Source organism: [Rhizobium] kunmingense, from assembly GCF_977018605.1.
Window position 1 is genome coordinate 1150172 of sequence record NZ_CDRNXG010000001.1, and the last position, 57671, is coordinate 1207842.

Consider the following 57671-nt stretch of genomic DNA (forward strand, 5'->3'; position numbering starts at 1 on the left):
GTCTGGCGCTGTTTGTTCCCTTCGTGCGACGGGCGATCTGGTCCTCCATCGGCAAGCGCTTCGTTGTGGTGAGGACGGCAGGCGGGGCAGGCTTTCGCCGCCCCTCGCCCGGTTCGACCAATGCCGGTGCACGCCCGAATGCCGGCAACAGCGGGACGACCAAGGTTCTCGATCTGGAAGACGACGAATTCCACCGGGACGGCGATCCGAACCCCTCTTCCCCCTGGGCGAAGGATGGCGACGAAAAGCCCTGACATGCCTTGATTGGCCGCGGATATTTCGCGACGGGTTGTAAGGATTTGGGCGAGATGTTAGACGGCCTCGACGAATTCAGCCTCGAGGATATCCAATGGCAGACGAAAACACACAGTCGGCGAGCCCTTCGATCAACATTCTTGCCCAGTACACGAAGGATCTTTCCTTCGAAAATCCGGGCGCACCGCGCTCGCTGCAGGCACGCGACCAGGCGCCGGCGATCAATATCGGTGTGAACGTCAATGCCAACCCGCTTTCCGAAACCGACTTCGACGTCGTGCTTTCGCTGAACGCAGAAGCCAAGGACGGCGACAAGGTGGTGTTCGCGGCCGAGCTGGTTTACGGCGGCGTCTTCCGCATCACAGGCTTCCCGCAGGAACACATGCTGCCGGTTCTCTTCATCGAATGCCCGCGCCTGCTCTTCCCGTTTGCCCGCCAGATCGTCGCCGACGTGACGCGCAACGGCGGCTTCCCGCCGCTGATGATCGACCCGATCGATTTTGCCCAGATGTTCCAGCAGCGCATGGCCGAGGAGCAGACCCGCGCCAAGGTGCAGCCGCTCAACAGCTAAGATTTTCTTCTGTTCGAATACTGAAAAAGCCCGGTTCTGCCGGGCTTTTTTTGTTATCCTGCCTGTTACTCTCAGGCCTTGTATTTCTGCCAGATGGGCTTGGCCTTCATCGAGGAGAGCATCGCGGCATGCGCTTCGATCTCCTGCTGGCTGACCCGGCTTGCGAGCGGCCGCGGCCTTGAGCGGTTGCTGTCGACGACGACATTGTCGGTATCTTCCGAGGTGTTTTCCTGGTCGGAACCGGTCAGACCGAGTGCGGCCTGACGGCCGCCGGTCATCTCGATATAGACTTCGGCCAAGAGTTCGGAGTCGAGAAGCGCGCCGTGCTTGGTGCGGTGGGCGTTGTCGATACCATAGCGGCGGCAGAGCGCGTCGAGCGAGTTCGGCCCCATCGGGTGCTTGCGGCGGGCCATGGAAAGCGTATCGACAACCTGATCGTTCGGCACCGGCGCCAGACCCAGACGGGCGAACTCGGCATTGATGAAGCCCATGTCGAACGTGGCGTTATGGGCGATCCACTTGGCGCCATCGAAGAAATCGATGATCTGCTGCGCCACGTCGGCGAAGCTCGGCTTATCCTTCAGGAACTCGTCGGTAATGCCGTGAACGGCAAGTGCATCCGGATGGACCTTGCGGTCGCCCGGATTGATATAGATATGCAGCGTTTTCCCGGTCGGAAAATTGTTGATCAGCTCGATGCCGCCGATTTCGATAATGCGGTCGTTCTTCGATTCAAGGCCGGTCGTTTCCGTATCGAAAATGATTTCACGTGCTTCGCTCATGGCGTACTCCTGATCGCAGCAGGGAAATGATCTGCCTTACCCGTTGTCTTGCTTCCTCAAGCCCGTGACCCGTATCGATAAGGAAATCGGCGCGCTTGCGCTTTTCACCATCGGGGACCTGACGCTCGAGGATCAATTTAAACTTTTCTTCCGTCATGCCCGCTCTGGCAAGAACCCGCTGCCGCTGAACCTGTGGATCACAGGTGACGACGATGACGCTATCAACACGCGCCTCGCCGCCGGTCTCGTAGAGAAGCGGAATGTCGAGAAGCACCATCTGGGCGCCGGCGGCGCGTTGCGCCTGCAGAAATTCGTGTTCCTTTCGCCGCACCAGCGGGTGGACGATGGCTTCGAGCCGGCGAAACCCATCGGGCGATGCGGCAAGAAGCCGAGCAAGCTGCCCCCGATCGACGGCACCATGGTGAACTGCACCGGGAAATTCCACCGCTATCGGCGCAACCGCCTCGTCCTTATAGAGCGCGTGGACGACGGCATCGGCGTCGTTGACCGGAATTCCTTCGTCGGCAAACATTTTTGCGGTCGTCGACTTGCCCATGCCGATCGATCCGGTCAATCCGACGACAATCATGGGCCGATCACAATCATGGGGCCGCCTGGATATCCTTCACGACGATGTTCCTCAGGACTTCGTCCACCACCGGGCGGCGGCCGAACCATTTTTCAAAGCCCGGAACCGCCTGATGCAGCAGCATACCCAATCCGTCGACTGTCGGGAATCCCTGTTCGGCGGCCTGTTTCAGGAGCGGTGTTTCAAGCGGCACATAGACGATGTCGGTCACGAGAGCGCCCTGCCTCATCATCGAGAAATCGAAGGAGACGGCCTCGCCGCCATCCATGCCGAGCGACGTGGTGTTGATGAAGAGGCCGGCACCGGCCATGACTTCCGGCAGGGCCGACAGGGCATGCGCATGGATGTACGATCCGAAGCGACCGGCGAGTTCCGCGGCGCGCGAGACGGTTCGGTTGACGACGTGGATTTCGCCGATGCCGCGATCCCTGAGGGCCTGAATAACCGAACGGCTGGCGCCGCCGGCGCCGAGAATGACGGCGCGGTCGACCTTGTCCCAGCCGGGGTGGCGATCGTCGAGATTGGCAGCAAAGCCGTAGCCGTCGGTATTGGTCGCATGGAGGACGCCATCCTCACGCCAGAGCGTGTTGGCGGCGCCGAGTTCTTCGGCCAGCTGATCCGGCCGGTCGGCAAGGGCGAAGGCCAGTTCCTTGTGAGGAATGGTGACATTGCCGCCGCAGAAGCGGTTTTCGCCGGTTTTCAACGCGGCGATGAAAGCCGGGAAATCCTGTTCGGTGACGGGAACGGCCGAGTAGGAACCGGCAAGACCATGCTGTTTAAGCCAGTGGCCGTGAATGACGGGGGAGCGCGAGTGCTTGATCGGCCAGCCGGTGACGAAGGCCGCGGGAGCTTTGATCCGGTCAGCCATCGATCGCTCCCAGGCGGCGCAGTTCTTCGAGCAATGGCAGCATGGGCAGGCCGAGAATTGTGAAATAGTCGCCCTCGATCTGCGAGAAGAGGTGAATGCCCTCGCCTTCGAGCTGATAGGCGCCGACGCTGGACAATACCTTGTCGCCGACGCGATCGAGATAGCGATCGATGAAGGCTTCGTCATAGGCGCGTGCGGTGAGCCTTGCGTGCGAGACGTGTTCCCAGACGATGCGACCATCGAGCGCCAGAGCGACGGCGCTGTTCAGCTGGTGGGTTCTTCCGGCAAGCGTGCCAAGCGTCTCCTTCGCGCCGGCCCGATCTGCCGGCTTGTGATAGACGCGATCGCCGAGCGACATGGTTTGATCCGAGCCGATGACGATGCTGCCGGGGAAATGGCGCGAGACATCGAGCGCCTTGGCGCTTGCCAAGACCTTGGCGACGCTATCGGGACCGCCATGATCTGCCGACGCCTCGATTTCACGCTCGTCGATTTCGGCCGCACGGGCCTGGAAGGTCAGGCCGGCATTTTCCAGCAGCATGCGGCGAAAGGGGCTGGATGAGGCAAGTACGAGATGCATGTCGGCTATCGTCTCCGGCTGCGAAAGGTTTTCCGGCACCTATCTGAGCCGGGGCCGCAGCGCAAGAATGGCGGCCGCCGTCTCCTCGATCGAGCGACGCGAGACGTCGATGATCGGCCAGTTGTTGCGGCTGCAGAGCGCGCGGGCGTATTTCAGTTCCTCGTTGATGCTGGCACGGTCCGTATAGGTGGTGCGGTCGAAGCCCTGTGACGCCCCGAGTTCGCGGTTTTCCCGCACCTGGGATATGCGGTCGGTGGTGGCGATGAGGCCAACGATCAACGGACGCACCGCCTGATAAAGCGCAGTCGGCAGATCGACACCCGGCACGATGGGGATATTGGCCGTCTTGATGCCGCGGTTGGCGAGATAGATGCTCGTCGGGGTTTTCGAGGTGCGGCTGATGCCGACGAGAACGACATCCGCCTCGTCGTAGGTTTCCGGCATCTGGCCGTCGTCATGATCCATGGCGAAGTTGAGCGCCTCGATGCGAGCGAAATAATCCGCATTCAGCGCATGCTGGGCGCCGACACGGCGTTTGGACGGCGCACCGAGATAGGCCTGGAAGACGGTCATGACCGGTTCCAGCACGTTGACGCAAGGGACAGCGAGTTCACGGCAGCGGAGATCTATGAGTGAAGCCAGCTCCTGATCGACGACCGTATAGAGCACGATGCCGGGTTCTGCATCGACCGCTTCCATGACGGCTGCGAGCTGCTTGCGATTTCTGATCAGCGGATAGACGTGTTCGAGCGCATAACTGCCCTCGAACTGCGCCGCTGCCGCCCTGCCCGCGGAGATGAGGGTCTCCCCCGTCGAGTCAGAAATGAGGTGCAGGTGGAAGAAGTTTTTGCGGTTCTCCACGCTAATCTTCACCGTCTGTTGATAATGCGGGACAAGCAGACCCGTTTTGCCGGCGACCGGGTGGGCTGCGGGAAAACTCGCAAGTTCTCCACAGATCCGGTTTTGCGGCGTAGCGGATTTGCCCGGTTGTGATTTGCGAGGATAATTGTCGCATCGCCGACATTTGTCCACAGGTTGTTCAGTCTTGTCGCGAGATTGCAGCTTATTTCAAGCAACTGAAATTGCTTCACTAATTTTGACTTTCCACAAGTCGGCGCAATCGCTGTGGATTCTGTTAGGCGCGGAGCGGCAAATCGCTGCCGGACCTGTGAACCTGTGGGGCAACTTTAATCCTTGATACTCACCGACTCTAAGAAATAGAAACTCTTTAGAAATTACATTTTTTAGTTAGGGAAGACCGTTGACCGCTGTGCAGAGAAAGATCGTCGAGGTTCTCGAGGGAAAGACAATCACCCCTCCTCCCGTCTGGCTCATGAGGCAGGCCGGACGATATCTGCCCGAATACCGTGAAACGCGCGCAAAGGCCGGCGGGTTCCTCGATCTCTGTTATTCGCCTGATTTTGCTGTGGAAGTGACACTGCAGCCGATCAGGCGTTATGGTTTCGATGCGGCGATCCTCTTCTCCGATATTCTCGTCATTCCCGACGCCTTGAACCGGAATGTGCGGTTCACGCCCGGCGAAGGGCCGCAGATGGACCCGATCGATGCCGACGGCATCCTCGCCCTGAAGGCGGATGATCCTCTGACGTATCTGGCACCGGTGCTGGAGACGGTTCGGCGGTTGCGGCTGGAGCTGCCAGCGGAAACCACCCTGCTCGGCTTCTGTGGCGCTCCCTGGACCGTTGCGACCTATATGATCGCCGGACATGGGACGCCGGATCAGGCGCCGGCGCGTCTTTTCGGCTATCGCAACCGGCAGGCGCTGGAACACCTGCTTTCCCTGCTTGCCGAAATCTCGGCCGAATATCTGATCGCGCAGATCGATGCCGGTGCCGATGCGGTGCAGATTTTCGATTCCTGGGCCGGTGTTCTGGGCGAGCGGGAGTTCGAGGATTTTGCGATAAAGCCCGTGGCGCGGATGATCGGCATCATTCGTGCCAAGCGGCCGAATGCGCGGATCATCGCTTTTGCCAAGGGTGCGGGGATGAACCTGCGCCACTATCGCCAGAAGACCGGTGCCGATGCGATCGGGCTCGACTGGAGCGTACCCCTGTCCTTTGCCGCTGATCTGCAGAAGGAAGGCCCGGTACAGGGCAATCTCGACCCGATGCGGATGGTGGCCGGCGGTGCCGCACTCGATGACGGTATCGACGCGGTGCTGCAGGCACTCGGCAACGGGCCGCTGATCTTCAATCTCGGCCACGGCATCACGCCCGAGGCCGATCCGGAAAACGTCACCAGGCTGGTGAAGCGGGTGCGGGGGCAGGCCTGATGGGCGTGCCGGAGAAGGCAAATTCGGCGGCCGCCGGCGGAAAGGCGAAGGTGCGGGCCTTCATCGCGCTTTCGGTCTTTCTGATCATTCTCGCGCTGACCTATCTTTTGCGGCCGGACGATTTTTTCCTCTACGTGAAGGCGTTTCACGTCATTGCGGTGATGTCGTGGATGGCCGGATTGCTCTATCTGCCGCGGCTGTTCATCTACCATTCCGATGCCGATATCGGTTCGGAACAGTCGGAAACCTTCAAGATGATGGAGCGGCGCCTGCTCAAGGTCATCATGAACCCGGCGATGATGGTAAGCTGGGTGCTGGGGCTTTATCTGGCCTGGGATGTCTACGGCTTCCAGGGCGGCTGGCTGCATGCCAAGATCGCCATGGTGGCGGCGCTGACGGGCGTTCACATGTTCTTCAGCCGCACGGTTCGTGATCTGGCCGCCGACAGGCCGCGCCGCACGACGAGGTTCTGGCGCATCTTCAACGAGGTTCCCACGTTGCTGATGATTGCGATCGTCATTCTGGTCGTCGTCAAGCCGTTCTAGGCGTTGCTTCCGCGGCCTGGTCTCGGCCTCAACAGGGTCTGCGGCGGTTTTTCCGTCGTGCCCCCCTTGCGGCTCAGTCGATGAACCGCTATTTTCCCAACATCTTCATCTCGTGGCATGCGTGTAAACTGTCGTTGCCCCCGGATTTTCCTCCGCGGCACCGAAATTCACTGACACGCCCAATCCCCTCATATTTTTTTCTCAAGTGGTCCCCTCCTTCATGGCTGAAATGAAGCTCCAAGAACTTAAAAGCAAATCTCCGACCGATTTGCTGACCTTTGCAGAGTCGCTCGAGGTCGAGAACGCCAGCACGATGCGCAAGCAGGAGTTGATGTTCGCAATCCTCAAGGTTCTTGCGAGCCAGGACGTGGAGATCATCGGCGAAGGCGTGGTGGAAGTGCTGCAGGACGGTTTCGGCTTCCTGCGTTCGGCCAATGCCAACTACCTGCCGGGCCCGGACGATATCTATATCTCGCCGTCGCAGATCCGCCGTTTCTCGCTGAAGACCGGCGATACCGTTGAAGGCCCGATCCGCGGGCCGAAGGAAGGCGAACGCTATTTCGCGCTTCTGAAGGTCAACACGATCAATTTCGACGATCCAGAAAAGATCCGCCACAAGGTTCACTTCGACAACCTGACGCCGCTCTATCCGAACGAGCGCTTCAAGATGGAACTGGATGTTCCTACATCGAAGGACAATTCGGCGCGCGTCATCGATCTCGTCGCACCGCTCGGCAAGGGCCAGCGCGGCCTGATCGTCGCACCGCCGCGCACGGGTAAGACCGTTCTGTTGCAGAACATCGCCCATTCGATCACGGCCAACCATCCGGAATGCTACCTGATCGTGCTTCTGATCGACGAACGTCCGGAAGAAGTGACGGACATGCAGCGTTCGGTAAAGGGCGAAGTGGTTTCCTCGACCTTCGACGAGCCGGCGATCCGCCACGTGCAGGTGGCCGAAATGGTGATCGAGAAGGCCAAGCGGCTTGTCGAACACGGCCGCGACGTCGTCATCCTGCTCGATTCCATCACCCGCCTCGGCCGCGCCTACAACACCGTCGTGCCGTCTTCCGGCAAGGTTCTGACCGGTGGTGTCGATGCCAACGCGCTGCAGCGCCCGAAGCGCTTCTTCGGTGCCGCCCGTAACATCGAGGAAGGCGGCTCGCTGACGATCATCGCCACGGCGCTGATCGATACCGGCAGCCGCATGGACGAAGTCATCTTCGAAGAATTCAAGGGTACGGGCAACTCGGAAATCGTGCTCGACCGCAAGGTGGCCGACAAGCGCATCTTCCCTGCCATGGACATCCTCAAGTCCGGTACCCGCAAGGAAGACCTGCTGGTCCAGCGCCAGGACCTGCAGAAGATCTTCGTTCTTCGTCGTATCCTTGCGCCGATGGGAACGACCGACGCGATCGAGTTCCTGATCGACAAGCTGAAGCAGACGAAGAACAACGGCGATTTCTTCGACTCGATGAATACCTGATCCTTAGCCGGATTCTCCTTTACTCAGAAAGGCGCTCGATATCCGGGCGCCTTTTGGCATTTCAGGCAAGCCGCCGTCGTGGTTGCCTGCGATATCGGCACTGGCGCCGGATGGACCGGAAGGTGGCTTCATGAGCAACGCAACGATATTCTCCTTGTCCAGCGGGCAGCCGCCCGCCGGTGTAGCCGTGATGCGGTTGAGCGGACCGATGACTGTTGCTGCACTCGAAACGCTGGTCGGCAGCGTGCCAGCTGCCCGTCAGGCGGCCTTGAGAACGATTCGTAACCGAAACGGTGAAGTTCTCGACGAAGGCCTTGTCCTGTACTTTCGCGGTCCTCATTCCTTTACCGGCGAGGATTGTGCGGAATTACAGGTCCACGGAAGTCGCGCTGTCATCAATGCCATATCCGCGGCACTGGTCGAAATCGGTCTGCGGCAGGCGGAAGCCGGAGAATTTGCCCGCCGCGCCTTCGAACACGGGCGGCTGGATCTGGTCGAGGTCGAGGGGTTGGCGGACCTCGTCTCGGCGGAGACGGAAATGCAGCGGCGCCTGGCAATGCAGGTGGGCAGCGGCGCGCTTTCTCAGCGCTATAACCGATGGGCGGAGCGGCTTGTCTATGCCCGTGCGATGATCGAGGCCGAACTCGATTTCGCCGATGAAGAGGATGCGCCAGACTCGGCGAATGACCTGATCGCCGTCGACCTGGAAAAGCTTCTGGCGGAGATGCGCGATGCGCTGACAAGTTCGCGGTCGGCCGAGATTATCCGCAACGGCTTCAAAGTTGCCATCGTCGGGGCGCCGAATGCCGGAAAATCGAGCTTTTTGAATGCGATGGCGCAGCGCGAAGTGGCCATCGTCACCGATATCGCCGGTACAACTAGGGACGTCGTCACGGTCGAGCTGGATCTGGATGGCTATCTCGTGCGTCTTTACGATACGGCCGGTATCAGGGAAGCGGATGATCCCGTCGAACGCGAAGGGATCAGACGGGCGAAGCTTGCGGCCTCCGAGGCCGATCTCGTCCTTATGTTCCAAAGCATCGATTCGCCTTCGCAACAAGTTCTCGACATCGACCGTGCAAAGATCGTGTCGGTGGGGACCAAGGCGGACCTCGGGCGCCCCGATGGCGAGATAGACATATCGATCTCGTGCCGCAGCGGAGGGGGACTTGCCGCCTTGCGCAATGTCATCGTGGCGAGAGCCGTAGCTTCGGCGCCGGTTGACCTGACGGCCGGCAAGGCGCGCCATCTGGACTATATAGAGACCGCTTCCAACTTCATCGAAAATGCACTAGAAGAGCACCGATTGGAGCTTAAGGCCGATGCGCTGCGCGCGGCCGGTGATGAGCTTGGCAGGATTACCGGACGTGTCGACGTCGAGGATCTGCTCGATGTCATCTTCTCCCAGTTCTGCATCGGTAAATGATTCACGTGAAACACACGGGGTTTTCATGAGTGACATGAGTTTCGACGTCGTCGTCGTCGGTGGCGGCCATGCGGGTTGCGAGGCAGCGAGTGCGGCTGCGCGTGTCGGCGCGTCCGTGGCGCTGGTAACGCATCGCCGCGATACGATCGGCGTCATGTCCTGCAACCCGGCGATCGGCGGCCTTGGCAAAGGCCATCTGGTTCGCGAGATCGATGCGCTGGATGGTTTGATGGGCCGGGTGGCGGACGCTGCCGGCATCCAGTTTCGCCTGCTGAATCGGAAGAAGGGGCCGGCTGTCCGCGGGCCGCGCACGCAGGCGGATCGCCGCCTCTATCGCGAAGCCATGCAGCGCGAGATTTTTCAACACGACGGTCTCGATGTTATCGAAGGCGATGTGTTCGATCTGGAGCTTTCGGATGAAGGTGCGATCGAAGCCGTCGTCCTGGCGGACGGGCGGCGCATTGCCTGCCGTTCCGTCGTCCTGGCGACGGGGACGTTTCTGCGCGGCCTAATCCATATTGGTCAGGAAAAAATCCCTGCGGGCAGAACCGGTGAAGCGCCATCGGTTGGGCTTTCGGCCACATTGAGGCGGCACAATCTTCGTCTGGGGCGCTTGAAGACCGGAACGCCGGCGCGTCTCGACGGGCGCACCATTGCCTGGGACACGATCGACGCTCAGCATGCGGATGAGGATCCTGTACCCTTCTCGTTCATGACGGACCGGATCGAAAACCGGCAGATCGCCTGTGGCGTGACGCGGACGACGGCCGAGACGCACAAGATCATCGCCGACAATATTCATCTCTCGGCGATGTATTCCGGCCAGATCGAAGGCGTCGGCCCGCGCTATTGCCCCTCCATCGAGGATAAGATCGTCCGTTTTGGTGAGCGTGACGGCCACCAGATTTTTCTGGAGCCGGAGGGCCTGGACGACCCGAGCGTCTATCCGAACGGGATCTCGACCTCGCTGCCGCAGGAGGTTCAGGAGGCTTTCATCCGAACAATTCCTGGTTTGGAAAATGTGGCCATCCTGCATCCCGGCTATGCGATCGAATATGACCATATCGATCCGACCGAATTGCAGCTTTCGCTTGAGACCAAGGCGATAGCCGGCCTGTTTCTGGTTGGCCAGATCAATGGCACGACCGGATATGAGGAAGCCGGCGCGCAGGGCCTTGTCGGCGGGTTGAATGCCGCGCGGCGGGTTCAAGGGCTGGCCCCGTACATGTTCAGCCGAACAGATTCCTATATCGGTGTGATGATCGACGACCTGATCACGCGCGGGGTGACGGAACCCTATCGCATGTTCACCTCGCGGGCGGAGTTCCGTTTGTCGCTAAGGGCGGACAATGCAGACCTGCGATTGACCAAGGCGGGTGTCGAACTCGGGCTTGTCGGCCGGGCGCGCGCCGAACGATTCAGCACCTATGTCGACGAGATCGACCGGGGTCGCGTGCTGTTGCGCTCGCTTTCGATGACGCCAAACGAGGCGGATCGGCATGGACTTCGGCTCAACAAGGATGGACAGCGGCGCAGCGCCTACGAGATCCTCTCCTACCCCGACATGTCGATAAAGGCGCTCGAGGCGGTGTGGCCGGAAATGGCGACGATGGGTACCAAGGTTTCCGAGGCTCTGGAGATTGAGGCCGGCTACGCCGTCTATATGGAGCGTCAGGCAAACGATATTCGCTCGGCGCAGCGGGACGAGGCGCTGGTCATTCCGGATGCATTCGATTTCGATGGAATTTCAGGCCTCTCGAATGAATTGAAGTTGAAGCTTGGCCGCGCCAGGCCGCGCACGATTGCGCAGGCGGCCAAGATTGAAGGCATGACGCCGGCGGCTGTGACGCTGCTTCTGGCGCTTGTGCGCAAGGACGCCCGCGACATAAGGAAAGTATCTTGATAGACCAGATCATTCCCGGCGTTTCACGTGAAACGCGGGATCGCCTCGACCTGTTTGCCGAGCTTTTCATGAAGTGGGCGAAGACGATCAATCTCGTCGCTCCTTCGACAAAAGAGGATATCTGGCGCAGGCATATCGGTGACAGCGCGCAGATCGCGGCGGTGGCGCCGAAGCCCGGAACCTGGATCGACATGGGATCCGGTGGCGGCTTTCCCGGCGTGATTACGGCGATCATGCTCGCCGAGCGTGGCGAAGGCTGGGTCAATCTGGTCGAGAGCAACCACAAGAAGGCGGCCTTCCTGCGGGTGGCGCTCAGCTCCACCGGTGCGCGCGGCAGTGTGCATGCCGTCAGGGTGGAAGACGCCGTCAAGATCGTTCCCGAATGCGATTACATCTCTGCGCGGGCGCTGGCCGATCTCGATATGCTGCTTGGCTATTCAGAACCGTGGATGGCAGGACGCTCGTCAACAGCTTTCTTCCACAAAGGGCGGGATTACCAGTCGGAATTGAATAAAGCGCATAGCGGGTGGAATTTTGATTTGGTAAAACATCAAAGTTCAATTCAGACGGACTCGGTCATCTTGGAGATCAGTAATCTCCAGCGAAAGATGCCATAGAATCGGGTGCAGGATGTTCGGCAAGCGTCGCATAATCACCATCGCAAATCAGAAGGGCGGCGTCGGCAAGACCACGACGGCCATCAATCTGGCAACCGCCCTGGCGGCTATTGGCGAGCATGTTCTCATCGTAGACCTCGATCCGCAGGGCAATGCCAGTACGGGCCTCGGTATTGACCGGCGTGACCGCAAGGTATCGTCCTATGACATTCTGGTCGATGACGTGTCTGTCGGCGAGGCGGCCGTGGAGACAGCGGTTCCGCATCTGTCGATCGTGCCATCGACGATGGATCTGCTGGGTTTCGAGATGGAAATCTCGCAGGCCTCCGATCGCGCCTTTCGACTGAAGAAGGCGCTGTCGAGCGCCGGCTCCGAAAAATATTCCTACATTCTGCTGGACTGCCCGCCGTCCTTCAATCTGCTGACGATGAATGCTATGGCGGCGGCGGATTCGGTGCTTGTGCCGTTGCAGTGCGAGTTCTTTGCGCTCGAAGGCCTCAGCCAGTTGCTGGAGACGGTCGATCAGGTGCGTCGTACCGTCAATCCGCAGCTCGACATCCAGGGGATCGTGCTGACGATGTTCGATGCGCGCAACAATCTGGCGCAGCAGGTCGTCAGCGATGTGCGTACCTATCTCGGCGAGAAGGTGTATCAGACGCTCATTCCGCGCAATGTCCGCGTTTCCGAGGCGCCCTCTTATGGTAAGCCGGCTATTCTTTATGATCTGAAATGTGCCGGCAGCCAGGCCTATCTGCAGCTCGCGTCGGAAGTCATCCAACGGGAAAGAATGCGCAAGGCCGCCGCTTAACGTTCTTTTGTTGCATGTCGTATAGCAACAGCGCTGCATAATTTTCGCGACATGCATTCAGTTCGCGATCACGAGGAATTTGTAATGAACGATGATGTCTCGAAAAGGCGGCTTGGTCGCGGTCTGGCGGCGCTGATCGGTGAGATGGATCAGCCGATGCCGAATGAGACTGCGCATTCCAGCGTCAGTGCCGACAGGCTGGTGCCGATCGAGAACATCACGCGCAACCCTCGCAACCCGCGTCGCCATTTCGACGACAACGAGCTGCAGGACCTGGCAAGCTCGATCCGCCAGCACGGTATCGTGCAGCCGATCGTGACGCGCATGCTGTCCGAAGGTCAGTACGAGATCATTGCCGGCGAACGCCGCTGGCGGGCTTCGCAACTGGCGGGCCTGATCGAAGTGCCTGTGATCGTTCGCAATGTCGATGATCGCACGGCACTCGAAATCGCCATCGTCGAGAACGTGCAGCGCTCCGACCTCAATCCGCTGGAAGAGGCGCTGGGTTACGAGCAGCTTATCGCTGAACATGGCTATACGCAGAACGATCTCGGCGACATCATCGGCAAGAGCCGCAGCCATGTCGCAAACAGTCTGCGTCTGCTGAAGCTCCCCTCCCCCGTACGCGACATGCTGTCTTCCGGCACGCTGTCTGCCGGCCATGCGCGGGCGCTGATCCCAACTTCCGATCCGACCGCGCTTGCCAAGGCCGTCGTCGCCAAGGGCATGTCGGTGCGCGATGCGGAGCGCCTGGCGCAGAACGACATAAAGACGCAGGGCATGCCGCCGCTCGAAACCAAGTCGGCGCAGAAGGATTCCGACACGATTGCGCTGGAGCGGACCTTGACCGACACGCTTGGCCTGGAAGTCAGGATCAATCACAAGGGTGGCCCGGGCCAGATCAGGATTTCCTACAAGACGCTCGAACAGCTTGAGGAAATCTGCCGGTTGCTCGAGCGGCGATGATCGGGCCTGCTTGGCAGGTCCCGCCTCTTTCGGTAGACAGAAGCTTCTATCTCTCTGTATTTAAATGAGTTTCCGCTCTCGTTAACGCTTGCGGGCCTGCAGTGCTGCGGCGAGCAGAGAGTGGAAGACGATGCTCGATTCCAGCGATTGCCGCTGGCGCGAGGTGAGAATCGCATTCTGTATGCGTTCGGCTTCGCGGGTTACGGCTTCGGGGCGCCATGCGCCAAGCGCCCGCTCGAAGATCGGCTTGCGCTTGAAGTGAATGTGGCGGCCGAGCGTCTGCATCACCTGCGCCGGGGCCGTACGCTTTTCCTCCATCTCTATCTTCATCACGTCCAGAAGCTGGAACTGTTTGAGGCAGGACTGGAGGATCAGAAAGAGCGGGGTTTTCGACGTGAGGATCTTCTGGAAGGCACGGTTGAACGAGGGCAGATCGCCGGTGAGAATGGCGTCGACGGCGTCATCGGCGGAAATACTGCTGGCGTCGCCGATGATCTCGTCGACATGGTGCTCCTCGATACGGCCCATGCCGCGGCAATAGAGCGCCAGCTTGCGGATCTCGTTGCGCGAGGCGACGCGGTCTCCGCCCAGTTGATCCATCAGCTGCCGGCGGGCCTCAGGGGTAATCGTAAGGTCCTCGCTTGCCAATTCGCTGTCGATCAGGCCGTTAAGGGCGCGTGCGTCATCCGCATAGCACGGAATGACTGCGACGGTCCTCGCCGGCTCGACGATCTTTCGCAGCCCACTCCCCTTCTTCAGGTCACCAGCCTCGATGATCAGCATGTTGGCGGGCGCACCCTGCGCCAGAATCGTCTGCACGGCGTCGAGGACCGGCTTCTCGTTATTGACGCCGCGCAGCCAGACAAGCTTGTCGCCGCCGAACAGGCCAAGCGCGTTCACTTCATCGATCAGGCGGCCCGGATCGCCCTGCAGGTCGGAGACGTCAAGTTTGAGAAGCGCGAAAGGGTCATCGAGCGCGACGCCGCTACGTTTGGCAAGCTGCCCTGCCCTCTCGGAGACGAGCCCGCGATCGGGCCCGTAAATGACATGGAATCGATAGAGTTCCGCTCCCTTTTCCAGAAAGCGATCGAACTCATGCGACTTTACTTCTGCCATGTCGGCTGCTGTGGCGGTTCTTTGGACAGCGCGATGGCGATGTCGGCGCGGATGAATTCCGCCACTTCGCGCGAGGAGCGGTTCTCCGCGTCACGGATGGCACGCAGGCGGGAGAAGCTCTGGCGGGAGACGTCGACAAGCGAGACTGACCGGCGTTCGCCGCTCTTGACGACCTGGCCGTCGCTGACGCGTGTCAGGCTGTAATTCGCCGTGACGACGACGCGGCCGGGCACGGGGACGCTGGCTTCCGCCAGACCGTCATCGTCCAGTACGTTCGATGACGTGCTGGTGACCTTCAGCGCCAGATCATAGGCAGGATTGAGCGGCTCGCCGCTGCCGCCGGCAGCCAGGAAGATCAGCTCGTTGCGAACCACCTGGGCGATACGGTTATCCGCGTCGGCAAAGCCGACGGTGGTCAGCTTCGGCGTGTCTGCCGCGGTTTGCGAGTGCAGCGGGCGGACCTGGCAGCTTGCCAGGCCGACGCACAGCGCCAGGCCGAGCATGAGTGGAAGACGGCGCGGCAGGGACGAACGATCAGGCAACAATGTTCACGATCCTCTGTGGGACGACGATGATCTTCTTCGGAGCACGGCCTTCGAGAGCCGCCTTTACAGCGTCCAATTCGAGAACCGCCGCCTCGACGGCAGTTTGATCGGCATCGCGCGCGATTGTCAATTCGGCGCGCTTCTTGCCGTTGATCTGCACCGGCAGCGTGACGTCGTTCTCGACTGTGAGCGCCGGATCGAAAGCCGGCCACGGTGCCTGCGAGATCAGCCCTTCATTGCCGAGAACTGTCCAGCATTCCTCAGCCAGATGCGGTGTCATCGGCGCGACGATCTGAACGAGAATTTCGGCGGCGTTGCGCACGGCGGCGCGGTAGTCTTCATCGCCTTTGCCGGCTGCAACATCCGTCAGCGGCGCGGCAAGCGCGTTGACCAGCTCGTAGATGCGCGCCACGGCCTTGTTGAAGGACAGCTTGTCGAGATCACCCTGAACCGCCTGCAGCGTCTTGTGGGCGAGCTGCGAGACGGCTGCGGCATTGCCTTCCTTAGCCGGAGTCGGGTCCACGGTCTTCAGGTTGTCTGCGGCTTCCGAAATCAGGCGCCAGAGGCGCTGAGTGAAGCGGTGTGCGCCTTCGACACCGGCTTCCGACCAGATGACATCGCGATCCGGCGGGCTGTCGGAGAGGACGAAGAAGCGGGCGGTATCGGCGCCGTAGGAGGCGATGATATCGTCCGGATCAACGACGTTCTTCTTCGACTTCGACATCTTTTCGATGGAGCCGATCGTGACCTCTTCGCCGGTGGTCAACATGGTCGCCATGCGCTTGCCGTCGACTTCCTCGATCTTCAGGTCGGCAGGCGAGACCCATTCGCCATTCTGGCCGGATCCGCCCAGGCGATAGGTTTCGTGCACGACCATGCCCTGGGTGAAGAGGCCCTTGAAGGGCTCCTTGACCGCCACATGGCCGGTCTCGCGCATGGCGCGGGTGAAGAAGCGGGAATAGAGCAGATGCAGGATCGCATGCTCGATACCGCCGATATACTGATCGACCGGCAGCCAGTGGTTGGCAACCTTCGGATCGGTCGGCTCACCCAGCCAGGGCGCGGTGAAGCGGGTGAAATACCAGCTGGAATCGACGAATGTATCCATCGTGTCCGTCTCGCGACGGGCATCGTGTCCGCATTGCGGGCAGGAGACGTGGCGCCATGTCGGGTGACGGTCGAGCGGGTTGCCCGGCAGGTCGAAGGTGACATCGTCGGGCAGCTGGACGGGCAGGTCCTTTTTCGGCACCGGAACGACGCCACAGACTTCGCAATGGATGACCGGGATCGGGCAGCCCCAATAACGCTGACGGGAAATGCCCCAGTCGCGCAGGCGGAAATTGACCTTCATCTCGCCCTGCGGCGCGCCAGCGAACTGCTGCGCGGCCAGCTTGTCGGCGACGACTTGGAACGCTTCCTGCGTAGTCTTGCCGTCGAGAAAACGGGAATTGATCATGACGCCGTCATCGACGAAGGCAGTCTCGCCGACTTCGAAGGTTGCGGCATCGCCGTCCTTCGGCATGACGACCGGGACGACCGGCAGGTCGTATTTGCGGGCGAAATCGAGGTCGCGCTGGTCGCCCGACGGGCATCCGAAGATGGCGCCCGTGCCGTATTCCATCAAAACGAAGTTGGCGACATAGACCGGCAGTTCCCAGGAGGGATCGAGCGGATGCTTGACGCGGATGCCGGTGTCGATGCCCTTCTTCTCGGCCGTTTCCAGTGCGGCGAGCGAGGTGCCCTGCCGGCGGCATTCCTCGGCGAAGGATTCGATAGCCGGATTCTTCGCGGCTGCGGCCTTTGCCATCGGATGGTCGGCGGCGATGGCGAGGAAGGATGCGCCGAACAGCGTATCGGGGCGGGTCGTATAGACGCTCACCTCGGTTTCGCCGGCGGGGGCGGTGTCAGCAACGACTTCCCAGCGCAGCGCCATACCTTCGGAGCGGCCGATCCAGTTCTTCTGCATCAGGCGGACCTTTTCCGGCCACTGATCCAGGTTATCCAGCTCGTCCAGCAGATCCTGGCTGAAATCGGTGATCTTGAAGAACCACTGGGTCAGCTCGCGCTGTTCTACCAGCGCGCCCGAACGCCAGCCGCGGCCGTCGATGACCTGCTCGTTGGCGAGCACGGTCTGGTCGACCGGGTCCCAGTTCACCTTGGACTGCTTGCGGTACACCAGGCCCTTTTGCATCATGTCGATGAACAGGTGCTGCTGCTGCTGGTAATACTCGACGTCGCAGGTGGCGAATTCGCGCGACCAGTCCAGCGACAGGCCCATGGCCTTCAGCTGCTTCTTCATCGATTCGATGTTCTGGTAGGTCCAGGACTTCGGATGGGTCTTGTTGTCGCGTGCGGCGTTTTCAGCCGGCATGCCGAAGGCGTCCCAGCCCATCGGGTGCAGGACGTTGAAACCGCGGGCGCGCTTGTAGCGGGCGACGACGTCACCCATCGCATAGTTGCGGACATGGCCCATGTGGATGCGGCCGGACGGATAGGGGAACATCTCGAGGACGTAGTATTTTTCCCGCGGGTCGGCGTTGTCGGTCTCGAAGACCTTCGCCTCGTTCCATTTCTGCTGCCAACGGGGCTCGGCATCGCGCGGGTTGTAACGTTCAGTCGCCATCTGGATGATATTCCGGGAAATCAGGATCAATGAGTCGGGCTGACCTTCACCATGAATGGCCGCAAGCGTCAAGTTTTTGAGGCCTGGCGGACGGCAAGAATGATGCGCAATGCCCTTGGCAGAGGCTCATATGGGCTTTAATCGCTGTTCTCACAAGAACGGCGAAAAGGATGCTTGTCATGGATATCGAAGAGCGGCTCGAAGATGTGAAGGGCAAGATCGCAAAGGCCGAGGTCTATGCAGGCCGCCCGGCGGGCAGCGTGACGCTTGTCGCGGTGTCGAAGACGTTCGATGTGGATGCGATCCGTCCCGTGATTGCTGCCGGCCAGCGGGTGTTCGGCGAGAACCGGGTACAGGAGAGCCAGGGCAAGTGGCCGGAGCTGAAAGCCGAGACGCCGGGTATCGAGCTGCATCTGATCGGACCGTTGCAATCCAACAAGGCGGCCGAAGCCGTGGCGCTGTTCGACGTGATCGAGACGGTGGACCGGGAGAAGATTGCCCGCGCGCTTGCGGAGGAGATGGCAAAGCAGGGCAAGTCGCCAAAGCTTTATGTGCAGGTGAATACCGGGCTGGAGCCGCAGAAGGCGGGGATCGAGCCGAAGGCGACGGCAGCGTTCGTCGATCTCTGCCGCAACGAGCTTGGCCTTTCCGTTGAAGGCCTGATGTGCATTCCGCCGGCGGATGAAAATCCGGGGCCGCATTTCGCCCTGCTTGCCAAGCTTGCTGCCGAATGCGGCGTCGAAAAGCTTTCCATGGGCATGTCCGGCGATTTCGAGACGGCGGTCGAATTCGGTGCGACAAGCGTACGTGTCGGCTCCGCCATTTTTGGCGCACGGTAAAGACCAAACGTATCGGCGCTGCCTTTGTGCTCGCCGATACGGCTAACCCCTTCGTCGGGGTTCCCGGCACCTCCCGGCTGACCTAGATTGTTGCATCAGGCTCGGCTCATGTAACGGGAGGTGCATATGCAAAGCCGCTATTTCGACGTCTATGCCGCTTGGCAGGACGATCCGGAAGCGTTCTGGCGGGAGGCCGCCGGTGCGATCGACTGGTTTCGGCCAGCGGATGCGATTTTCGACGCCAGCCAGGGCGTCTATGGGCGCTGGTTCGTCGGCGCTGAGACGAATACCTGCTTCAACTGCCTCGATCGGCATGTGAACGCGGGGCGCGGCGATCAGCTTGCCTTCATCCACGACAGCGCCATGACCGGCGAGCGGCAGCGCTTTACCTATGCCGAGGTGCTTTCGGAGGTGAAGGCGATTGCGGCGGTGCTGGGCGATCTCGGCATCGGCAAGGGTGATCGGGTCGTCATCTATATGCCGATGGTGCCGGAAGCCATATTTTCGATGCTTGCCTGTGCACGGATCGGGGCGGTGCATTCGGTCGTGTTCGGCGGGTTCGCGGCGCAGGAACTGGCGGCGCGGCTGAACGATTCGGATGCGAAATTGATCATTTCCGCCAGCTGCGGCCTCGAGCCGGGGCGGGTCGTTGCCTACAAGCCGCTGGTCGATGCGGCGATAGCGATGGCGACCGCAAAACCGAAACACAGTCTCGTGCTGCAAAGGCCGCAACTGCAGGTCACGCTCGATGCAAAGCGGGGCGAGCGGGATTTTGCGACGCTGGTGGCGCAGGCGCGCGGACGGGAGATCGACTGCGTGCCGGTTGCGGCGACCGATCCGCTCTACATTCTCTATACGTCCGGAACGACGGGCAAGCCGAAGGGCGTGGTGCGCGACAATGGCGGGCATATGGTGGCGCTTGCCTGGACCATGCCGAACATTTTCGGGATGAAGCCGGGCGAAGTGTTCTGGACGGCATCGGACATCGGCTGGGTCGTCGGCCATTCCTATATCGTCTACGCGCCGCTCCTGAACGGCAATACCAGCGTCATCTTCGAAGGCAAGCCGGTGGGGACGCCGGATGCGGGTACCTTCTGGCGGGTGGTGGCGGAACATGACGTGAAGGTGCTGTTTACGGCGCCGACAGCGTTTCGCGCCATAAGACGTGACGACCCGGAGGGAGAACTGGTCGAGAACTATGATCTGCTGGGGCTGCGTGCCCTGTTTCTGGCCGGCGAGCGGGCGGACCCGGAAACGCTGAAATGGGCGGAGCAGAAGCTGAAAGTGCCGGTGATCGATCACTGGTGGCAGACGGAGACCGGCTGGCCGATCGCGGCCAATACGATGGGACTGGGTCTCATGCCGTTCAAGCACGGTTCGCCAACACGGCCGATGCCAGGCTACGCGCTCGATGTGCTGGACGACATGGGCAAGCCGGTGCCGGCGGGGACGCTCGGCAATATCGTCATCAAGCTGCCCCTGCCGCCGGGATGCCTGCCGACGTTCTGGAATGCAGATGCGCGCTTTCGCGAGAACTGCCTCAAGGAGTTTCCCGGCTATTACAAAACGGCCGATGCCGGGATTATCGATGAGGATGGCTATGTGTTCGTGATGGCGCGCACGGACGACATCATCAATTGCGCCGGACATCGGCTTTCCACCGGATCGATGGAGGAAATCTGTGCGCGTCACCCCGATGTGGCGGAATGCGCGGTCATCGGGGTGAAGGACCGGGTCAAGGGGCAGATCCCCTGCGGCTTTCTGGTGCTGAAGGGCAATGTTTCACGCGAGACCGATGAGATCGCCCGGGAAGTGGCCGATATGGTGCGGCACGATATCGGGCCGGTGGCGGCGTTCAGGACGGTGATGGTGGTGCCGAAACTGCCGAAGACGCGGTCGGGAAAAATCCTGCGCGGGACGATGCAGAAGATCGCCGACGATCTGCCCTGGACCATGCCGGCGACGATCGAGGATCCTTCGACGCTCGATATCGTCAAGGAGACACTTTGGAAAAACGGCTTCGCGCATGATGCGAAGCGGTCGGAGCCAGCTGTCTGAGCACTCGTTTGAACGTAAAAAATAAAGCCCCGGTTTTGGCCGGGGCTTTGAAACTGTACAATCCGACGACGGCTTAGAAGCGATCGTCCTCGTCTTCTTCTTCCGTGCGGGTCGACTTGAGCGAGGAGAGCTTTGCGAAGACGGCGTCCGCATCGATTTCCTTCTCTTCCTCGCGCTCGCTGCGGTAATCGCCGAAGCCGAGGTTTTCCGTCTCGGATGCCGGCTGGAGCGACGCGCCGAGTTCGGCAGCGGTCGGCAGCGGACGGCCCTTGGAGGCCTTCTCGACTTCGAGGTCGAGATCGATCTGCGAGCAGAGGCCGAGCGTGACCGGGTCCATCGGGGTCAGGTTGGCGGCGTTCCAGTGGGTGCGCTCGCGGATCTGCTCGATGGTGGACTTGGTGGTGCCGACGAGGCGCGATACCTGGGCGTCCTTCAGTTCCGGGTGGTTGCGAACCAGCCAGAGAATGGCGTTCGGACGGTCCTGACGCTTGGAAACCGGCGTGTAGCGCGGGCCGCGACGCTTGGATTCCGGCACGCGAACCTTCGGCTCGGAAAGCTTGAGCTTGTAGTTGATATCCTTCTCGCCGCGCTCGATCTCGTCACGCGAGAGCTGGCCGGTGGCGATCGGGTCGAGGCCCTTGATGCCCTGAGCAGCTTCGCCATCGGCAACAGCCTTCACCTCAAGCGGGTGCAGCTTGCAGAACTGGGCGATCTGGTCGAAGGAAAGCGCCGTGTTGTCGACGAGCCAGACTGCGGTCGCCTTCGGCATGAGCAATTGTTGAGCCATGGATATAGTTCCTCTGTCCGTCCGCGCCGGTGTCGCGGGCGTGGGTATCAACCACAATTTCCGGGAATTTATTGCCGTATAATCGAATTGGCAGGCAATTGCAATTCTCTGTGACGTGATCGTTTCGATAGGACATTCGGCTTCACCTCCATTTGTCTAATTGCCGCCCCTGCCCCAATTGGTATGAATGAACGGAATGTCGCACCGCTGACGGAGAAGAGGTCGGCGGGGCCAATGAGGGAGGAAACTCATGTCCGAAAAAGTCTATCCGGTTCTGAAGGCTGCCAAGGCCAAGGCGCTCATCGACAAGGACAAGTATGAAAAATGGTATGAGGAAAGCGTCGAGGATCCGGACAAGTTCTGGGGCAAGCACGGACGGCGGATCGACTGGTTCAAGCCTTATACGAAGGTGAAGAATACCTCGTTCAAGGGCAAGGTTTCGATCAAGTGGTTCGAGGACGGCCTGACCAACGTTTCCTACAACTGTATCGACCGCCACCTGAAGACGCATGGCGAGCAGACCGCCATCATCTGGGAAGGCGACAACCCCTACATCGACAAGAAGATCACCTATAACCAGCTGTACGATCAGGTTTGCCGCATGGCGAACGTGCTGAAGAAGCATGGGGTCAAGAAGGGCGATCGCGTCACCATCTACATGCCGATGATACCGGAGGCGGCCTATGCGATGCTGGCCTGCGCGCGCATCGGCGCGGTGCATTCCGTCGTCTTCGGCGGCTTTTCGCCGGAGGCGCTTGCCGGTCGTATCGTCGACTGCCAGTCGACCTTCGTGATCACCTGTGACGAGGGCGTGCGCGGCGGCAAGCCGGTTCCGCTGAAGGAAAACACCGACAAGGCGATCCATATCGCGGCGCGCCAGTATGTGACGGTGAACAAGGTGCTGGTGGTGCGTCGCACCGGCGGCAAGACCAACTGGGCGCCGGGCCGTGACATCTGGTACCATCAGGAAATCGCCACCGTTAAGGGGCATTGCGAGCCGGTGAAGATGAAGGCTGAGGATCCGCTGTTCATCCTTTATACCTCCGGTTCGACCGGCAAGCCGAAGGGCGTGCTGCACACGACCGGCGGTTATCTCGTCTATGCGGCGATGACGCATGAATACACGTTCGACTATCAGGACGGCGATATCTACTGGTGCACGGCGGATGTGGGCTGGGTGACGGGCCATTCCTATCTCGTCTATGGCCCGCTGGCCAATTGCGCCACGACGCTGATGTTCGAGGGCGTACCGAATTTCCCCGATCAGGGTCGGTTCTGGGAGATCGTCGACAAGCACAAGGTCAGTATCTTCTACACCGCGCCGACGGCGATCCGCTCGCTGATCGGGGCCGGCGACGAGTTCGTCAAGCGGTCGTCGCGCGAAAGCCTGCGCCTGCTCGGCACGGTGGGTGAGCCGATCAATCCGGAAGCCTGGGAATGGTATTACAACGTCGTCGGCGACAAGCGCTGCCCGATCGTCGATACCTGGTGGCAGACGGAAACCGGCGGGCACATGATCACGCCGCTGCCGGGGGCGACTGATCTCAAGCCCGGCTCGGCAAGCAAGCCGTTCTTCGGGGTGAAGCCGCAGCTTGTCGACAACGAAGGCAATGTGCTGGAAGGGGCGGCGGACGGCAATCTGTGCATCACCGACAGCTGGCCGGGGCAGATGCGCACGGTCTATGGCGATCACGAGCGGTTCGTGCAGACCTATTTCTCGACCTACAAGGGAAAATATTTCACCGGTGACGGCTGCCGGCGTGACGAGGACGGTTATTACTGGATCACCGGTCGCGTCGATGATGTGCTGAACGTCTCCGGGCATCGTCTCGGCACGGCGGAAGTGGAATCGGCCCTCGTGTCGCATCATCTGGTTTCAGAGGCGGCGGTGGTGGGCTATCCGCATGGCATCAAGGGTCAGGGCATCTATTGCTATGTGACGCTGATGGCGGGCAATGCAGGGACCGACGAGCTGCGCCAGGAGCTGACCAAGCATGTGCGCAACGAGATCGGCCCGATCGCGGCACCGGACAAGATCCAGTTTGCGCCGGGTCTGCCGAAGACGCGCTCGGGCAAGATCATGCGGCGCATCCTGCGCAAGATCGCCGAGGACGATTTCGGCGCGCTCGGGGATACGTCGACACTGGCCGAACCGGCGGTGGTCGACGACCTGATCGAGAACCGGCAGAACAAGGTGGATGCCTGATGTCAATGATCTACCGTCCGGCCTGAGTTTCTGGCCGGCGCTTCCGGCAAATCAGTCGTCGCAGGCCTGTCTGGGCTTGCGGCCACCGTCATAGGGCTGTGCGAGGCCTGCCAGAAGCAGGCCTCCCGCCACGTCATGACCATCCTCCAAGGTGACATCGGCGACGATGCGGCCGAAATATTTGTCGCCCGCGATGTTCGTCAGGCGGATATGGGGTGAGCGGGTCGAAAGAACTTCAAGCGCATGGCGGGCGGCCTGTCCGGCGAGACGGGTCGTTTCGCATTTCGATTTGAGTTCGGGCGTATCGATGCCGCGAATGCGGACATAGACTTCCATGCGCTGCTGCGGCCATGGTTGGGCTTCAACGAGCAGCGTATCGCCATCGATGACACGGATGATTTCGGCGGACACCGGGCCGGAAATTTCCTCGCGCGACTGGGCGCTGGTCGGGAGGACCAGAGCCATGCCGAGAATGAAAACGCCTCGCTTGATCATGAAAGGAATAAATTCCAGATCACGGCTGACGTCAATAGGAATTTTATCTTATTTCGTGATCAGAAATCGATTGCGCGGCCGTTGATTTCCCAGTCGCCGAAGCGGGCGGGGTCTGCGCCCCCACGGCCGCCAAATTCCTCGGGCATATCGGGATGGGTTTCCGCCTGGCGGCGTTCCTCCGCTTCCTTCAGGGCGCGCTGGGCTGCCGGCGATAGCGGCTTTCTCATCTCGCCGTCGTCGGAGATGTTTTCCATATTGTCGTTGTCCGCGTTCTGCATCTTACGCTTCACCGCAAGGTTTATTGAAAATTCCGGCTGAATTGACCACATGATAGGGTGTTCACACCCGCTAGAAAACCCTCCGATTTTCGGAGGGGACGAAATCGGCAACGGAGAGATGACGATGAATGTGATGCGCACCGCCATGCTTCTGGCCTTCATGACGGCCCTGTTCATGGGCGTCGGGTTTCTGATCGGCGGCAGGGGCGGCATGATGATCGCGCTGGTGATCGCTGCCGGCATGAACCTGTTTTCCTACTGGAATTCCGACAAGATGGTGCTGCGCGCCTATCATGCACAGGAAGTGGACGAGCGCAGCGCGCCGGAATTCTACCTGATGATCCGGGATCTGGCGGCCAATGCGGGCCTGCCGATGCCGAAGGTCTATATCTATGACAACCCGCAGCCGAACGCCTTTGCGACGGGCCGCAATCCGGAAAATTCCGCCGTTGCCGCCTCGACGGGTCTTCTGCAGCGCCTGACCCATGAAGAAGTGGCGGGCGTGATGGCGCATGAGCTGGCGCATGTGCAGAACCGCGACACGCTGACGATGACGATTACCGCGACGCTTGCCGGTGCGATCTCCATGCTCGGCAATTTCGCCTTCTTCTTCGGCGGCAACCGCGAGAACAACAGCAATCCGCTCGGTTTCATCGGTGCTCTCGTGGCGATGATCGTGGCACCGCTTGCCGCCATGCTGGTGCAGATGGCGATCAGCCGGACACGCGAATATTCGGCCGACCGTCGCGGCGCGGAAATCTGCGGCAATCCGTTGTGGCTCGCCTCGGCGCTCGGCAAGATCGCCGGTTCTGCCCGCACCATCCACAATGACGATGCCGAACGGAACCCGGCGACAGCGCATATGTTCATCATCAACCCGCTTTCGGGAGAGCGGATGGATAACCTGTTTTCCACCCACCCGAACACCGATAACCGGATCGCTGCGCTGCAGAAGATGGCGGGCGAGTTTCGGGGCGGTGGCTCGACGGGGCCGTCTTCGGCTGCTAGACCGCAGCGAACCGCGCGCTCCGTACCGAATTCCGGCGCAAACAATCCCTGGGGCCGCGGATCGGATGAACCGCGCAAAGGTCCCTGGTCTTGAACGAGAATAACAAGAAGAAGCCATTCAAACGCCCCGCCGAAAAAGGCGGTTCCGCGCGCTCGGGTCATGAACCGCACAAGCCCGGACTGGAAGTACGGGTCACTGCGTCGAAACTTCTGGCTGCCGCCGTCGATCGCAGGATTTCGGTCGACGGCATGCTCGATCTCACGCATGGCAATCCGGCCTACAAGGCGCTCAACGATGCCGACCGGGCGCTTGCGCGCGCCATCCTGACGACGGCGCTCAGGCATCTGCCGCGTTTGGAAGCCGCGATTTCCTCGATGATCGAGACGCCGCTGCCGGAAGGTGCGCGGGCGCTGCACCACGTGCTGGTCGTGGCCGCGGCGCAGATCCTGCATCTCGACGTGCCCTCGCATGCTGCCGTCGACCTGGCGGTCGAGCAGGCAAACCGTGATCCGCGCAATCGTCGTTTTGCCAAGCTGGTGAATGCGATCCTGCGCCGCATGGTGCGCGAGAAGGACGATATCCTGGCGGCCACCGCATCCGTTTCGCCGGTGCCGCAATGGTTCCTCAAGCGTCTTGTCAGCGCCTATGGCGAGGATGAAGCGATGCGGATCGCCGAGGCGCAGATGACGCCGCCGGCGATCGATCTCACCGTCAAGACGGATGCTGCGGGCTGGGCTGCAAAGTTGAACGGCCGGCTGCTGCCGACGGGCAGTGTTCGTCTCGGTGCGTTCGAAGGCTCGGTAACGGCGCTCGAAGGTTTCGAGGCCGGCGAATGGTGGGTTCAGGACGTCGCTGCCAGCATTCCGGCAAAGCTGTTCGGCGAATTGAAGGGCAAGCATGTCGCTGACCTGTGTTCGGCACCGGGAGGCAAGACTGCCCAGCTTATCGCTGCGGGTGCCGTCGTGACGGCGGTCGAGCAGTCACCGAACCGTCTGGCGCGGCTTCGGGAAAACCTTGCACGCCTGGGCATGGAGGCCGAGACGGTCGGAGGCGATCTTTTCAACTATGCACCGGCAGAGAAGCTCGATGGCGTTCTGCTCGATGCCCCCTGCTCTTCCACCGGCACCACGCGCCGGCATCCCGACGTGCTCTGGACGAAGGGCGTCTCGGATATCGAGAAGCTTGCCGTCTTGCAGGAGCGGATGCTGCGCCATGCGGCAACATTGGTGAAAAGCGGTGGATTGATCGTCTTTTCCAACTGCTCGCTCGATCCCATAGAGGGTGAGGCGCTTGTCGAACGGGTGCTTGCCGATACGCCTTCGCTCGAACGCGCCGCGATCAATCCCGCAGATTGGCCGGGGTTGGAGGACGCGATTACGCCCAAGGGCGATTTCCGTACGACGCCGGCCATGCTGCCGCCAGTGGACGGTTTTGCCGGCGGCATGGATGGCTTCTTTGCCAGCGTGATGCGGGTGCGGTAAGGATTTATTCACCCTAGCGGCCGATAAATCCAATTTATCTAAAGTTGTTATCGCTTATCCAGCACATCCAAGCCCTGCGGAGTATTTTGTGTGACCATGCGGCTGGCCGATCGCCGAAGGCTTCTGCTTTCCGGCCTGCGCGAGATGCGACGGCGCTTCTGCCATCGCACGGCGCCGCTGCGCGTCGCCGTGTCGGGCATGGCGACGAAGACACCTGAGCGGCTGATCGTTGCGCCGACGGATCTTCGCGCCGTCGATCCCTTCATCGCGCAGGAAATTCTGGAAGGGCGCTTTCCCCTCGCCGGTCGGGTTCTCGAAACGCTTGGCGATTCGCCTTTCGAACTTGAGCTGCCATCGAAATCCTTTGCCGAGCGCCTGCATGGCTTCGGATGGCTCAGGCATATAAGGGCGGATCGAAGCGATGCAGGCTGCGCCAGCGCGCGGCATATCGTGTCCGACTGGATCGCGGCGCATGGCCGGCGTCGGCGGGGTATCGCCTGGGATGCGGATGTCGTGGCGACGCGGGTGATTGCCTGGCTTTCGCACTCGACCATCATCCTGCATAACGCAGAGGCCGGTTTCTATCGCCGCTTCATGAAAAGCCTCGCCTATCAGGTGGGCTATCTGCGCAAGGTGGCCGATTGCTGCAGCAGCCCGGAAACGCGGCTGAGGGTGAGGATTGCGCTGGCGGTGGCGTCGCTTTCGCTGCCGATGCGAATGGCGGCGATCCGGCGGGAAAGTGCTGCACTCGACCGGGAGCTGGATCGGCAGATTCTCGCCGATGGCGGGCATGTGTCGCGCAATCCGCGGGCGATCCTCGATATTCTCATCGATCTCCTGCCGCTCAGGCAGACCTATATCAATCTCGGATATGACCTGCCGCAGAAGCTCATCCCGACGATCGACCGGATGTATCCGGCGCTGCGCTTCTTCCGTCATCAGGATGGCGACCTTGCCTTGTTCAATGGGGCAAACGCCACACCGGCGAGCGAACTGATGTCGGTGCTGCGCTATGATGAATCTGCCGGCCGGCCGTTCAAGGCGCTGCCGCAGATGAATTACCAGCGGCTGACGGCAGACAATACGGTCATTCTTGTGGATACGGGCTGCCCTGCCGGCATCGACTCTTCGCATGGCGCACATGCGGGCTGCCTGTCCTTCGAGATGTCGTCCGGCCGACATCGCTTCATCGTCAATTCCGGCTCGCCACGGTTTGCCGGACGTTATTATCGACATCTGTCGCGCTCGACGGCGGCGCATTCGACCGTGAGCCTTGCGGAAGCTTCGTCCAGCCGGGTGATCAATTCCCGCTTCACCGGCCAGATATTGCTGCCGGGTGTGCGCGAGATCGGTGTCGAGCGCTGGGACGACAGCCACGGCAATGACTGGCTGCGCGCCCGCCACGACGGCTATGAGGAGCGTTTCGGCTATACCCACGAGCGCGAAATCGCACTCAGCGCCGGCGGCGACAAGATCAAGGGCTGCGACCGGCTGATCCCGAAGGAGGGTACGGCCGGCGCGACATTGTCGCTTGCCGTCCGTTTTCATATCCACCCTTCGATCAGGATCGGTCGGCGCGATGGCGAGAGCGTCCTGATGCAGGCGCCGGATGGCGAGGCGTGGATTTTTGCGGCGCCGGGGCAGGCGCTGGCGATCGACGAGGATGTGTTCTTCGCCGATGTTTCCGGCATGCGGCCAAGCCAGCAATTGGTGATCGACGCCCAGGTTTCCGGACTTCGGGAATTCCGCTGGATGCTGAAACGCGGCGAATAGGCGTTTCTTCTTACCGCCAGCTGTGCTAACCGGCGCCCATCCCCTTCCCTAGCCCTTCTGTGGCAGCTCTTTCAGGAGAGACCGATGGCCGTCGTTTCCAAGAAAATTCCCGCTCCCGATCGCGTCAAGATCCGTACCGCGCTTCTATCGGTTTCCGACAAGGCCGGGATCATCGAACTCGCAAGGGCGCTCGCTGAGCAGGGCGTCAGGCTTCTGTCGACCGGCGGCACGCACAAGGCGATCGCCGCTGCCGGACTGGCGGTGACCGATGTTTCCGACGTTACCGGCTTCCCGGAAATCATGGACGGTCGCGTCAAGACGCTGCACCCGAACGTGCATGGCGGTCTCCTCTCCATCCGCGACGACGAAGAGCATGTTGCGGCGATGAAGGAACACGGTATCGAGGGCATCGACCTTGCGGTCATCAACCTCTACCCGTTCGAGGAAGTGCGCGCGGCCGGCGGTGATTATCCGACGACGGTCGAGAATATCGATATCGGCGGCCCGGCGATGATCCGCGCCTCGGCGAAGAACCATGCCTATGTGACGATCGTTACCGATCCCGCCGACTACGACGCGCTGATCGAGGCGCTCAAGGCAAATGGCGGCGAGACGGAGTATGCGTTCCGCCAGAAGCTGGCGGCCAAGGCCTATGCCCGCACCGCCGCCTATGACACGGCAATTTCGAACTGGTTCGCCGAAGCACTCGAAATCGAGACCCCGGCCTACCGCACCATCGGCGGCGTGCTGAAGGAAGCCATGCGCTACGGCGAGAACCCGCACCAGAGCGCCGGCTTCTACGTGACCGGTGAAAACCGTCCGGGCGTTGCGACGGCCAAGCTGCTGCAGGGCAAGCAGCTTTCCTACAACAACATCAACGATACCGATGGCGCTTTCGAGCTGATCGGCGAATTTGCCGCCGACCAGGGCCCGGCCTGCGCGATCATCAAGCATGCCAACCCTTGCGGCGTTGCCACCGGTTCGACGTTGAAGGATGCCTATCTTCGGGCACTCGCCTGCGACAGCACCTCGGCATTCGGCGGTATCATCGCGGTCAACCAGCTCCTCGATGCGGAGACGGCGGAAGAGATCGTCAAGCTGTTCACCGAAGTCATCATTGCCCCTGAAGTTTCCGACGAGGCGCAGCAGATCATTGCGGCCAAGAAGAACCTTCGTCTGCTGGTGACCGGTGGCCTGCCCGATCCGCGCTCGCGCGGCATCACGGCGAAGACCGTTGCCGGCGGCCTTCTGGTGCAGAGCCGCGACAGCGGCGTGATCGAGGATGTCGATCTCAAGGTCGTTACCAAGCGCGCGCCGACCGCGACCGAGATGGAAGACCTGAAATTCGCCTACAAGGTTGCCAAGCACGTCAAGTCGAACGCGATCGTCTATGCCAAGGACGGCCAGACGGCCGGTATCGGCGCCGGTCAGATGAGCCGTATCGATTCCGCCCGCATCGCCGGCCTGAAGGCCGAGGATGCCGCAAAGGCGATGGGTTGGGCCGAGCCGATGACCAAGGGGTCGGCGGTTGCTTCAGAAGCCTTCTTCCCGTTCGCGGACGGTCTTCTGTCGGCGATCTCGGCCGGTGCCACCGCCGTCATCCAGCCAGGCGGCTCGATGCGTGACGCGGAAGTCATTGCCGCTGCCGACGAGCACGGTGTCGCGATGGTCTTTACCGGCATGCGCCACTTCCGCCACTAGGAAGGCGAGCTACAAAGCCGGGGTCTCTCCGGCTTTGTCTGCCGGATAAGGCGTTGCGACGAGCAGCGCCAGGCCGGCGACGAGGAAGATGAGAAGCGTCGCCATGCCGAGATGGGCCGAGCCCGTGGCATAGGTGGCGAGAGAAAAGGACAGGGTGGCGAGAAAGCTCGTCGCCCGTCCCGAGAGCGCATAGATGCCGAAATAGCGCCCGGCTTCATGCAGCTCGATCGACCGCGCCAGATAGGAGCGCGACGAGGCCTGTACCGGGCCGAAGGCGATGCCGATCAGAAGGCCGAACAGGACATAGGCCTTTTCCGCCGCTGTGCCGAACCAGCCCTGGCTGTCTTCCAGCGATAATGGCAGCAGACCGAAGAAAACGCTGCCCGGATTGGTGGAAATGATGCCGAGCGTTGCGACGAGCAGAAGGCAAAGGCTGACGAGCACGACCGTCTTGGAGCCGAGCACCCTGTCCAGCAGGCCTGCCGCCATGCAGCCGAAGATCGCCACGACATTCAATATGATGCCGTAGAGGCCGATCTCGATCGTCGCCCAGCCGAACATGCCGGCGGCAAACACGCCGCCGAGAATGAGGAGGCCGTTGACGCCATCCTGATAGAGCATGCGGGCGATCAGGAACCGGGTGATGTTCCTCCGTTGGCGCAGCTCGCGGAGCGTGCCGTGCAGTTCCGTAAAGCCGGAGCGGACGGCGGCGGCAAAGGGCAGGCCCTTTTCGGCATCCGGGGTGAAGAGGAACATCGGCAGGATGAAGACGAGATACCAGAGGGCAGCGATCGGCCCGGTGATGCGCGCGTCTTCTCCTGTGATCGGGTCGAGGCCGAAAAGCGGGGGGATGCCGATCAGGGTCAGGCCCGTCTGCGGGCTTGCGGCAAGTAGCGTGACGACCGCGATCAGCACGATCATGCCGCCGAGATAGCCCAGACCCCAGGCGATGTTGGAAATGCGACCGGAATCCTCACGGGCAACGAGGCGCGGCATCATGGAATCGTTGAAGACGATCGAAAATTCCGCTGCGATCGAGGCCAGGATCATGAAGGTGATGGGCCAGATGATGGGTGAGCCGGGCGCGGCGAACCACAGCATTGCAAGGCTTGCGATCTTGAGGGCGGCAAAGGCGGCGATCCAGGGTTTTCGCGCGCCGGACTGATCGGCGATCGAGCCGAGGATGGGAGAGAGGATGGCGATGACGATCGACGAGATCGTCGCCATATTGCTCCAGGCGGCCTGGGCTGAGACCGGGTCCTGCGTGAGCCGGGAGACGAAATAGGGGCCGAAGATGAAGGTGGTGACGACGGTGAAAAAGGGCTGGGCTGCCCAGTCGAACAGCATCCAGCCCCATATGCCGCGCCGGCTCGCTACCGCCGGCGCTTCTGCCTCTTTCACCAAGGTCATCCCGTTCCCATTCTAGATCAGCCGCCTGTGTGCCAGGTCTCCGAGCAAGCCGGCGGCGACGGAGATTTTCGGCAAGGTCGGATCGCCGCTGTCGCCGATCGCCATCAGCTCCGCGCCGATGCGGTTGACGCGGACGCGATCCGCCGCAATCCATGCCTCGACCGGCTTCTTGTCCTTGCGATGTTCGGTCAGCGCCGCCGTGACGATGTCGCGGCGGGCAGAGGCGAGCTGCTGCAGGCTGCGCGACAGGGCAAGGCTTTCGTAGTGATCCGAGGTGGCGATCCGCTCGCCCGCCACGATGAGGCGGTTGACGCGGAAGGTTTCGGTGACCGTGAAATAGCTTTCCGTGGCGCGGGCCATGGTCTCGCCGGTGCGTTCGGCAATCAGCATGATTTCCGGCACGATGACGAGGGCCGACAGCATGCGGATCTCGCCGATCAGGTCGGCGGGCGCGCCCTGGGCCTCAAGCTCGGCGGCAAGCGGCGCCGTCTCGGCGATGATCGCGTCCGTCACGGTACCACGCAGGCCCTTGATGGCGGCCTTGAGACGGGTGACGGCCTCCGTCATGTCGGCGGCGCCGATCTGCGTCTGCAGCGCCAGATAGGTGCCGAGCACGATGATGCGGCTCACCTGCGCATAGAGCTCGTTCTGGGCGCTGCCGGCGATCTCATTGTCGAGAGCATCGATGCGGGACCAGAGCTGCGGCAGGTCGAAACCATCACGGATGAGGAAGATTGCCTTGACGATGTTGGCGCTGCTGGCGCCCGTCATGTCGGCCATCATCTGGATCAGGCCGGGGCCGCCGCGATTGACTGCCTCGTTGGCGAGCGCCGTTGCGACGATCTCGCGATGCAGGCGGTGCTGGCCGATGTCCGCGGCATAGGGTTTCTGCATCTTGGCTGGGAAATAGGCCTTCAGCACCGAGGCGAAATACGGGTCGTCGGGAATGCCGCTTTCCAACAGGGCATCGAAAAGAACGATCTTCGAATAGGAAAGAAGCACGCCGATTTCCGGACGGGTGAGCGGCCGGCCGGCGGCGTAGCGTTCCGCCAGTTCAACATCGTCCGGCAGGGTCTCGACCTTGCGGTTGAGCTTGCCCTGAGCTTCCAGCACCGACATCAGGCGGGCAAGCTGCTCGCGGTTTGCCGTGCCGCGGCGCTCGATGAGCGAGATCGACAGCGGCTGGAGATAGTTGTTGCGCAGCACGAGATCGGCGACCTCGTCTGTCATCGAGGCAAGCAGCTGGTTGCGCTTGGCGCGTGGCAGGCGACCGTCCTGCATGGCGGCGTTGAGGGCGATCTTGATATTGACCTCGACGTCGGAGGAGTTGACGCCGGCGGAATTGTCGATCGCGTCCGAATTGCAGCGCCCGCCAGCCAGCGCGTAGGCAATGCGACCCTTCTGGGTGACGCCGAGATTGGCGCCCTCGCCGATCACCTTCGCACCGACTTCCGCCGCGATGATACGGATCGGATCATTGGCGCGATCGCCGACTTCCGTATCCGTCTCGGATGCGGCCTTCACGTAGGTGCCGATGCCGCCGAACCAGAGAAGATCGGACTGGCTCTTGAGGATCGCGGTTATGATCTCGAAGGGGGTGGCCGTCGTCTTGTCGAGGCCGATCGCCGCTGCTGCCTGTTTCGTCAGCTTGACCGACTTCTCCGTGCGGGAGATGATCATCGCACCTTCGGACAGGGTCGAGCGGTCGTAATCCTGCCAGCTGGAGCGCGGCAGGGCGAACATGCGGCTGCGCTCGGCGAAGGATGCGTCGGTGTCAGGATCGGGATCGATGAAGATGTCGCGGTGGTCGAAGGCGGCGATCAGTCGGATCTTTTCCGAAAGCAGCATGCCGTTGCCGAAGACGTCGCCCGACATGTCGCCGACGCCGACGACGTTGAACGGGGTCGTCTGGATGTCGATGTCCATCTCGCGGAAGTGTCGCTTGACGGCTTCCCAGGCGCCGCGGGCGGTGATGCCCATCTTCTTGTGGTCGTAGCCGGCCGAACCGCCCGAGGCGAAGGCATCATCGAGCCAGAATCCGGCTTCCTGCGCCAGGCCGTTGGCGGTGTCGGAGAAGGTTGCCGTGCCCTTGTCGGCAGCGACGACGAAATAGGGATCGTCGCCATCGATGCGGATGGTGTTGTCCGGGCCGATGATCTCGCCTTCGACGATGTTGTCGGTGATCGACAACAGGGTGCGGATATAGGTCTTGTAGGCTTCCCTGCCGGCGTTGAAGATATCGTCACGGGAGCCGCCGGCCGGCAGCATCTTGGGGAAGAAGCCGCCCTTGGCGCCGACCGGCACGATGACGGCGTTCTTGACCTGCTGTGCCTTTACGAGACCGAGCACTTCGGTGCGGTAGTCCTCGCCGCGGTCCGACCAGCGCAGCCCGCCGCGGGCGACCTTGCCGAAGCGCAGGTGCACGCCCTCGACCTCGGTGCCGTAAACGAACATCTCACGGAAGGGGCGCGGTTCCGGCAGGCCGTCGAGCTGGCTCGGATCGAACTTGAAGGCGAGCATGCGTTTTGGCGCGCCGGTCTCATCCTTCTGGAAATAGTTGGTGCGCAGCGTCGCATCGATGGCGTTGACGAAGCGGCGCAGGGTGCGGTCTTCATCGAGGCTCGGGACGGAGGACAGTCTTTCCTCGATCTCCTCGTTAAGCTGGGTGAGCTTTTTCGTGCGTTTCTTTTCAGACAGGTCCGGATCGAAGCCGATCTGGAAGAGCGCGAAAATATCGGCGGAGACCTGCGGATACTTGACCAGCGTGTCGGCGATATAAGTCTGCGAATAGACGATGCCGGTCTGACGCAGGTAGCGGGCATAGGCGCGCAGCACTGTGGTTTCGCGGGCGGAGAGGCCGGCGAGCAGGACGAGGCGGTTGAAGCCGTCATTGTCCGTCAGGCCGTTGAAGGCGAGAAGGAAAGCGTCTTCGAGGCGCTGGCCTTCCTGCTCGAGATCGATCTCGCGGCCTTCGCGCAGCTCCAGTTCCATGTCGTGCAGGACGATGAGCTGTGAGGTGGGGCCGGCATGGATTTCGAACGTCTGCTCGCTGACAACGCGGAAGCCGAGGTTTTCCAAAAGCGGCACGCGGCGCGAGAGCGAAAGGTGGTGATCGCGGTGGAAGATCTTCAGCGAAACGCTGTTCTGCGCGTCGCTCGGGCGCTTGTAGAACTCGATGCGGATCGCCTCACCTGCAACGCAGGCCGCGATATCCGGCAGGTCGGCAAAGGTCTCTTCCGGGCTGAAGGCTTCCTGGAAGGCGTTGGTGACAGACAGGCGCGGGCCATCCGCCGCAAGCAGGGCGAAGCGGTCCTCCCAGGGGGTGGAGATGAGGCGGATCGCCTCCTCGAGTTTTGCCTGCGCAACCCGCGGGGTCTTGCCGCCGCTGCGGCCGATGATGAAGTGGACGCGGGCCACGCCGCCTTCCGGGAAGGCCGGATAATAGGCGGAGACGTGGCCTTCGAACACGTCCGAGAGATAGGCGCCGACCTTTTCACGAACCAGCGAATTATAGTCTTCGCGCGGCACGTAGACGATGGTCGAGACGAAGCGGTCGAAATGGTCGATACGGGCAAGCACGCGCACCCGCGGCCGCTCGCTCAGATCCATGATCTGTTCGCAGAATTTCGCCAGAAGCTCGCGGTCGATCTGGAAGAGGTCGTCACGCGGATAGGATTCCAGCGTGTTGTCGAGCATGCGGCCCGAATGGCTGTAGGGGTCGAAGCCGAAATGTTCGTCGATGCCGGCAACCTTTTCCCGCAGCAGCGGAATTTCGCGCACGGAACCGGTGTAGGCAGTGGCGGTGAACAGGCCGACGATGCGCAGTTCGCCGACGACCTTGCCGTTCTCGTCGAAGCGTTTGACGCCGACATAATCCATATAGGCGCGGCGGTGGACGACCGATTTCACATTCGCCTTGGTGACGATGAGGAATTGCGGTCCGTCGAGGAATTCGAGGATTTCGGGCGTCGTCGTGACCTGGTCCTTGCCCTGGCGGAGCACCAGCACGTCGGGGTCGGAGAGGATGCCAAGGCCCCTGCCCTTGCCGCGCTCGACCGTCGCCTTGGACCCCTTGCCCGAATAGACATATTCACGCATGCCGAGGAAGGTGAAGTTGTCGTCGCGCAGCCAGTCGAGGAAGGCGAGCGCCTCTTCACGATCGGCACCTTTTCTCGGCTTGGCGTTCAGCAATTGCTTCGACGCGCCGTCCAGCGTGTCGAGCATTGCCGACCAGTCGGTGATCGCGAGGTGAACCTGATCGAGGATGAAGCGAATGCGCTCGACCAGGTGATCGGCCTGTTCCGCGGTCAGCTGGGCGATGTGGATCTGGATCAGGCTGACCTGATGGGCGGGATCGACGGGTGCTTCATTGCTGCGCAGCACCGGGTCCTTTCCCGGCTCCATCGTCAGGATCGGGTGTACGGCCATGGCGAGACCGCGGTGCGTGGCGGTTACCTCGCCCATGACGGAATCGAACAGGAAGGGCATGTTGCGGTCGACGACGGTTACAACCGAGACCGGCATGCCGCCAGGTTCGACGCCCGGCACCGGCATGACGGTGATATCGGCGCGAATGCGGCTCCAGCCTTTCAGGCGGGCGCCGGCATGGGCGGCGGCGATACCCAGCATTTGCGGCGTATAGGCGGCGATGTCGTCATCGCTGGCGCGGCCGAACATCAGGGCGGGATCGAGATAGTCCGGGCTCGACTTGGCAGCAAATGACTTTGCCTCGTCCATCTGCTTGGAGCGTTTTGCGCTGTTCTTCCAGACCATGATCTCTCCCCAAAGGCCGAATGCCGCGATCCGACATGTCCAACCTGTCGATTTCGAGGCAAATCACATTGTTTTGGAGAGCATTAGCGACGAGATGTGTCAAAGCAACCGTCGCTTGGCAATAAAAACGCGATTGTCGGTGTTTCGCTGTTGCCATGAGGATTACGCGTGGGGCGCAGACAGCCCGTTGATCTTATCGGAAAGCCGTAATATTCGTTGCGGCCATGACGGATTTTCCAGAAAAACTGCTTGCGGGTTACCGCAACTTCATGAGCGGCCGCTATACCGACGAGCGCGAACGCTACCGTGTTCTCGCCGAGAACGGCCAGAAGCCGCATACGCTGCTGATTGCCTGTTGCGATTCTCGCGCCGCACCGGAGACGATCTTCGACTGCGGTCCGGGCGAACTCTTCGTCGTGCGCAACATTGCCAACATGGTGCCGCCCTACGAGCCGGACAGCCAGCTGCACGGCACATCGGCGGCACTCGAATATGCGATCCAGGTCCTGAAGATCCGCGATATCGTGATCATGGGCCATGGCCGCTGCGGCGGTATCCAGGCAGCACTCGATCCCGAATTGCAGCCGCTTTCGCCGGGCGATTTCATCGGCAAGTGGATCGGTCTGGTGAAGCCTGCGGCCGAGCAGATCCAGAGCAATGACCTGATGACCACGGCGGAGCGGCAGACGGCGCTCGAGCGCGTCTCGATCCGCAACTCGATTGGCAATCTCGACACCTTCCCCTTCGTCAAGGCGCTGACCGACAAGGGTGAGCTTTCCGTCCACGGAGCCTGGTTCGACATTTCCAGCGGCGAATTGTGGGTGATGAACGACAAGGGCGATTTCATCCGCCCGGACCTCGAAACGGAACAGGCGCCCGACCTTTCCGATCAGGCGCCTGCCTAAGTCCAGAGCATTTCCGCCTCTCGAACGGGGCGGCGGAAATGCCTTCTTTTGCTAAATCCTACTTGCCGTCGATTTCGGCGCCCATATAGGCAATCGCGCGCTGATAGACCGTTGCGGCGTTCCAGCCCTGGATCGCCACGAAGCTCGGCTGGCCCGGCTGATAACCGGCACCCGACACCCATCCGTGACCTTTCAGGAAGTTGGCCGTCGATGCGAGCGCGTCGGCGCGCGAGCCGACCATGTCGACATGGCCATCGCCGTCGCCGTCGGCACCGTAGCGGATGACGTTGAGCGGCAGGAACTGGGTCTGGCCGATTTCGCCGTGGGCGGCGCCCTTGGCGGTGGTGCTCAGGTCGCCGCGGGCAACCAGCTGCAGCGCCGCGTAAAGCTGTTCGGTGAAGAAGGCCGAGCGGCGGCAGTCATAGGCGAGCGTCGCGACGGCCGAGAGCGTGTGCTGGTTGCCGAGGAAGCGACCAAAGCCGGTCTCCATGCCCCAGATCGCGATGATCGGGCCGGCCGGCACGCCGTAGCGGCTTTCGAGACGGTTGAAGAGGCCCGCATTGGCCGACTTCATCTTCTTGCCCTGGGCAATGATGGTCGAAGCCCCGCGCTTCTTGAGGAATTCCTCGAAGGAGAGCTTGAAGCTGCGCTGGCCGCGGTCGGCGCTGATCGTCGCACGATTGTACGAGACATTGGCGAAGGCGCGGTCGATTACGGAAGGGCTGATGCCGTTCGAGGGGGCTACCTGCTTGAATTCCTGAACCCAGCGGTTGAAGCCGGAGGAGTCGTTGCCGCATTGCTGGGCGAGTGCCGGGCCTGCTGCGATCACGCCGCCAAAGACCAGTGCTGCCGATAAAATCTTCTTCATTCGATCATCCGTCCCTCGCCAATCATAGGCGCCGTTCTTGTATTCACTATTCGTTGTAAAGCGGTCATCTGCAAGCAATCCGCACCAAAACCGCCATGAATAGTTCGTGAAGGTTTGCCGCAAACAAGAAAATCCCGCCTTTCGGCAGGATTTTCTAATTCAATATGCTTAACGATTTCTGTCGATCAGGCTGCGGCCTTGCGCGGCTTGATGAGGCCGCGATTGACCAGCAGTTCGGCGATCTGGATTGCGTTCAAAGCCGCACCCTTGCGCAGGTTGTCCGAGACGACCCAGATGTTGAGACCGTTCTCGACGGTCGCATCTTCGCGGATGCGTGAAATGTAGGTCGCATCTTCACCGGCGGACTCGATCGGGGTGATGTAGCCACCGTTCTCGTGCTTGTCGATGACGAGGCAACCCGGTGCTTCGCGCAGGATATCGCGCGCCTGATCGGCGGTGATCTCGTTTTCGAACTCGATGTTGACCGATTCCGAATGACCGATGAAGACCGGGACGCGCACCGCGGTGCAGGTGACCTTGATCTTCGGGTCGAGCATCTTCTTGGTTTCGGCCAGGACCTTCCACTCTTCCTTCGTATAGCCGTCTTCCATGAAGCTATCGATATGCGGGATGACGTTGAAGGCGATGCGCTTTGTGAACTTCTTCGATTCGACCGGGTCTGCGACAAAGACGGCGCGGGTCTGGGTGAAGAGCTCGTCCATGCCTTCCTTGCCGGCACCGGAGACCGACTGGTAGGTGGAAACGACGACGCGCTTGATCTTGGCGAAGTCGTGCAGCGGCTTCAGCGCGACGACGAGCTGGGCGGTCGAGCAGTTCGGGTTGGCGATGATGTTCTTCTTGGTGAAGCCCGCGATTGCGTCCGCGTTGACTTCCGGCACGATCAGCGGAACCTCGGAATCGTAGCGCCATGCAGAAGAGTTGTCGATGACGACGCAGCCCTGGGCGCCGATCTTCGGGGACCACTTCTTGGAAATGTCGCCGCCGGCGGACATGAGGCAGATATCGGTCGTCGAGAAATCGTAGTTCTCGAGGTTGGACACTTTCAGCGTCTTGTCGCCGAAGGAGACCTCGGTGCCCTGCGAACGGGCGGAGGCGAGTGCGACGACTTCGTCAGCCGGGAAACCGCGCTCGGCGAGAATGTTCAGCATTTCCCTGCCGACATTGCCGGTAGCGCCGGCGACTGCAATCTTGAAACCCATGTCTATGCTCTCTTTCTGTCTCTCCGCGGGCTGGTGAGGGGGAACACATGCGCATCTCGCGCTGTGTTCCTCGTCCCCGGCCTTACCGGGGAGAGAGCGGAGGCCAGAGACGTCAGACGATAATTTTCGTCGTCGTTTTGGCCATGGTTTTGGAGAAAGCGAAAAAACGCTGCCCGGCGTGTTCGGCCGGCAGGCTAGATGCAGCGATGTCGAATTCGCAGGCGATCATTTGGGCGTTTTCCCGTTCGGGCATGTGTTTAGAACATTCTGTAACGGAGTCAAGCAAGCTGTAAGCTGAAACGGTTTCAACTTCGGCTTCGGTCTTAGACGAAAGTCATAATCCCAAAGCATCACTCATCGGTTGTCCTGATTTCTGTCAATCTGGGATCATCGCGTCACGGTTGTTTCGGTGAAGGAGGAAAGCCGAAACGGTTTCCGGGCGCGGGTTTCACCTTGTTGGGAGGACGACAATGGCAAATGTCACAGCGACGGCCGATACCAGGACAAAGCCGATGACGCCCGAGGAGAGGAAGGTGATCATCGCCTCCTCGCTCGGTACCGTGTTCGAATGGTACGATTTCTATCTCTACGGAACGCTGGCCGCGATCATCGGCAAGCAGTTCTTTTCGCAGTTTCCGCCGGCGACGCAGGCGATCTTCGCACTTCTGACCTTTGCCGCAGGCTTCCTGGTGCGCCCCTTCGGCGCCCTGGTTTTCGGCCGTCTCGGCGATCTCGTCGGCCGCAAGTACACATTTCTTCTCACCATCCTGATCATGGGCCTGTCGACCTTCGCGGTCGGCCTTCTGCCGAGCTATGACCAGATCGGCGTCATTGCACCGATCATTCTCGTCGTGCTGCGCATGGCTCAAGGTCTGGCGCTGGGCGGTGAATATGGCGGTGCGGTGGTCTATGTGGCCGAGCATTCGCCGCGCAACCGGCGCGGTTTCTACACGGCCTGGATCCAGACCACGGCGACACTGGGTCTGCTCCTGTCGCTGTTCGTGATCGTGACCCTGCGCATGAATCTCGGCGAGGAAGCGTTCCAGACGACACAGCCGATCTTCTTCGGCCTGACGGGCGGATGGCGCATTCCCTTCCTCCTGTCGATCATTCTTCTGATCATCTCGATCTACATCCGTCTGCAGATGCATGAATCGCCGATCTTCAAGAAGATGAAGGAGGAGGGGACCCAGTCCAAGGCGCCGCTATCGGAAGCCTTCGGCAACTGGAAGAACGGCAAGATCGTGCTGATCGCGCTGTTCGGCCTCGTGATCGGCCAGGCGGTCGTCTGGTATACGGGACAGTTCTACGCCCTGTTCTTCCTGCAGACCGTGCTGAAGGTCGATCTTCTCACCGCCAACGTGCTGATCGCCTGGGCGCTGATCATCGCCACGCCCTTCTTCCTCGTCTTCGGTTCGCTTTCGGACCGGATCGGGCGCAAGCCGGTGATCCTGGCGGGCTGCATTCTTGCGGCGGCCACCTACTTCCCGCTGTTCAGCGCGCTGACGACGGCGGCAAACCCGACCTATTCCACGGCGATCGAGACGGTTCGGGCAGAGGTTTCCGCCGATCCCGCCACCTGCGGCTCGCTGTTCGATCCGGTCGGTATCCGCACCTTCACGACGCCCTGCGACGTGATGCGCCGCACGATGTCGCAGCAGGCCTTCCGCTATACGCAGGTGGCAGCGCCTGCGGGTTCGCCGGCTCAGCTCATCGTCAATGGCGGTGCGCCGATCGCCTTTACCGACGCTCCGTCGTTCACGGCAGCACTCGGCCCGGCGATGGTTGCAGCCGGTTATCCGGCGGCGACCGATCCGGCCAAGGTCAAGGTCGACGGCTTCTTCTCCGCACTCGGCAGCGCTCAGTCGCTGAAAGTGATCGCCATCCTGACGGTGATGGTCATCTACGTGACCATCGTCTACGGCCCGATCGCCGCCGCACTGGTGGAGTTCTTCCCGACCCGCATCCGCTATACGGCGATGTCGCTGCCCTACCACATCGGTAATGGCTGGTTCGGCGGCCTGCTGCCGGCCACGTCGTTTGCGATCGTCGCCTCGACCGGCGATATTTTCGCAGGCCTCTGGTACCCGGTCATCTTCGCGCTTCTGACGGTCGTCATCGGCGTCCTGTTCGTTCGCGAAAAGCGGGATGTCGATCTCGCGGGCTAAAGGCTCCCGTCCGGATAAAAGAAAGGGCCCGGTGCGATGCGCCGGGCCCTTTTTCATTCCAGTCCGTCCTGTTCAGGCCGAAAGGGCCTTGAATTCCTTGAGGATCGCGTCGCCCATCTCGGCGGTGCCGACCTGGCGGCAGCCTTCGGCCATGATGTCGCCGGTGCGGATGCCCTGATCCAGCACGTTGGCGATCGCCTTTTCCAACCTATCGGCTTCGGCCACCATGTTGAATGAATAGCGCAGGCACATGGCAAACGAGGCGATCATCGCGATCGGGTTGGCGATGCCGCGGCCGGCGATATCCGGTGCCGAACCGTGGACCGGCTCGTAAAGCGCCTTGCGCGTGCCGGTCTTGGCGTCAGTCGCACCAAGAGAGGCCGACGGCAGCATGCCGAGCGAGCCGGTCAGCATCGCTGCAACGTCGGACAGCATGTCGCCGAACAGGTTGTCGGTGACGATGACGTCGAACTGCTTTGGCGCACGCACGAGCTGCATGCCGCCGGCATCGGCCAGCATGTGGTCCAGCTTGACGTCGGAATAGGCGCGCTTGTGGGTTTCGGTGACGACCTGGTTCCACAGGACGCCGGACTTCATGACGTTGCGCTTTTCCATCGAGCAGACAGCGTTCTGGCGGGTACGGGCCAATTCGAAGGCGACGCCGGCGATGCGTTCGATTTCGTAGGTGTCGTAGATCTGGGTGTCGATGCCGCGCTTCTGGCCGTTGCCGAGATCAATGATTTCCTTCGGCTCGCCGAAATAGACGCCGCCGGTCAGTTCGCGGACGATGAGGATGTCGAGACCCTCGACCAGCTCCGGCTTCAGCGAGGAGGCAGCGGCAAGTGCGGGATAGCAGATGGCCGGGCGCAGGTTGGCAAAAAGCTCCATATCCTTGCGCAGGCGCAGCAGGCCGGCTTCCGGGCGAACCTCATACGGAACGCCATCCCATTTCGGGCCGCCGACGGCACCGAACAGGACCGCATCGGCAGCCATGGCCTTTGCCATGTCGGCATCGGAAATCGCAACGCCATGGGCGTCATAGGCGCAGCCGCCGACAAGGCCTTCATCGAGCGTGAAGTCGGCGCCCATCGCTTCGTTCATATGGGCGATGATCTTGCGGACTTCGCCCATGGCTTCTGGGCCGATGCCGTCGCCGGGAAGAAGGAAGAGGTTCTTTGCCATGTCTTAAAACACCTTGGGTTCGACAGGCCCACCATCCCCCCGCGCGGGCTGACCCGCGCTTGGCTAAAACCTCGTCCGAGCCTGCCGAAGGACGAGGCCAGAACAGATCAGACTATGCCGCTTGCGAGCCTGCGCATCGGATTTCCTCAGAGCCAGGGGCGTTCGCTGCGGTTCTTCGCCTCGAAGCTCGAAATCGCGGTATCGCTCTTCAATGTCGAGGCGATGTCGTCGAGACCTTCGAGAAGGATGTGTCGGCGGCCGGGATCGATATCGAAATGCAGGCGGCCGCCATCCGGACCGGTGATTTCCTGGGCTTCCAGATCGATCGTCAGGATCGCGTTCGAACCGCGGTCAGCATCATCCAGCAGCTTTTCCAGGTTTTCCGGGCTGACGATGATCGGCAGGATGCCGTTCTTGAAACAGTTGTTGTAGAAGATATCGGCGAAGCTGGTGGAGATGACGCAGCGGATGCCGAAATCGAGCAGCGCCCACGGCGCATGTTCGCGCGACGAGCCGCAGCCGAAATTGTCGCCCGCGACAAGGATCTTGGCACCGCGATAGGCCGTCTTGTTCAGCACGAAGTCGGGGTTTTCCGAGCCGTCCTCGTTATAGCGCGCTTCGGCAAACAGGCCTTTGCCAAGGCCGGTACGCTTGATTGTCTTCAGATAATCCTTCGGGATGATCATGTCGGTGTCGATGTTGACGACCGGAAGAGGGGCGGCGACGCCAGTCAGCTTGTCGAATTTTTCCATGATCGGCCTCAGATAATACGTTTATGGAGGCTGCCATAAAGTATTTTTGGGAGAATTTGAAGGCCGATTCAGTACCGATCAGTACGTAGGCGCTTCACGGCGGGCTTTCCTGCCCAGCCGTGAATGCACCGGTATCACATATCGATAATGGTGCCGCGGCCATCGTTCCAGACACGCATGTCGGCGCGCCGCGCCTTAGCTCCGCTGGCCCGGACGGGTGCAGGCTTCATGCGGCTCGAAAGCGCCTTGCCGATCGACAGAATGGCGAGCGTGCCCATGAAGGCAACGGTCAGGGAGGCTGTCAGCAGGGCTGCCACGGCGATTGCGGCAATGCCTGCGAGAATGACGACGAAGGAACGAATGTTCTGCATATCCAATACCTTTCTGTAACCGGAAATGTGGGACTTGCAATTCCGGCTTGCAAGAGGTTTTCGCGGCCGATCTACTGTCGGGACATTAAAAGATGGTCATAAAAGAGTGATGGAAGTCCTGATGCATCCTGTCCTGCGCCCGCGCCGCTCTCTCCTCAGCGTTCCGGCAGACAACCGGCGGGCGCTGGAAAAGGCACCCATGCTCGATTGCGACGGGGTGATCTACGATCTGGAGGATTCCGTTTCGCCGGAAAGGAAGGGGTCGGCGCGGGATAACCTCGCCGCAGCCTTTGCTCTCAAACCTTCGCCGCCAAAGGAGAGGATCATCCGGATCAATCCTGTGGCGAGCGGGTTCGGCGCAGCTGACATGGCGCTGGTGACGAGGCTTCAGCCTGATGCGGTGCTCGTTCCAAAGGTCGAACATGCTGCTGACCTTGCGGCAGTGGCGGGGGGGTTGGCGCAGGCTTCACCCGTGCGACCGATCGCCTTGTGGGCGATGATCGAAACGCCGAAAGGGGTTTTGAATGTCGCCGCCATTGCCGCTAAGGCCGCGCCCCAATGTTTCGTCGTCGGATTGAACGATCTGCGCAAGGAGACCGGTGTTCCGCCCCTGCCCGGCCGGACCTACCTGGTGCCCTGGCTGATGCAGATCGTGCTGGCCGGGCGCGCCTTCGGCACTGACGTGATCGACAGCGTCTTCAACGATTTCAGGGATGGCGCCGGTTTCGACGCTGACTGCGCGCAAGGGCGGGCCATGGGATTTTCCGGGAAAATGCTGATCCATCCGGCGCAGATCGAACCGGCAAACCGGCATTTCGGGCCTGATGAGAACGCTATTTCAGAGGCACGGGCGATCGTCGCCGCGTTCGACAAACCAGAGGCCGAGGGCAGAAATGTCATCGACATCGATGGAAAAATGGTCGAGCGTCTTCACCTCGTCGAGGCAGAGGCGCTATTGGCCAAAGTCGCGTTCATTACCGAAAGAAAGGCATAAAGCATGAAACTCTACCGACTGCTCACCGCTGTGGACGACGCGACCTTCTGCCACAAGGTGACGGCTGCCTTGAACAAGGGATGGGAGCTTTACGGTTCACCGACCTATGCCTTCAATTCCGCAACCGGGATCATGCAATGCGGCCAGGCCGTGACCAAGACGGTGCATGGCAAGGAATATACGCCCGATACGAAGCTCGGCGAGCAGTAAGCTGCTGATCGGTCAGCGCTGGGTGGCGGCATCCTCGGCGCTGGCCTCTATCCGCTCCATATCCTCGTCGCTCAGGCCAAAATGGTGGCCGATCTCATGGATCAGGACATGGGTGATGATATCGCCGAGCGTTTCGTCATTTTCGGCCCAGTAATCCAGGATGGGGCGGCGATAGAGACGGATGCGATTGGGAAGTTCGCCGGTTTCAACGGTGAACCGTTCCGAAATTCCTCGACCTTCAAAAAGCCCCAGCAGATCGAATGGGGTTTCCAGCGCCATATCCTCGAAGACGTCGTCGTCCGGAAAGTCTTCGATCTCGATGGTGAGATTGGCCGTCAGGGCTCGAAACTCCTGCGGAAGATGACCATAGGCGTCGATCGCCAGCGATTCAAACGTGCTTATCGTTGGCGCATGGCGGTCCTGCCAGTCGTCTGTTTGGTCAATGCGAGCCATCGGTTCTCCCTTTGTCGATGACATATAAGGCCATCGCCGCCTTTTTTCGAGATAAGAATCATCGCCGTAGCAAATGAGGAAAAGATTCCTGCTTTGCTGCGATTGACTCCTTGGAGCCTCTCTGGAATCTATAAGAACATAGAGTGAACATTAAGGATCGAGCTGACGCCATGGCCAGGACCGCCGCGGCGCAGGAGACGCTTTTTGCCCTGCGCGAACAGATAGCCAGAATGGAAGGCAAGGCCCTGCCTGCTGCTGTTGCCGCCGCGCAGGCGGATGCGGCCCTGCGGATCAGCGGCGGCGATGCCCATAGCGTGCGCCCACCCATGGCATTCGGCATTCCAGCTTTGGATGGGGCGCTGGACGGCGGGCTAGACCTTGCGTCGATTACGGAAATCCGCTCGCTTTCCTTCTATGATGCGGGTTCCACCTGCGGCTTCGCTCTGTCGCTTGCCGCGCAGGTAAAGGCCTATGGTGAGGCTGTTGCCAGAGGCGACAGGGCGGGCGGTACAGGAGCGGACGCGCCGCTGCTGTGGATTGCCGATGGGTTATGCGGTCATGAAGTGGGAAACCTGCATGCCGGAGGGCTTCGTCAGTTCGGCATCGATCCCGGCCGGCTTTTCCAGGCCATGCCCCGTCGGCTGGACGATGCCCTTTGGCTGGCAGAGGCCGCCCTGACAAGCGGGGCATTTGCGGCAACGATCCTTGAGATTCACGGAAACCCCAAATTTTTCGGCCTTGCGGAAAGCCGCAGGCTCAGTCTTCGGGCAAAGGCGGCGGGACGGCCGCTCTTCCTGTTACGGCATGCGGGAGACGAGGAGGCAAGCAGCGCCTCCTTCCGCATGCTTATCAAGCCGGCGCCGGCCTTTGAGCGGCGTCTTGCGAATGGCAGCATGCTTGGCGGCAGCATCGGCCATTCGGTTTTCCAGCTCACCCTGGAGAAGAGCCGCAACCCCGGCCCTCTCTCCTTCCTTCTGGAGTGGAACCCTCGTGACCGCCAATTTTACCTTGCCCAAAATCCAACAGGATCTGCTTACGCAGGGGCGCGGCCAGCGCATCCTGGCTCTTTATTTCCCGTATCTGGCAACCGACAGGATCGCGCGCAAACTCTGGGGCATGTCATGGCGTTCGAAAGAGCGTCCTGATCATCCCCCGATCCTGTGCGCCGGGCGCCGCGACAATGCCCTGCGGCTGACCGCACTCGATGAAAGCGCCAGATCTCTCGGCTTGAAGCGCGGGCAGGCGCTTGCCGAAGCACGTGCCATGTATCCGGAAATTGACATTTTCGATGAGGACGAAAAGGCCGATCTGGTGCTTCTCGAGGCGATCGCCGATTGGTGCGACCGCTATACGCCCCTCGTCTCTCTCGATGGGGCGGATGGTCTGTTCCTCGATATAAGCGGCTGCGCCCATCTTTTTGCGGGAGAGGAGGCGATGCTGCGCGATGTGCTTTTCAGGCTCGGACAGATGGGGTTTGCCGTGACGGGAGCGATCTCGCCCTCGCCCGGCCTTTCCTGGGCTCAATGCCGGTTCGGCAGCGGCGGGGTGATAAGCGGGGAGGATATCGGTGCGGTTCTCGGCGCTCTGCCGGTACAGGCACTGCGACTTGAGGAAAGTACCGTTGTCTCGCTCTGCAAGCTCGGTTTGAAACTGGTTGCCGATCTCGTTTGTGTGCCGCGCGCCTCGCTGGCCCGGCGGTTCGGGGGAAAGCTACTCTTGCGGCTGGATCAGGCGCGGGGTGAAAACGAAGAGGCGATTTCGCCAAGGCGGCCCGTCGCAGCACTGTCCGCGGAGCGGCAACTGGCCGAACCGGTTCAGGCGGAAGAGGATATTCTCGGCCTGACCTGCGAGATTGCCTCCTCGCTGAAGTTCAGGCTCGAGGCCCGCGGTGTCGGCGGACGGGTTTTCGAACTCGTTCTCTTTCGCGTCGATGGCCGGGTGTTTCGCATATCCGCGCGCGCTTCGCGCCCCTTGCAGGATGCAAGGAGGATTTCCGCCCTGTTCTCGGAGCGCCTCAATGCCGTTCATGATGATCTCGAGGCTGGTTTCGGCTTCGAGCTTCTGCGGCTCAATGTGCTTCAACATGATGCCGTCGATGCGGTCCAGAACGATTTTTCCGGTGATGCGGCAAAGAACGTCTGCCTTGCCGATTTCATCGACAGGGTATCGGCCCGGTTCGGCGCGGAGTGTCTGAAGATCTTTCAGTTGCAGCAGAGCCATATTCCGGAGCGCGCAGAGACACTGGTGCCGGCAATCGCCGCAACGACCAGGCGACCGGATGTCGAAGGCGCTTCATTCACGCCATGCACCGACCGTCCCTTGCGGCTCCTTCGGTATCCCGAGAAGATCGAGGCCTTTGCGGCAATCGTTCCGGACGGGCCGCCGCAACGGTTTCGCTGGCGTCATGTGCTGCACAAGGTTACGCGCGCGGAGGGGCCGGAAAGGATTGCGCCAGAATGGTGGCTCGACGGCGAGAAGGCCGTGGCGCGGGACTATTATCGCCTGGAAGGTGAAGGCGGACGGCTCTTCTGGGTGTTCAGGCTCGGCCCTTATGATCCCGAAAACCCGCCCGTGTGGCGTATGCACGGGGTTTTTGCCTGATGGATGCCCAAACTTTTTTCGAGATCGGCGCAAAGACGAATTTTTCCTTTCTGGAGGGGGCCGCGCGGCCGGAGGAAATGGTCGTGACAGCGAGTGTCCTCGGCCTTTCCGGCTTGGGTATTGCTGACCGTAATTCGGTGGCCGGTGTTGTCCGCGCCCATAACCAGGCCTGTGAAATGCAGGAACTGGTCAAGCTGAGGCAGGGGGAGGCGCTACAGGACGATGGGGGGGAAGAGATAAGACCGTCCGGCTTTCATCCCGGCGCACGGCTGGTGTTTTCCGACCGAACGCCGGATATGCTTGCCTATCCGATGAACAGGAGGGGCTGGGCCAATCTTTGCCGTCTGCTGAGCCGGGGCAATCTCAGAGCCGAAAAGGGCTCCTGCATTCTGGAGGAATGGGATCTTCTGGAATGGTGCCACGAGATGATGCTTGCGGTCGTCCCGGATTATTCCAGGGCGGAGGAGGGTGCCTATCTTGAAGAGCTTGCCAAGAAACTCGGGTGCTATCGCGAGAAATTCGGCACGACCGTCTATCTCGCCCTTTCACCTACCTATGACGGGCGCGATCCTTTCGTCTTTGCCAGCTTTGCGCAGATCGCAGCCCGGAAAGGCGTGCCGCTTATCGCGACGAACCTGCCTGTATTCTCCCTGCCTGACCGGCGGTCCCTTGCCGATGTGGTCACAGCGATCCGCAATCATGTGACGATCCAGGAGGCGGGGTTCAGACTGGCGCCGCATGGCGACAGATATCTGAAGCCGGGATCGGAAATGGCCCGCCTCTTTCGCGTTTATCCCGAGGCGGTTGCCAATACGGCGCATTTCTGTGCCCGGCTCCAATTTTCCCTTGATGAATTGAAGCACAATTATCCCGATGAGAGCGTGCCCGGTGAAACGGTTTCCGAAACGCTGGAGCGCCTGACCTGGGAGGGCGCGCGTCGGCGCTTTCCAGCGGGGCCCACACACCAGTTGGAAGCGCAGATCCGCGAAGAGCTCGCGCTGATAAAGGAGATGCAATACGAACCCTATTTCCTCACTGTCCGGCATATCGTCTGGCATGCTCGCGATGTTCTGAACATACTCTGCCAGGGCCGTGGGTCGGCCGCCAACTCGGCCGTGTGTTACTGCCTCGGCATTACCGACGTTAATCCTGAAGAGGCGACGTTGCTGTTTGCCCGCTTCATTTCCACCGAGCGTAACGAGCCGCCGGATATCGACGTCGATTTCGAGCATGGCCGACGGGAAGAGGTGATCCAGTATATCTACAGTCACTACGGTTATCGTCATGCAGGACTGACTGCGGCCGTGACCAGTTACCGGACCCGGATGGCCGGGCGTGAGGTGGCAAAGGCATTCGGTCTTTCGGAGGACGTGCAGGCGGCATTGTCGAGTACCGTCTGGGGATGGTCGGAAGACGGGTTGACCGAACGGGAGGCAAAGGTCGCAGGGCTCGATGTCGGCGACCCGCTGACGAAAAAGGTGATTGCCCATGCACGGGAACTGATGGGCTTTCCCAGGCACCTGACCCAGCATGTCGGCGGTTTCCTGATCACCCGTGACAGGCTCGATGAAGTGGTGCCGATCATGAAGACGGCGATGCCGGGCCGTTACATGATCGAATGGGACAAGGATGATCTCGATACATTGAAGCTTCTGAAGATCGATGTCCTCGCACTCGGGATGCTGACCTGTCTGAAGAAGGCTTTCGGGCTGCTCAGCGAGCACTATGGGCGGCAAGAGACATTGGACAGTCTTCAAAAGACGAAAGATGCGAATGTCTACGACATGATCTGCCGGGCGGATACGATCGGGGTGTTCCAGATCGAAAGCCGGGCACAGATGAGCATGCTGCCCCGTTTGCGTCCACGGGAATTCTACGACCTCGTCATCGAGGTGGCGATCGTGCGGCCGGGGCCGATCCAGGGCAATATGGTGCATCCCTATCTCAAGCGGCGCGAGATGCGTAATGCCGGAAAGCTGATCCCCTATGAAAGGCCGGAACTGAAAGAAGTCCTGGGCAGAACCCTGGGCGTGCCGCTGTTTCAGGAACAGGCGATGCAGATCGCCATCAAGGCCGCCGGTTTTCCTCCGGAGAAGGCTGACCAGCTGCGCCGGTCCATGGCGACGTTCAAGCGATCGGGGCGGGTCAACGAATTCGAGCGAGATTTCATCGCCGGCATGCGTAAGAATGATTATTCGGAAGCATTTGCGCGGCAATGTTTCGAGCAGATCAAGGGCTTTGCCGAATACGGTTTTCCGGAAAGCCACGCGGCGTCCTTCGCGCTTCTTGTCTATGCATCATCCTGGATCAAAACCTACTATCCGGACATTTTCTGCACCGCCCTTTTGAATTCCCAGCCAATGGGTTTTTATGCGCCGTCACAGCTTATTCGCGATGCGCGCGAACATGGTGTCGTGGTCATGCCGGTCGATATCAATCGCTCGCAATGGGACTGCACTCTGGAAGCGGTTGAATTCGATCGTCACTGGATCGATCCGCGTCATCGTTCGATGCAGAACGTCATCAAGACCGGATATGGCGTCAGGTTGGGTTTTCGGCAGGTGAAAGGCCTGAACGAGACGAAGATGATCGACAAGCTCATCGCCAATCGGACCGAGCAATATGCAAGCGTGCATGATCTCTGGTTTCGGTCCGGCCTGGACAGGGGGAGCCTGGAAAGGCTGGCGGATGCCGATGCTTTCAATTCGATCCGCTTGTCGCGGCGCGAAGCCTTGTGGGCGGTTCGGGGGCTGGAGGACCGAACTTCATTCGACCAGGCGCCACTGTTCGAAACGGCCGGAGGTGCGGATCTGCGCCGTGAGGCGGATGTCCAGCTGCCGCTGATGCTTCCGGGAGAAGAGGTGATCGAGGACTACCGGCATCTTTCCCTGTCCCTCAAGGCGCATCCGGTCTCCTTTCTGCGCGATACGTTCCGCTCCATGGGAATTGCCCGTAGTGTCGATCTGCTTGAAGTGCGCAATGGTCAGAGGGTGACGATCGGCGGCGTGGTTCTCGTCAGGCAGCGGCCGGGTTCAGCAAAGGGTGTGATCTTCATCACGCTGGAAGACGAGACGGGTGTTGCCAATGCGATTGTGTGGCCGGCGGTGTTTGAAAAGTACCGATCGGTGGTGATGGGGGCTCGTTTGGTGAAAATCCGTGGCAGATTGCAGAGCCAGCATGGCGTCATTCATACGGTCGTCGAGCATATCGAGGACATAACGCCGATGCTGGGTCTGTTGCAGAAGGAGGTGCGGCGGTTCGGTGGGCCAAGGTCGGATGAGGCACTCAAATCCGGTGGTGGTTCGTTGCGAGCAAGGACCCCGCCGCGAGGCGAAGGCCATTCCGACAAGCACGAAATGACACTTGGTAATGGTGCGCCGCAGGGGGCTGATCCCGGAAGCGTCATGCCGAAAGGGCGCAATTTTCACTGATGTTGCGCGGCACTTCGAAAATCTGTGATCGACTGAGATTGAAATTTTCTTGACATATTAGCTCTTCTTTTGGAAAAGGAGATAAGTTTCGTCATGTTTGACAGGTCTTCCGGGAATGCTCGTCTGCAGTTGCAACTACATCACCGACAGGGAAATCAAGGACGTCATCGTCCAGCTTCTTGACGAAGACTGTTGGCAGCTCATCGTTCCGGCGAAGGTCTATCATGCGATGAGCAAAAGGGGCCGCTGTTGCGGCTGCTTCCCGAACGTCGTGGATCTGATCATCCGCACGACGGAGGAATATCACGCCCTGCGTCACTCGACGGAGGACGAAGTCGTTGTATATATGTCTCGCTTGAAACAGTTCCATGAGGACAACAGGAGAGCGGACATTGAAAGGCGACAAAAGAGTCATCGAGCGGCTTAACGAGGCACTTTTCCTCGAGCTCGGAGCCGTAAACCAATACTGGCTGCATTACCGTCTTCTCAGCGACTGGGGTTTCACCAAGCTGGCGAAGAAGGAACGTGCCGAATCCATCGAAGAAATGCAGCATGCCGATCGTCTGATCGACCGGATCATCTTCCTGGAAGGCCACCCCAACCTGCAGACGCTTGCGCCGTTGCGCATCGGCCAGAATGTCAAGGAAGTACTGGAAGCGGATCTCGCCGGCGAATACGACGCCCGCACCGCCTACAAGGCATCCCGTGATCTCTGTCATGAGGCAGGCGACTACGTGTCCATGAAGCTGTTCGAACAGCTGCTCATGGACGAGGAAGGTCACATCGACTTCCTCGAGACGCAGCTCGAACTGCTTTCCAAGATCGGTGAAGAGCGCTACGGCCAGCTCAACGCGGAATCGGCTGATACCGCCGAATGATCTGCGGGACCCGGCGTCAGCGCTGGGGCCATGCACAGTAAGCCGATCGTCCTTCCGCTTGCCGCAGAAGGGCGATCGGTTGCGATCCGTCCGGCGCCCGCTTAGTTTTCGCGGCGCCGGTCAACCGGAACGAGCTGCAAGCTTGGTAGCGCGCCTTGCGCACTCTGGATGCTCCGATCAGGCTCCGCGATCCTTTCCGGTGCCTACGCGGTCCGGTCCGCAAAGTTTCCGGCCTTTCCCGGAACGAGCTCAACACCTGCTCTGCCCGACGTCGATCGGCCGGGCTGCGCTCTCGGCCCAATTCGCCTCGATCGCCGGCTGGCCAAAGCCTTTGTGGTCGCATTCGTGACTGCCGGATCTTTCAGCCGAAACACATTGTGCCCAAGCCACAGACATCTCAACAGCATTGTCTGCGATGATTGGATCACCTGGAATGCGCTACATCTCCTGCTTGACACGAGTGCGGACAAAAACTGTTTCCCAGTTTGGAATTGCCTTATCGCATGTGCCTCGAAAGTAGACCTCGGTTCCGGGACAGAAACATGGGTCGAGAATGCCGAGCTGCAGCGTGTGGAGCAAATCTGGAAGATGGCGGCATGTCCAAACGGACGCAATTGCGCGCAGGATGATGTGCAGCAGGGGGCGAGGTTTCTACCATGGGCGAGCGATCGCCGGGCAGCCAGAGTCTGACTTTCTAAAGCACGTCGCGATCTTTCAGATTCGCTTGCCGTGCTTTGGCTCCTTGTTTTTGCGCATGTCTTTATCCCGAAACCGGTGACCACTTTCGGGAGGCATGCTGCAACGTGGGGCCACCGACCTGCCGTTAAGGACATGAGCAGAAGCAAGGCTCTATGAGGCGTGCGGAGCACGCCTCAAGAATAGCAGGTGCGGCAGGTTTTGGAGAGCTGGAGATGCCGTGGTCAGGCTGCCAGATGGGAGAATTCGGCAACCACTTGCTCATAGACACCGCGCTTGAACGGCACGATCAGGCCGGGCAGGTCTCGCATCGGTTTCCAGTCCCAGGCATCGAATTCGGCTGTATGGCCGCCGGGCGGTGGATTGATGGCGATCTCGTTCTCATCGCCGTCGAAGCGGAAAGCGAACCAGCGCTGCGTCTGCCCGCGATATTTTCCTTTCAGCCCGATACCGATCAGCTGCGGCGGCAGGTCATAATTGATCCAGTCGCGTGACTGCGCCAGCAACGTCACCGTTTTCATGCCCGTCTCTTCGTGCAGCTCACGATAGGCAGCGGGGAGCGGGTCTTCTCCCTTATCTATACCGCCCTGGGGCATCTGCCATAGCTGGGGCGAGCCGTCATATTCGCTGTTGGCCTCGGAGATGCGCCGGCCTGCCCATACGAGGCCCTGCCGATTGAGCACCATGATGCCGACGCAAGGTCGATAGGGCAGGTCTTCCGCCTTCAGGTGCCCGCTCTTCTTGCCCATGCATTCTCTCCGTTCAAGGTTGACTGTTATCGCGGACAATCGCCGAGACGCCGACGATCTCGATGCCGCGCTGCGCGGCTTCCTCGGACCATTTCGCCACCGCCTCGATGCTCTCGTCGAAGGCTGAAGCGACGCCTATGGCAAAGCCCTTCCTGTCCGCTATCCGGCCAAGTTCGTCGAGTTTTCGCAAGATCGCCTGGTTTTCCAGCTGGCCATCCAGAACGACATCGGCAAAGGCGTGCGGCAGGCCGGTGCTGCCCGACAGCTGTTCCGTCCTGGAAAGCGATGAGCTGCCATCGTCAAGAAAGAGCAGGCCACGCTGGGCGATATCGCGAAAAACGGGCTGAAGTGCCTTGTCATCCGAGAGGTACCGACCGCCCAGATAGTTCATGATACCAGTATAGTTGGTGATTTCCGACATGGCCTGGTGCAGGCGAAAGAGATTCTCCTCGGGCAAGTTGCCAACCAGCAGGGTACCGGGGCCGGGATCGTTTGCCGGGTAATCGAATGGTTCGAAAGGCACCTGCAGAAGGATTTCATGCCCTTTGCGGCGCGCTTCCTGCATCCATCGTTGCAGGCTGTTACCGGTCGACGCAAATGCCAGCGTGATGCCTGCCGGCAATTTCTGGATTGCGCGCTGGCTGCCGGTCTGGCTAAGGCCAAGCCCGCTTATGACGATGGCGACCCTCGTTCCGCGTGCGCCAGACCAAGGGCGGGCATATTGCTCCATGGGGCGTAGCCCATCCGACGCCACGATCGGCAGCGGCCCTGCCTCGGTCTCCTCGATCAGGTCGGGATTCGGCTGGCCTGCAACGCGGAGATCCTGGCCGATACGCTGGGCATCGATCACGAGTGGGCCTTGACGGTCGCGCGGCGTGTATTTGGTGACGTAGTTGCCGTCACCCGTCGGGGTACGCTCGATATTGGCACCGGAATTGCCGCGTTCCGCCGATGTTCCGCCCGCTGCCGTCGCGCGACCGGCATCAGTCGTCGCAGGCTCGGCAGAGCCTTTCGAGGTTATGCCGGAGGCAGTCTGCCGCAACCCGTCATCATTGCTGGCGATGTAAATCGAGAACGCGACAATCGCGACAAGCACGGCGCCGCCGGCAAGCAGGGCTGCCAGCCTGCGTCGCGGGCGTTTCTGCCTCAGCGAGCGCCCCTGTCCCAAGGGTGCATGGAGATCAGTGCCCACGCAAAGGTCCGTTTCGTGTTATTACAGGAGGTGCCGAGGGAAACTTGTCAGAGTCCCTCGGCCTGTCGGTTTTTAGTTCTTGACGGCGGCAGCCTTGTCCGGGCTTGGCGGGAAGCTCGGGTCCGTCTTGGTGCCGTGGAGAAGGTCCATCGCATAGTTGAGCTGGATATCGTCCTTGGCTTCCGGCGGAACATAGGCAGCGGAGCCGGAACCTTCCTCGGTTTCGGCGGCACCCTGAATGTGGCCCTTGAGGCTCGATTCGCCCTCGGCCCGCACCTTGCCCTGAAGTTCGGGCGGCAGCGGCTGCTCGACCTTGATGTCCGGGTTGATGCCCGTACCCTGGATCGACTTGCCCGATGGCGTGTAATAGAGCGCGGTCGTCAGACGCAGCGCACCGGCATCGCCGAGCGGAATGATTGTCTGGACGGAGCCCTTGCCGAAGGAGCGGGTGCCGACAACCGTGGCGCGCTTCAGATCCTGCAGTGCGCCGGCGACGATTTCCGAGGCCGAGGCGGAGCCTCCGTTCACGAGAACGATCACCGGCTTGCCATCTGTCAGGTCGCCGGGGCCGGCATTGAAGCGGCGGGTTTCGTCAGCGTTGCGGCCGCGGGTCGATACGACTTCGCCACGGTCCAGGAAGGCATCGGAGACATTGATCGCCTGATCGAGAAGGCCGCCCGGATTGAGGCGCAGGTCGAGGACATAGCCCTTCAACTTGTCGGCGGGAACCTCTTCCTTGATCTTCTTGATCGCAGCTTCCAGGTCATCATAGGTCTTTTCGGTGAAGGAGATCACGCGGAGATAACCGACATCGCCACCTTCAACACGCGATTTCACAGCGCGGACGGCGATGATGTCACGAACCACGGTGATCTCGAGCGGCTTGTCGGCACCCTGGCGGATGACCGTGAGCTTGATCGGCGTATTGACTGCGCCGCGCATTTTTTCCACTGCATCTTCGAGCTTCAGGCCGCGAATGGTCTGTCCGTCGATTTCGGAGATGAAGTCGCCGGCGAGAATGCCGGCTTTCGATGCGGGCGTATCGTCGATCGGGGCAATGACCTTGACGAGTTCGTTTTCCATCGTGACTTCGATGCCGAGGCCGCCGAATTCGCCGCGGGTCTGGGTGCGCATATCCTCCGCATCGGTCGCGTTCATGAAGCTCGAATGCGGGTCCAGCGAGGTGAGCATGCCATTGATGGCGTTCTCGACCAGCTTTTCCTCGTCCGGCGGCGTCACGTACTGCGCGCGAACGCGCTCGAACACGTCACCGAAAATGGAGAGTTCCTTGTAGGTGGATGGACCGGCTGCCTGGGCCGGAACGCCTGCCGAATAGATGACGCTCATTGCAGTCGCACCCATGAGTGCGCCGACGATCACGAGAGAAGCCCTACGAATCATTTCGTGCCCTTCCGGTTCCTTGCGCGGTCCACCATGGCCGGGAATCAACCGGTGTGCCGCCGTTTCTGAATTCAATGTAAAGCGTTGGCCGATCCGTTTCCAGCGCCAACGCCGTTGCACTCGCTACTCTTTTTTCACCCATGGCGGCGATCGGTTCGCCGGAGAAGACAAACCGGCCCTGGCGAACGTTCACCTCGTCCATGCCGGTCATGACGACATAATATCCATCGCCGGCGTTGAGGATGATCGTCTGACCGTAGCTGCGGAACGCGCCGGCGAAGACCACCAATCCATCGGCCGGTGCCGTGACGACCGCGCCGGCATTGGAGGCGATGGTTATGCCGCGCGCCGTATGCCCCGTCCCATCCGGATCACCGAACCGGCGCACGACCTCTCCCGCAACCGGATAGACAAGTTTCTGCCTGAGGGTCGAAAACGCGTATGCGGGGGCAATGCGGTTTTTGTCAGGCACGCCGCTTTCGGCCAATTGCCGGGCCTTTTCGCGTTCCTCGGCAGAGAGCTGGCGTTGCCGTTCCTCTTCGGCGCGGGCCTGTTCCATCGCTTCGCGCACCGAGGAAATCTCTTCTTCAAGCGAGCCGATGAGGCCTTCGAGCGAGGTTGCGCGGCTGGCAAGTTCGGCGGAGCGCTTACGCTCCGTGTCCAGCTCAGCGGTGTTGCGGCCGTTCAATTTTTCGTTCTCGGCGAGAAGCAGATCCATCCGCTTATCCTCTTCGAGACTTGCGGTGATCGTATCGGTTACCGACTGCTTTTCTGCTGCCGCTGCATTTCGCGTATCGCTGAGTGCCTTGAGGTCAGC

Annotated in this window: 50 protein-coding genes (2 of these 50 running past the window's edge); 26 read left to right on the forward strand and 24 right to left on the reverse strand. The window is 60.9% G+C overall.

Going from position 1 to position 57671, the window contains the following annotated elements; all coding sequences use genetic code 11:
- Together AC0JZ4_RS05750 and secB are read left to right on the forward strand one after the other, a co-directional pair.
- Positions 1 to 254, forward strand: partial view of an FxsA family protein gene (locus AC0JZ4_RS05750; protein ID WP_471885461.1) — the end only. 289 nt of this gene lie to the left of the window's left edge; 254 of the gene's 543 nt are visible here — the last part of the coding sequence; the start codon falls outside the window, past its left edge; its stop codon occupies positions 252 to 254.
- 95 nt (positions 255 to 349) lie between these two features.
- Entirely contained in the window at positions 350 to 826 is a 477-nt protein-coding gene (gene secB, locus AC0JZ4_RS05755) for a protein-export chaperone SecB (RefSeq protein ID WP_471885462.1), read from the forward strand.
- A 71-nt stretch (positions 827 to 897) separates the two neighbouring features.
- Here secB and dnaQ read toward each other — a convergent pair whose 3' ends face one another.
- The 5 genes from dnaQ to AC0JZ4_RS05780 are packed head-to-tail and all read right to left on the reverse strand — an operon-like array spanning position 898 to position 4506.
- Complete coding sequence (dnaQ, locus tag AC0JZ4_RS05760) at positions 898 to 1608, reverse strand: DNA polymerase III subunit epsilon (protein ID WP_471885463.1); 711 nt, start codon at positions 1606 to 1608, stop codon at positions 898 to 900.
- Positions 1592 to 2197 (reverse strand): dephospho-CoA kinase, encoded by a 606-nt coding sequence (coaE, locus tag AC0JZ4_RS05765; RefSeq protein WP_471885464.1) that lies wholly within the window; start codon positions 2195 to 2197, stop codon positions 1592 to 1594. Before coaE ends, dnaQ begins: the two co-directional genes overlap by 17 nt.
- A gap of 13 nt (positions 2198 to 2210) precedes the next feature.
- Positions 2211 to 3065, reverse strand: coding sequence for a shikimate dehydrogenase (locus tag AC0JZ4_RS05770; protein WP_471885465.1), 855 nt, complete (start codon positions 3063 to 3065; stop codon positions 2211 to 2213).
- On the reverse strand, positions 3058 to 3645 hold the full coding sequence (locus AC0JZ4_RS05775) for a Maf-like protein (RefSeq protein ID WP_471885466.1): 588 nt from the start codon (positions 3643 to 3645) through the stop codon (positions 3058 to 3060). The genes AC0JZ4_RS05770 and AC0JZ4_RS05775 overlap by 8 nt, the downstream gene beginning before the upstream one ends.
- 39 nt (positions 3646 to 3684) lie before the next feature.
- Positions 3685 to 4506 (reverse strand): pyruvate, water dikinase regulatory protein, encoded by an 822-nt coding sequence (locus tag AC0JZ4_RS05780; protein ID WP_471885467.1) that lies wholly within the window; start codon positions 4504 to 4506, stop codon positions 3685 to 3687.
- Between the two features lie 400 nt (positions 4507 to 4906).
- Between AC0JZ4_RS05780 and hemE the strand changes: the two genes are divergently transcribed.
- From hemE to AC0JZ4_RS05820, 8 genes are all read left to right on the forward strand, one after another.
- On the forward strand, positions 4907 to 5938 hold the full coding sequence (hemE, locus tag AC0JZ4_RS05785; RefSeq protein WP_471885468.1) for a uroporphyrinogen decarboxylase: 1032 nt from the start codon (positions 4907 to 4909) through the stop codon (positions 5936 to 5938).
- On the forward strand, positions 5938 to 6483 hold the full coding sequence (gene hemJ, locus AC0JZ4_RS05790; protein WP_471885469.1) for a protoporphyrinogen oxidase HemJ: 546 nt from the start codon (positions 5938 to 5940) through the stop codon (positions 6481 to 6483). Before hemE ends, hemJ begins: the two co-directional genes overlap by 1 nt.
- 220 nt (positions 6484 to 6703) lie before the next feature.
- Positions 6704 to 7969 (forward strand): transcription termination factor Rho, encoded by a 1266-nt coding sequence (gene rho / locus AC0JZ4_RS05795; protein WP_471885470.1) that lies wholly within the window; start codon positions 6704 to 6706, stop codon positions 7967 to 7969.
- A 130-nt stretch (positions 7970 to 8099) separates the two neighbouring features.
- Positions 8100 to 9395 carry a tRNA uridine-5-carboxymethylaminomethyl(34) synthesis GTPase MnmE gene (gene mnmE, locus AC0JZ4_RS05800; RefSeq protein WP_471885471.1) on the forward strand — a complete coding sequence of 432 codons (1296 nt, stop codon included), beginning with the start codon at positions 8100 to 8102 and terminating at the stop codon, positions 9393 to 9395.
- A 34-nt stretch (positions 9396 to 9429) separates the two neighbouring features.
- A complete protein-coding gene (gene mnmG / locus AC0JZ4_RS05805) occupies positions 9430 to 11298 on the forward strand; it encodes a tRNA uridine-5-carboxymethylaminomethyl(34) synthesis enzyme MnmG (protein ID WP_471887804.1) in 1869 nt (622 codons plus the stop codon).
- Positions 11298 to 11915 carry a 16S rRNA (guanine(527)-N(7))-methyltransferase RsmG gene (gene rsmG, locus AC0JZ4_RS05810; protein ID WP_471887805.1) on the forward strand — a complete coding sequence of 206 codons (618 nt, stop codon included), beginning with the start codon at positions 11298 to 11300 and terminating at the stop codon, positions 11913 to 11915. The genes mnmG and rsmG overlap by 1 nt, the downstream gene beginning before the upstream one ends.
- Before the next feature lie 13 nt (positions 11916 to 11928).
- Positions 11929 to 12723 (forward strand): ParA family protein, encoded by a 795-nt coding sequence (locus AC0JZ4_RS05815; protein ID WP_471885472.1) that lies wholly within the window; start codon positions 11929 to 11931, stop codon positions 12721 to 12723.
- Between the two features lie 84 nt (positions 12724 to 12807).
- Positions 12808 to 13689: a ParB/RepB/Spo0J family partition protein gene (locus tag AC0JZ4_RS05820; protein WP_471885473.1), complete on the forward strand. Its 882-nt coding sequence runs from the start codon at positions 12808 to 12810 to the stop codon at positions 13687 to 13689.
- An 81-nt stretch (positions 13690 to 13770) separates the two neighbouring features.
- Here AC0JZ4_RS05820 and holA read toward each other — a convergent pair whose 3' ends face one another.
- Genes holA through leuS form a run of 3 tightly spaced genes read right to left on the reverse strand, consistent with a single transcriptional unit; the run spans position 13771 to position 17973 of the window.
- On the reverse strand, positions 13771 to 14805 hold the full coding sequence (holA, locus tag AC0JZ4_RS05825; RefSeq protein WP_471885474.1) for a DNA polymerase III subunit delta: 1035 nt from the start codon (positions 14803 to 14805) through the stop codon (positions 13771 to 13773).
- Positions 14793 to 15350, reverse strand: coding sequence for a hypothetical protein (locus AC0JZ4_RS05830; RefSeq protein ID WP_471885475.1), 558 nt, complete (start codon positions 15348 to 15350; stop codon positions 14793 to 14795). Before AC0JZ4_RS05830 ends, holA begins: the two co-directional genes overlap by 13 nt.
- Entirely contained in the window at positions 15340 to 17973 is a 2634-nt protein-coding gene (gene leuS, locus AC0JZ4_RS05835; protein ID WP_471885476.1) for a leucine--tRNA ligase, read from the reverse strand. The genes AC0JZ4_RS05830 and leuS overlap by 11 nt, the downstream gene beginning before the upstream one ends.
- Positions 17974 to 18152: 179 nt before the next feature.
- On the opposite strand from leuS, the gene AC0JZ4_RS05840 reads away from it, so the two are divergent.
- Positions 18153 to 18812: a YggS family pyridoxal phosphate-dependent enzyme gene (locus AC0JZ4_RS05840; protein ID WP_471885477.1), complete on the forward strand. Its 660-nt coding sequence runs from the start codon at positions 18153 to 18155 to the stop codon at positions 18810 to 18812.
- Positions 18813 to 18938: 126 nt separating this feature from the next.
- Positions 18939 to 20870, forward strand: a complete 1932-nt coding sequence (locus AC0JZ4_RS05845) for a propionyl-CoA synthetase (RefSeq protein ID WP_471885478.1) — start codon at positions 18939 to 18941, stop codon at positions 20868 to 20870.
- Between the two features lie 73 nt (positions 20871 to 20943).
- Here the strand turns inward: AC0JZ4_RS05845 and AC0JZ4_RS05850 are convergent, their stop codons facing one another.
- Positions 20944 to 21657, reverse strand: a complete 714-nt coding sequence (locus tag AC0JZ4_RS05850) for a DUF1013 domain-containing protein (RefSeq protein WP_471885479.1) — start codon at positions 21655 to 21657, stop codon at positions 20944 to 20946.
- 250 nt (positions 21658 to 21907) lie between these two features.
- On the opposite strand from AC0JZ4_RS05850, the gene acs reads away from it, so the two are divergent.
- On the forward strand, positions 21908 to 23863 hold the full coding sequence (gene acs / locus AC0JZ4_RS05855; RefSeq protein ID WP_471885480.1) for an acetate--CoA ligase: 1956 nt from the start codon (positions 21908 to 21910) through the stop codon (positions 23861 to 23863).
- Positions 23864 to 23914: 51 nt separating this feature from the next.
- Here acs and AC0JZ4_RS05860 read toward each other — a convergent pair whose 3' ends face one another.
- The gene (locus tag AC0JZ4_RS05860) at positions 23915 to 24358 is read right to left on the reverse strand and encodes a thermonuclease family protein (RefSeq protein ID WP_471885481.1); all 444 of its coding nucleotides are present in this window, start codon (positions 24356 to 24358) and stop codon (positions 23915 to 23917) included.
- A gap of 59 nt (positions 24359 to 24417) precedes the next feature.
- On the reverse strand, positions 24418 to 24636 hold the full coding sequence (locus AC0JZ4_RS05865) for a DUF1674 domain-containing protein (protein WP_471887806.1): 219 nt from the start codon (positions 24634 to 24636) through the stop codon (positions 24418 to 24420).
- 124 nt (positions 24637 to 24760) lie between these two features.
- Between AC0JZ4_RS05865 and htpX the strand changes: the two genes are divergently transcribed.
- The 4 genes from htpX to purH all read left to right on the forward strand — a co-directional run bounded on the left by htpX (position 24761) and on the right by purH (position 30600).
- Complete coding sequence (gene htpX, locus AC0JZ4_RS05870) at positions 24761 to 25738, forward strand: zinc metalloprotease HtpX (RefSeq protein ID WP_471885482.1); 978 nt, start codon at positions 24761 to 24763, stop codon at positions 25736 to 25738.
- The gene (locus AC0JZ4_RS05875; protein ID WP_471887807.1) at positions 25729 to 27126 is read left to right on the forward strand and encodes an RsmB/NOP family class I SAM-dependent RNA methyltransferase; all 1398 of its coding nucleotides are present in this window, start codon (positions 25729 to 25731) and stop codon (positions 27124 to 27126) included. Before htpX ends, AC0JZ4_RS05875 begins: the two co-directional genes overlap by 10 nt.
- Positions 27127 to 27222: 96 nt before the next feature.
- Positions 27223 to 28899 carry a heparinase II/III family protein gene (locus tag AC0JZ4_RS05880; protein ID WP_471887808.1) on the forward strand — a complete coding sequence of 559 codons (1677 nt, stop codon included), beginning with the start codon at positions 27223 to 27225 and terminating at the stop codon, positions 28897 to 28899.
- Between the two features lie 84 nt (positions 28900 to 28983).
- Positions 28984 to 30600 carry a bifunctional phosphoribosylaminoimidazolecarboxamide formyltransferase/IMP cyclohydrolase gene (purH, locus tag AC0JZ4_RS05885; RefSeq protein WP_471885483.1) on the forward strand — a complete coding sequence of 539 codons (1617 nt, stop codon included), beginning with the start codon at positions 28984 to 28986 and terminating at the stop codon, positions 30598 to 30600.
- A gap of 9 nt (positions 30601 to 30609) precedes the next feature.
- Here the strand turns inward: purH and AC0JZ4_RS05890 are convergent, their stop codons facing one another.
- Positions 30610 to 32010, reverse strand: coding sequence for an MFS transporter (locus tag AC0JZ4_RS05890; RefSeq protein WP_471885484.1), 1401 nt, complete (start codon positions 32008 to 32010; stop codon positions 30610 to 30612).
- A gap of 12 nt (positions 32011 to 32022) precedes the next feature.
- Positions 32023 to 36783, reverse strand: coding sequence for an NAD-glutamate dehydrogenase (locus AC0JZ4_RS05895; RefSeq protein WP_471885485.1), 4761 nt, complete (start codon positions 36781 to 36783; stop codon positions 32023 to 32025).
- A 224-nt stretch (positions 36784 to 37007) separates the two neighbouring features.
- Between AC0JZ4_RS05895 and AC0JZ4_RS05900 the strand changes: the two genes are divergently transcribed.
- Positions 37008 to 37688, forward strand: a complete 681-nt coding sequence (locus AC0JZ4_RS05900) for a carbonic anhydrase (protein ID WP_471885486.1) — start codon at positions 37008 to 37010, stop codon at positions 37686 to 37688.
- Positions 37689 to 37746: 58 nt separating this feature from the next.
- Here the strand turns inward: AC0JZ4_RS05900 and AC0JZ4_RS05905 are convergent, their stop codons facing one another.
- From AC0JZ4_RS05905 to AC0JZ4_RS05915, 3 genes are all read right to left on the reverse strand, one after another.
- Complete coding sequence (locus AC0JZ4_RS05905) at positions 37747 to 38556, reverse strand: lytic murein transglycosylase (protein ID WP_471885487.1); 810 nt, start codon at positions 38554 to 38556, stop codon at positions 37747 to 37749.
- Positions 38557 to 38741: 185 nt separating this feature from the next.
- A complete protein-coding gene (locus AC0JZ4_RS05910) occupies positions 38742 to 39776 on the reverse strand; it encodes an aspartate-semialdehyde dehydrogenase (RefSeq protein ID WP_471885488.1) in 1035 nt (344 codons plus the stop codon).
- A 112-nt stretch (positions 39777 to 39888) separates the two neighbouring features.
- Positions 39889 to 40029: a hypothetical protein gene (locus tag AC0JZ4_RS05915; RefSeq protein ID WP_471885489.1), complete on the reverse strand. Its 141-nt coding sequence runs from the start codon at positions 40027 to 40029 to the stop codon at positions 39889 to 39891.
- A gap of 217 nt (positions 40030 to 40246) precedes the next feature.
- Between AC0JZ4_RS05915 and AC0JZ4_RS05920 the strand changes: the two genes are divergently transcribed.
- The gene (locus AC0JZ4_RS05920) at positions 40247 to 41944 is read left to right on the forward strand and encodes an MFS transporter (protein WP_471885490.1); all 1698 of its coding nucleotides are present in this window, start codon (positions 40247 to 40249) and stop codon (positions 41942 to 41944) included.
- A gap of 72 nt (positions 41945 to 42016) precedes the next feature.
- Here AC0JZ4_RS05920 and leuB read toward each other — a convergent pair whose 3' ends face one another.
- The 3 genes from leuB to AC0JZ4_RS05935 all read right to left on the reverse strand — a co-directional run bounded on the left by leuB (position 42017) and on the right by AC0JZ4_RS05935 (position 44249).
- On the reverse strand, positions 42017 to 43126 hold the full coding sequence (gene leuB, locus AC0JZ4_RS05925) for a 3-isopropylmalate dehydrogenase (RefSeq protein ID WP_471885491.1): 1110 nt from the start codon (positions 43124 to 43126) through the stop codon (positions 42017 to 42019).
- A gap of 146 nt (positions 43127 to 43272) precedes the next feature.
- Positions 43273 to 43878, reverse strand: a complete 606-nt coding sequence (gene leuD, locus AC0JZ4_RS05930) for a 3-isopropylmalate dehydratase small subunit (protein WP_471885492.1) — start codon at positions 43876 to 43878, stop codon at positions 43273 to 43275.
- A gap of 134 nt (positions 43879 to 44012) precedes the next feature.
- On the reverse strand, positions 44013 to 44249 hold the full coding sequence (locus AC0JZ4_RS05935) for a hypothetical protein (protein ID WP_471885493.1): 237 nt from the start codon (positions 44247 to 44249) through the stop codon (positions 44013 to 44015).
- Positions 44250 to 44358: 109 nt separating this feature from the next.
- Here AC0JZ4_RS05935 and AC0JZ4_RS05940 point away from each other — a divergent pair, with 109 nt between their 5' ends.
- Positions 44359 to 45243 (forward strand): HpcH/HpaI aldolase/citrate lyase family protein, encoded by an 885-nt coding sequence (locus AC0JZ4_RS05940; RefSeq protein WP_471887809.1) that lies wholly within the window; start codon positions 44359 to 44361, stop codon positions 45241 to 45243.
- Between the two features lie 3 nt (positions 45244 to 45246).
- The gene (locus tag AC0JZ4_RS05945; protein WP_471885494.1) at positions 45247 to 45453 is read left to right on the forward strand and encodes a DUF1737 domain-containing protein; all 207 of its coding nucleotides are present in this window, start codon (positions 45247 to 45249) and stop codon (positions 45451 to 45453) included.
- A gap of 12 nt (positions 45454 to 45465) precedes the next feature.
- Here AC0JZ4_RS05945 and AC0JZ4_RS05950 read toward each other — a convergent pair whose 3' ends face one another.
- Positions 45466 to 45906 (reverse strand): metallopeptidase family protein, encoded by a 441-nt coding sequence (locus AC0JZ4_RS05950; RefSeq protein ID WP_471885495.1) that lies wholly within the window; start codon positions 45904 to 45906, stop codon positions 45466 to 45468.
- 170 nt (positions 45907 to 46076) lie between these two features.
- Here AC0JZ4_RS05950 and AC0JZ4_RS05955 point away from each other — a divergent pair, with 170 nt between their 5' ends.
- The 5 genes from AC0JZ4_RS05955 (at position 46077) to bfr (ending at position 52816) form a co-directional block, all read left to right on the forward strand.
- A complete protein-coding gene (locus AC0JZ4_RS05955; protein WP_471885496.1) occupies positions 46077 to 47051 on the forward strand; it encodes an ImuA family protein in 975 nt (324 codons plus the stop codon).
- Entirely contained in the window at positions 47023 to 48507 is a 1485-nt protein-coding gene (locus AC0JZ4_RS05960) for a Y-family DNA polymerase (protein WP_471887810.1), read from the forward strand. Before AC0JZ4_RS05955 ends, AC0JZ4_RS05960 begins: the two co-directional genes overlap by 29 nt.
- Positions 48504 to 51938, forward strand: coding sequence for an error-prone DNA polymerase (locus AC0JZ4_RS05965; RefSeq protein ID WP_471887811.1), 3435 nt, complete (start codon positions 48504 to 48506; stop codon positions 51936 to 51938). Before AC0JZ4_RS05960 ends, AC0JZ4_RS05965 begins: the two co-directional genes overlap by 4 nt.
- Before the next feature lie 115 nt (positions 51939 to 52053).
- Positions 52054 to 52365 carry a (2Fe-2S)-binding protein gene (locus AC0JZ4_RS05970; RefSeq protein WP_471885497.1) on the forward strand — a complete coding sequence of 104 codons (312 nt, stop codon included), beginning with the start codon at positions 52054 to 52056 and terminating at the stop codon, positions 52363 to 52365.
- Positions 52331 to 52816 carry a bacterioferritin gene (gene bfr, locus AC0JZ4_RS05975; RefSeq protein ID WP_471885498.1) on the forward strand — a complete coding sequence of 162 codons (486 nt, stop codon included), beginning with the start codon at positions 52331 to 52333 and terminating at the stop codon, positions 52814 to 52816. The genes AC0JZ4_RS05970 and bfr overlap by 35 nt, the downstream gene beginning before the upstream one ends.
- A 920-nt stretch (positions 52817 to 53736) precedes the next feature.
- Here bfr and AC0JZ4_RS05980 read toward each other — a convergent pair.
- The 4 genes from AC0JZ4_RS05980 to AC0JZ4_RS05995 form a co-directional block, all read right to left on the reverse strand.
- Positions 53737 to 54261, reverse strand: a complete 525-nt coding sequence (locus AC0JZ4_RS05980; protein ID WP_471885499.1) for an RNA pyrophosphohydrolase — start codon at positions 54259 to 54261, stop codon at positions 53737 to 53739.
- 13 nt (positions 54262 to 54274) lie between these two features.
- Positions 54275 to 55453, reverse strand: coding sequence for a divergent polysaccharide deacetylase family protein (locus tag AC0JZ4_RS05985; RefSeq protein WP_471885500.1), 1179 nt, complete (start codon positions 55451 to 55453; stop codon positions 54275 to 54277).
- A 72-nt stretch (positions 55454 to 55525) separates the two neighbouring features.
- Entirely contained in the window at positions 55526 to 56854 is a 1329-nt protein-coding gene (locus AC0JZ4_RS05990) for a S41 family peptidase (RefSeq protein WP_471885501.1), read from the reverse strand.
- Positions 56844 to 57671: the 3' portion of a murein hydrolase activator EnvC family protein gene (locus AC0JZ4_RS05995; protein ID WP_471885502.1), read on the reverse strand. It continues 534 nt past the right edge of the window; the window shows 828 of its 1362 coding nt (coding positions 535-1362); the start codon falls outside the window, past its right edge — the gene reads right to left on this strand; its stop codon occupies positions 56844 to 56846. The genes AC0JZ4_RS05990 and AC0JZ4_RS05995 overlap by 11 nt, the downstream gene beginning before the upstream one ends.

Coding starts and splice junctions, on each gene's coding strand:
- AC0JZ4_RS05905 (WP_471885487.1), bottom strand. CDS start 38,556: ATGAAGAAGATTTTATCGGCAGCACTGGTCTTTGGCGGCGTGATCGCA.
- AC0JZ4_RS05815 (WP_471885472.1), top strand. CDS start 11,929: ATGTTCGGCAAGCGTCGCATAATCACCATCGCAAATCAGAAGGGCGGC.
- AC0JZ4_RS05900 (WP_471885486.1), top strand. CDS start 37,008: ATGACGGATTTTCCAGAAAAACTGCTTGCGGGTTACCGCAACTTCATG.
- htpX (WP_471885482.1), top strand. CDS start 24,761: ATGAATGTGATGCGCACCGCCATGCTTCTGGCCTTCATGACGGCCCTG.
- AC0JZ4_RS05945 (WP_471885494.1), top strand. CDS start 45,247: ATGAAACTCTACCGACTGCTCACCGCTGTGGACGACGCGACCTTCTGC.
- hemJ (WP_471885469.1), top strand. CDS start 5,938: ATGGGCGTGCCGGAGAAGGCAAATTCGGCGGCCGCCGGCGGAAAGGCG.
- leuD (WP_471885492.1), bottom strand. CDS start 43,878: ATGGAAAAATTCGACAAGCTGACTGGCGTCGCCGCCCCTCTTCCGGTC.
- dnaQ (WP_471885463.1), bottom strand. CDS start 1,608: ATGAGCGAAGCACGTGAAATCATTTTCGATACGGAAACGACCGGCCTT.
- AC0JZ4_RS05935 (WP_471885493.1), bottom strand. CDS start 44,249: ATGCAGAACATTCGTTCCTTCGTCGTCATTCTCGCAGGCATTGCCGCA.
- AC0JZ4_RS05970 (WP_471885497.1), top strand. CDS start 52,054: ATGCTCGTCTGCAGTTGCAACTACATCACCGACAGGGAAATCAAGGAC.
- AC0JZ4_RS05865 (WP_471887806.1), bottom strand. CDS start 24,636: ATGCAGAACGCGGACAACGACAATATGGAAAACATCTCCGACGACGGC.
- AC0JZ4_RS05820 (WP_471885473.1), top strand. CDS start 12,808: ATGAACGATGATGTCTCGAAAAGGCGGCTTGGTCGCGGTCTGGCGGCG.
- leuB (WP_471885491.1), bottom strand. CDS start 43,126: ATGGCAAAGAACCTCTTCCTTCTTCCCGGCGACGGCATCGGCCCAGAA.
- AC0JZ4_RS05960 (WP_471887810.1), top strand. CDS start 47,023: ATGTCATGGCGTTCGAAAGAGCGTCCTGATCATCCCCCGATCCTGTGC.
- AC0JZ4_RS05940 (WP_471887809.1), top strand. CDS start 44,359: ATGGAAGTCCTGATGCATCCTGTCCTGCGCCCGCGCCGCTCTCTCCTC.
- AC0JZ4_RS05770 (WP_471885465.1), bottom strand. CDS start 3,065: ATGGCTGACCGGATCAAAGCTCCCGCGGCCTTCGTCACCGGCTGGCCG.
- secB (WP_471885462.1), top strand. CDS start 350: ATGGCAGACGAAAACACACAGTCGGCGAGCCCTTCGATCAACATTCTT.
- AC0JZ4_RS05860 (WP_471885481.1), bottom strand. CDS start 24,358: ATGATCAAGCGAGGCGTTTTCATTCTCGGCATGGCTCTGGTCCTCCCG.
- AC0JZ4_RS05950 (WP_471885495.1), bottom strand. CDS start 45,906: ATGGCTCGCATTGACCAAACAGACGACTGGCAGGACCGCCATGCGCCA.
- AC0JZ4_RS05845 (WP_471885478.1), top strand. CDS start 18,939: ATGCAAAGCCGCTATTTCGACGTCTATGCCGCTTGGCAGGACGATCCG.
- AC0JZ4_RS05850 (WP_471885479.1), bottom strand. CDS start 21,657: ATGGCTCAACAATTGCTCATGCCGAAGGCGACCGCAGTCTGGCTCGTC.
- rho (WP_471885470.1), top strand. CDS start 6,704: ATGGCTGAAATGAAGCTCCAAGAACTTAAAAGCAAATCTCCGACCGAT.
- acs (WP_471885480.1), top strand. CDS start 21,908: ATGTCCGAAAAAGTCTATCCGGTTCTGAAGGCTGCCAAGGCCAAGGCG.
- purH (WP_471885483.1), top strand. CDS start 28,984: ATGGCCGTCGTTTCCAAGAAAATTCCCGCTCCCGATCGCGTCAAGATC.
- AC0JZ4_RS05840 (WP_471885477.1), top strand. CDS start 18,153: ATGGATATCGAAGAGCGGCTCGAAGATGTGAAGGGCAAGATCGCAAAG.
- AC0JZ4_RS05955 (WP_471885496.1), top strand. CDS start 46,077: ATGGCCAGGACCGCCGCGGCGCAGGAGACGCTTTTTGCCCTGCGCGAA.
- mnmG (WP_471887804.1), top strand. CDS start 9,430: ATGAGTTTCGACGTCGTCGTCGTCGGTGGCGGCCATGCGGGTTGCGAG.
- mnmE (WP_471885471.1), top strand. CDS start 8,100: ATGAGCAACGCAACGATATTCTCCTTGTCCAGCGGGCAGCCGCCCGCC.
- AC0JZ4_RS05895 (WP_471885485.1), bottom strand. CDS start 36,783: ATGGTCTGGAAGAACAGCGCAAAACGCTCCAAGCAGATGGACGAGGCA.
- AC0JZ4_RS05910 (WP_471885488.1), bottom strand. CDS start 39,776: ATGGGTTTCAAGATTGCAGTCGCCGGCGCTACCGGCAATGTCGGCAGG.
- AC0JZ4_RS05775 (WP_471885466.1), bottom strand. CDS start 3,645: ATGCATCTCGTACTTGCCTCATCCAGCCCCTTTCGCCGCATGCTGCTG.
- coaE (WP_471885464.1), bottom strand. CDS start 2,197: ATGATTGTCGTCGGATTGACCGGATCGATCGGCATGGGCAAGTCGACG.
- AC0JZ4_RS05980 (WP_471885499.1), bottom strand. CDS start 54,261: ATGGGCAAGAAGAGCGGGCACCTGAAGGCGGAAGACCTGCCCTATCGA.
- AC0JZ4_RS05890 (WP_471885484.1), bottom strand. CDS start 32,010: ATGACCTTGGTGAAAGAGGCAGAAGCGCCGGCGGTAGCGAGCCGGCGC.
- AC0JZ4_RS05990 (WP_471885501.1), bottom strand. CDS start 56,854: ATGATTCGTAGGGCTTCTCTCGTGATCGTCGGCGCACTCATGGGTGCG.
- holA (WP_471885474.1), bottom strand. CDS start 14,805: ATGGCAGAAGTAAAGTCGCATGAGTTCGATCGCTTTCTGGAAAAGGGA.
- AC0JZ4_RS05920 (WP_471885490.1), top strand. CDS start 40,247: ATGGCAAATGTCACAGCGACGGCCGATACCAGGACAAAGCCGATGACG.
- leuS (WP_471885476.1), bottom strand. CDS start 17,973: ATGGCGACTGAACGTTACAACCCGCGCGATGCCGAGCCCCGTTGGCAG.
- AC0JZ4_RS05880 (WP_471887808.1), top strand. CDS start 27,223: ATGCGGCTGGCCGATCGCCGAAGGCTTCTGCTTTCCGGCCTGCGCGAG.
- AC0JZ4_RS05915 (WP_471885489.1), bottom strand. CDS start 40,029: ATGCCCGAACGGGAAAACGCCCAAATGATCGCCTGCGAATTCGACATC.